The sequence below is a fragment of the Neisseria sp. 83E34 genome (genome assembly GCF_001308015.1).
Taxonomy (GTDB): domain Bacteria; phylum Pseudomonadota; class Gammaproteobacteria; order Burkholderiales; family Neisseriaceae; genus Neisseria.
In genome coordinates this window covers 1-57,059 of record NZ_LGYH01000011.1, presented here as the reverse complement: position 1 = coordinate 57,059, position 57,059 = coordinate 1, and the positions used below count along the sequence as shown (strand labels likewise).

57 protein-coding genes (1 of these 57 running past the window's edge) are annotated in these 57,059 nt (G+C 50.4%); 36 read left to right on the top strand and 21 right to left on the bottom strand.

Features of this window, described 5'->3' with window-relative positions; translation table 11 throughout:
- On the bottom strand, positions 1-324 hold the start of the coding sequence (locus AKG09_RS10430; protein WP_082391992.1) for an ABC transporter permease/substrate-binding protein. The gene continues 1,212 nt to the left of window position 1, outside the view; only the first 324 of its 1,536 coding nucleotides appear in the window; the start codon lies at positions 322-324; its stop codon lies beyond the left edge, outside the window.
- A gap of 224 nt (positions 325-548) precedes the next feature.
- Between AKG09_RS10430 and gltX the strand changes: the two genes are divergently transcribed.
- Positions 549-1,943, top strand: a complete 1,395-nt coding sequence (gene gltX / locus AKG09_RS10425) for a glutamate--tRNA ligase (protein ID WP_054619379.1) — start codon at positions 549-551, stop codon at positions 1,941-1,943.
- Between the two features lie 176 nt (positions 1,944-2,119).
- A complete protein-coding gene (locus AKG09_RS10420; protein ID WP_054619378.1) occupies positions 2,120-3,973 on the top strand; it encodes a ribonuclease catalytic domain-containing protein in 1,854 nt (617 codons plus the stop codon).
- Between the two features lie 169 nt (positions 3,974-4,142).
- Here the strand turns inward: AKG09_RS10420 and ggt are convergent, their stop codons facing one another.
- Positions 4,143-5,891 carry a gamma-glutamyltransferase gene (gene ggt / locus AKG09_RS10415; protein WP_054619394.1) on the bottom strand — a complete coding sequence of 583 codons (1,749 nt, stop codon included), beginning with the start codon at positions 5,889-5,891 and terminating at the stop codon, positions 4,143-4,145.
- A 227-nt stretch (positions 5,892-6,118) separates the two neighbouring features.
- Between ggt and AKG09_RS10410 the strand changes: the two genes are divergently transcribed.
- Positions 6,119-6,826: a lipoate--protein ligase family protein gene (locus AKG09_RS10410; RefSeq protein ID WP_156320840.1), complete on the top strand. Its 708-nt coding sequence runs from the start codon at positions 6,119-6,121 to the stop codon at positions 6,824-6,826.
- 31 nt (positions 6,827-6,857) lie between these two features.
- Here the strand turns inward: AKG09_RS10410 and recQ are convergent, their stop codons facing one another.
- Complete coding sequence (gene recQ, locus AKG09_RS10405) at positions 6,858-8,690, bottom strand: DNA helicase RecQ (protein ID WP_009115311.1); 1,833 nt, start codon at positions 8,688-8,690, stop codon at positions 6,858-6,860.
- A gap of 62 nt (positions 8,691-8,752) precedes the next feature.
- Between recQ and AKG09_RS10400 the strand changes: the two genes are divergently transcribed.
- The 4 genes from AKG09_RS10400 (at position 8,753) to AKG09_RS10385 (ending at position 10,997) form a co-directional block, all read left to right on the top strand.
- Positions 8,753-9,190, top strand: coding sequence for a surface-adhesin E family protein (locus AKG09_RS10400; protein ID WP_054619377.1), 438 nt, complete (start codon positions 8,753-8,755; stop codon positions 9,188-9,190).
- Between the two features lie 21 nt (positions 9,191-9,211).
- Positions 9,212-9,622 (top strand): hypothetical protein, encoded by a 411-nt coding sequence (locus AKG09_RS10395; RefSeq protein ID WP_054619376.1) that lies wholly within the window; start codon positions 9,212-9,214, stop codon positions 9,620-9,622.
- A gap of 116 nt (positions 9,623-9,738) precedes the next feature.
- Entirely contained in the window at positions 9,739-10,215 is a 477-nt protein-coding gene (locus AKG09_RS10390; RefSeq protein ID WP_054619375.1) for a hypothetical protein, read from the top strand.
- 98 nt (positions 10,216-10,313) lie between these two features.
- Positions 10,314-10,997 (top strand): 2,3-diphosphoglycerate-dependent phosphoglycerate mutase, encoded by a 684-nt coding sequence (locus AKG09_RS10385; RefSeq protein WP_054619374.1) that lies wholly within the window; start codon positions 10,314-10,316, stop codon positions 10,995-10,997.
- A 66-nt stretch (positions 10,998-11,063) separates the two neighbouring features.
- Here AKG09_RS10385 and lpxC read toward each other — a convergent pair whose 3' ends face one another.
- A complete protein-coding gene (lpxC, locus tag AKG09_RS10380) occupies positions 11,064-11,984 on the bottom strand; it encodes a UDP-3-O-acyl-N-acetylglucosamine deacetylase (RefSeq protein WP_054619373.1) in 921 nt (306 codons plus the stop codon).
- 604 nt (positions 11,985-12,588) lie between these two features.
- Between lpxC and gap the strand changes: the two genes are divergently transcribed.
- The 3 genes from gap to ftsY all read left to right on the top strand — a co-directional run bounded on the left by gap (position 12,589) and on the right by ftsY (position 15,634).
- Positions 12,589-13,596, top strand: coding sequence for a type I glyceraldehyde-3-phosphate dehydrogenase (gene gap / locus AKG09_RS10375; protein WP_054619372.1), 1,008 nt, complete (start codon positions 12,589-12,591; stop codon positions 13,594-13,596).
- A 312-nt stretch (positions 13,597-13,908) separates the two neighbouring features.
- A complete protein-coding gene (locus AKG09_RS10370; RefSeq protein WP_054619371.1) occupies positions 13,909-14,121 on the top strand; it encodes a hypothetical protein in 213 nt (70 codons plus the stop codon).
- A gap of 259 nt (positions 14,122-14,380) precedes the next feature.
- A complete protein-coding gene (gene ftsY / locus AKG09_RS10365; RefSeq protein WP_054619370.1) occupies positions 14,381-15,634 on the top strand; it encodes a signal recognition particle-docking protein FtsY in 1,254 nt (417 codons plus the stop codon).
- Positions 15,635-15,692: 58 nt separating this feature from the next.
- Here ftsY and AKG09_RS10360 read toward each other — a convergent pair whose 3' ends face one another.
- Positions 15,693-16,304: a LysE family translocator gene (locus AKG09_RS10360; protein ID WP_054619369.1), complete on the bottom strand. Its 612-nt coding sequence runs from the start codon at positions 16,302-16,304 to the stop codon at positions 15,693-15,695.
- Between the two features lie 146 nt (positions 16,305-16,450).
- Between AKG09_RS10360 and AKG09_RS10355 the strand changes: the two genes are divergently transcribed.
- Entirely contained in the window at positions 16,451-17,302 is an 852-nt protein-coding gene (locus AKG09_RS10355; protein ID WP_054619368.1) for a LysR family transcriptional regulator, read from the top strand.
- A gap of 62 nt (positions 17,303-17,364) precedes the next feature.
- Here the strand turns inward: AKG09_RS10355 and AKG09_RS10350 are convergent, their stop codons facing one another.
- The 4 genes from AKG09_RS10350 to tsaA all read right to left on the bottom strand — a co-directional run bounded on the left by AKG09_RS10350 (position 17,365) and on the right by tsaA (position 21,763).
- The gene (locus AKG09_RS10350) at positions 17,365-17,769 is read right to left on the bottom strand and encodes a VOC family protein (protein WP_054619367.1); all 405 of its coding nucleotides are present in this window, start codon (positions 17,767-17,769) and stop codon (positions 17,365-17,367) included.
- A 68-nt stretch (positions 17,770-17,837) separates the two neighbouring features.
- Complete coding sequence (locus tag AKG09_RS10345) at positions 17,838-18,689, bottom strand: GyrI-like domain-containing protein (RefSeq protein WP_054619366.1); 852 nt, start codon at positions 18,687-18,689, stop codon at positions 17,838-17,840.
- A gap of 176 nt (positions 18,690-18,865) precedes the next feature.
- Positions 18,866-20,914, bottom strand: a complete 2,049-nt coding sequence (locus AKG09_RS10340; protein ID WP_054619365.1) for a M3 family metallopeptidase — start codon at positions 20,912-20,914, stop codon at positions 18,866-18,868.
- A gap of 168 nt (positions 20,915-21,082) precedes the next feature.
- Entirely contained in the window at positions 21,083-21,763 is a 681-nt protein-coding gene (tsaA, locus tag AKG09_RS10335) for a tRNA (N6-threonylcarbamoyladenosine(37)-N6)-methyltransferase TrmO (protein ID WP_054619364.1), read from the bottom strand.
- 96 nt (positions 21,764-21,859) lie between these two features.
- On the opposite strand from tsaA, the gene AKG09_RS10330 reads away from it, so the two are divergent.
- The 13 genes from AKG09_RS10330 to purB all read left to right on the top strand — a co-directional run bounded on the left by AKG09_RS10330 (position 21,860) and on the right by purB (position 36,282).
- Complete coding sequence (locus AKG09_RS10330) at positions 21,860-22,498, top strand: nicotinamidase (RefSeq protein ID WP_054619363.1); 639 nt, start codon at positions 21,860-21,862, stop codon at positions 22,496-22,498.
- A 78-nt stretch (positions 22,499-22,576) separates the two neighbouring features.
- Positions 22,577-23,560 carry a lipopolysaccharide heptosyltransferase I gene (gene waaC, locus AKG09_RS10325; protein ID WP_054619362.1) on the top strand — a complete coding sequence of 328 codons (984 nt, stop codon included), beginning with the start codon at positions 22,577-22,579 and terminating at the stop codon, positions 23,558-23,560.
- A gap of 162 nt (positions 23,561-23,722) precedes the next feature.
- A complete protein-coding gene (locus AKG09_RS10320) occupies positions 23,723-24,469 on the top strand; it encodes an electron transfer flavoprotein subunit beta/FixA family protein (RefSeq protein WP_054619361.1) in 747 nt (248 codons plus the stop codon).
- Positions 24,470-24,479: 10 nt separating this feature from the next.
- A complete protein-coding gene (locus tag AKG09_RS10315) occupies positions 24,480-25,415 on the top strand; it encodes an electron transfer flavoprotein subunit alpha/FixB family protein (protein WP_054619360.1) in 936 nt (311 codons plus the stop codon).
- Positions 25,416-25,546: 131 nt separating this feature from the next.
- Positions 25,547-26,608, top strand: coding sequence for a low specificity L-threonine aldolase (locus tag AKG09_RS10310; protein ID WP_054619359.1), 1,062 nt, complete (start codon positions 25,547-25,549; stop codon positions 26,606-26,608).
- 32 nt (positions 26,609-26,640) lie between these two features.
- Positions 26,641-27,279, top strand: a complete 639-nt coding sequence (locus AKG09_RS10305; protein WP_054619393.1) for a YigZ family protein — start codon at positions 26,641-26,643, stop codon at positions 27,277-27,279.
- Between the two features lie 261 nt (positions 27,280-27,540).
- Positions 27,541-29,748, top strand: coding sequence for a UvrD-helicase domain-containing protein (locus AKG09_RS10300; RefSeq protein ID WP_054619358.1), 2,208 nt, complete (start codon positions 27,541-27,543; stop codon positions 29,746-29,748).
- Between the two features lie 192 nt (positions 29,749-29,940).
- Complete coding sequence (locus AKG09_RS10295; protein WP_054619357.1) at positions 29,941-30,714, top strand: ankyrin repeat domain-containing protein; 774 nt, start codon at positions 29,941-29,943, stop codon at positions 30,712-30,714.
- A gap of 241 nt (positions 30,715-30,955) precedes the next feature.
- Positions 30,956-31,840: a mechanosensitive ion channel family protein gene (locus AKG09_RS10290; protein ID WP_054619356.1), complete on the top strand. Its 885-nt coding sequence runs from the start codon at positions 30,956-30,958 to the stop codon at positions 31,838-31,840.
- A 20-nt stretch (positions 31,841-31,860) separates the two neighbouring features.
- A complete protein-coding gene (locus tag AKG09_RS10285) occupies positions 31,861-32,328 on the top strand; it encodes a CinA family protein (protein ID WP_054619355.1) in 468 nt (155 codons plus the stop codon).
- A 66-nt stretch (positions 32,329-32,394) separates the two neighbouring features.
- Positions 32,395-34,020: a VWA domain-containing protein gene (locus AKG09_RS10280; protein ID WP_197272146.1), complete on the top strand. Its 1,626-nt coding sequence runs from the start codon at positions 32,395-32,397 to the stop codon at positions 34,018-34,020.
- Positions 34,021-34,127: 107 nt separating this feature from the next.
- Positions 34,128-34,775 (top strand): YdcF family protein, encoded by a 648-nt coding sequence (locus tag AKG09_RS10275; protein WP_231623930.1) that lies wholly within the window; start codon positions 34,128-34,130, stop codon positions 34,773-34,775.
- A 136-nt stretch (positions 34,776-34,911) separates the two neighbouring features.
- Positions 34,912-36,282: an adenylosuccinate lyase gene (gene purB, locus AKG09_RS10270; RefSeq protein ID WP_054619354.1), complete on the top strand. Its 1,371-nt coding sequence runs from the start codon at positions 34,912-34,914 to the stop codon at positions 36,280-36,282.
- A 63-nt stretch (positions 36,283-36,345) separates the two neighbouring features.
- Here the strand turns inward: purB and AKG09_RS10265 are convergent, their stop codons facing one another.
- Entirely contained in the window at positions 36,346-36,768 is a 423-nt protein-coding gene (locus AKG09_RS10265; RefSeq protein WP_054619353.1) for a DUF2846 domain-containing protein, read from the bottom strand.
- A 209-nt stretch (positions 36,769-36,977) separates the two neighbouring features.
- On the opposite strand from AKG09_RS10265, the gene AKG09_RS10260 reads away from it, so the two are divergent.
- On the top strand, positions 36,978-37,553 hold the full coding sequence (locus AKG09_RS10260) for a DUF4126 domain-containing protein (RefSeq protein ID WP_054619352.1): 576 nt from the start codon (positions 36,978-36,980) through the stop codon (positions 37,551-37,553).
- 73 nt (positions 37,554-37,626) lie between these two features.
- On the opposite strand, the gene AKG09_RS10255 is transcribed toward AKG09_RS10260, so the two are convergent.
- The 3 genes from AKG09_RS10255 to AKG09_RS11720 form a co-directional block, all read right to left on the bottom strand.
- Positions 37,627-37,938, bottom strand: a complete 312-nt coding sequence (locus tag AKG09_RS10255) for a DUF2288 domain-containing protein (RefSeq protein WP_054619351.1) — start codon at positions 37,936-37,938, stop codon at positions 37,627-37,629.
- Between the two features lie 629 nt (positions 37,939-38,567).
- Entirely contained in the window at positions 38,568-39,788 is a 1,221-nt protein-coding gene (lysA, locus tag AKG09_RS10250) for a diaminopimelate decarboxylase (protein WP_054619350.1), read from the bottom strand.
- Between the two features lie 2 nt (positions 39,789-39,790).
- The gene (locus tag AKG09_RS11720) at positions 39,791-39,952 is read right to left on the bottom strand and encodes a lipoprotein (protein WP_082391989.1); all 162 of its coding nucleotides are present in this window, start codon (positions 39,950-39,952) and stop codon (positions 39,791-39,793) included.
- Positions 39,953-40,018: 66 nt separating this feature from the next.
- Between AKG09_RS11720 and cyaY the strand changes: the two genes are divergently transcribed.
- From cyaY to yecR, 3 genes are all read left to right on the top strand, one after another.
- Positions 40,019-40,348, top strand: coding sequence for an iron donor protein CyaY (gene cyaY / locus AKG09_RS10245; RefSeq protein WP_054619390.1), 330 nt, complete (start codon positions 40,019-40,021; stop codon positions 40,346-40,348).
- 73 nt (positions 40,349-40,421) lie between these two features.
- Positions 40,422-41,288, top strand: a complete 867-nt coding sequence (gene rsgA / locus AKG09_RS10240) for a ribosome small subunit-dependent GTPase A (RefSeq protein WP_054619349.1) — start codon at positions 40,422-40,424, stop codon at positions 41,286-41,288.
- A gap of 170 nt (positions 41,289-41,458) precedes the next feature.
- Complete coding sequence (gene yecR, locus AKG09_RS10235) at positions 41,459-41,842, top strand: YecR family lipoprotein (protein ID WP_054619348.1); 384 nt, start codon at positions 41,459-41,461, stop codon at positions 41,840-41,842.
- A gap of 74 nt (positions 41,843-41,916) precedes the next feature.
- On the opposite strand, the gene AKG09_RS10230 is transcribed toward yecR, so the two are convergent.
- The 7 genes from AKG09_RS10230 to bioH form a co-directional block, all read right to left on the bottom strand.
- The gene (locus tag AKG09_RS10230) at positions 41,917-42,573 is read right to left on the bottom strand and encodes a DUF4328 domain-containing protein (protein WP_054619347.1); all 657 of its coding nucleotides are present in this window, start codon (positions 42,571-42,573) and stop codon (positions 41,917-41,919) included.
- Positions 42,574-42,691: 118 nt separating this feature from the next.
- Entirely contained in the window at positions 42,692-43,642 is a 951-nt protein-coding gene (locus tag AKG09_RS10225; protein WP_054619389.1) for an SPFH domain-containing protein, read from the bottom strand.
- A 31-nt stretch (positions 43,643-43,673) separates the two neighbouring features.
- Positions 43,674-44,090, bottom strand: coding sequence for an NfeD family protein (locus tag AKG09_RS10220; RefSeq protein ID WP_054619346.1), 417 nt, complete (start codon positions 44,088-44,090; stop codon positions 43,674-43,676).
- 90 nt (positions 44,091-44,180) lie between these two features.
- Positions 44,181-45,284, bottom strand: a complete 1,104-nt coding sequence (gene prfB / locus AKG09_RS10215; protein WP_054619345.1) for a peptide chain release factor 2 — start codon at positions 45,282-45,284, stop codon at positions 44,181-44,183.
- A gap of 132 nt (positions 45,285-45,416) precedes the next feature.
- The gene (locus tag AKG09_RS10210) at positions 45,417-46,310 is read right to left on the bottom strand and encodes a patatin-like phospholipase family protein (protein ID WP_054619344.1); all 894 of its coding nucleotides are present in this window, start codon (positions 46,308-46,310) and stop codon (positions 45,417-45,419) included.
- 232 nt (positions 46,311-46,542) lie between these two features.
- Positions 46,543-47,337, bottom strand: coding sequence for a hypothetical protein (locus tag AKG09_RS10205; protein WP_054619343.1), 795 nt, complete (start codon positions 47,335-47,337; stop codon positions 46,543-46,545).
- A gap of 13 nt (positions 47,338-47,350) precedes the next feature.
- Positions 47,351-48,106, bottom strand: coding sequence for a pimeloyl-ACP methyl ester esterase BioH (gene bioH, locus AKG09_RS10200; RefSeq protein ID WP_054619342.1), 756 nt, complete (start codon positions 48,104-48,106; stop codon positions 47,351-47,353).
- Here bioH and AKG09_RS10195 point away from each other — a divergent pair.
- From AKG09_RS10195 to AKG09_RS10155, 8 genes are all read left to right on the top strand, one after another.
- Positions 48,105-48,812, top strand: coding sequence for a ComF family protein (locus AKG09_RS10195; RefSeq protein ID WP_054619341.1), 708 nt, complete (start codon positions 48,105-48,107; stop codon positions 48,810-48,812). The two genes, bioH and AKG09_RS10195, sit on opposite strands and share 2 nt — an antisense overlap.
- Positions 48,813-48,862: 50 nt before the next feature.
- Positions 48,863-49,327 carry a tRNA (uridine(34)/cytosine(34)/5-carboxymethylaminomethyluridine(34)-2'-O)-methyltransferase TrmL gene (trmL, locus tag AKG09_RS10190; RefSeq protein WP_054619340.1) on the top strand — a complete coding sequence of 155 codons (465 nt, stop codon included), beginning with the start codon at positions 48,863-48,865 and terminating at the stop codon, positions 49,325-49,327.
- Between the two features lie 95 nt (positions 49,328-49,422).
- Positions 49,423-50,139, top strand: coding sequence for a septal ring lytic transglycosylase RlpA family protein (locus tag AKG09_RS10185; protein WP_082391984.1), 717 nt, complete (start codon positions 49,423-49,425; stop codon positions 50,137-50,139).
- A 94-nt stretch (positions 50,140-50,233) separates the two neighbouring features.
- A complete protein-coding gene (ruvA, locus tag AKG09_RS10180) occupies positions 50,234-50,818 on the top strand; it encodes a Holliday junction branch migration protein RuvA (protein ID WP_054619339.1) in 585 nt (194 codons plus the stop codon).
- A gap of 23 nt (positions 50,819-50,841) precedes the next feature.
- A complete protein-coding gene (locus tag AKG09_RS10175; RefSeq protein WP_054619338.1) occupies positions 50,842-51,375 on the top strand; it encodes a hypothetical protein in 534 nt (177 codons plus the stop codon).
- Between the two features lie 63 nt (positions 51,376-51,438).
- Positions 51,439-53,283, top strand: coding sequence for an ABC transporter ATP-binding protein (locus tag AKG09_RS10170; RefSeq protein WP_054619387.1), 1,845 nt, complete (start codon positions 51,439-51,441; stop codon positions 53,281-53,283).
- Positions 53,284-53,691: 408 nt separating this feature from the next.
- Complete coding sequence (locus AKG09_RS10160) at positions 53,692-55,536, top strand: DUF3616 domain-containing protein (RefSeq protein WP_054619336.1); 1,845 nt, start codon at positions 53,692-53,694, stop codon at positions 55,534-55,536.
- 112 nt (positions 55,537-55,648) lie between these two features.
- On the top strand, positions 55,649-56,647 hold the full coding sequence (locus AKG09_RS10155) for a DUF3616 domain-containing protein (protein WP_050795364.1): 999 nt from the start codon (positions 55,649-55,651) through the stop codon (positions 56,645-56,647).
- 57 nt (positions 56,648-56,704) lie between these two features.
- On the opposite strand, the gene AKG09_RS12250 is transcribed toward AKG09_RS10155, so the two are convergent.
- Positions 56,705-57,059: hypothetical protein (locus tag AKG09_RS12250; protein WP_231623929.1), on the bottom strand; the 355-nt coding region annotated here is incomplete at its 5' end.

Genomic DNA, 57,059 nt, shown 5'->3' with positions numbered 1-57,059 from the left:
ATTGATTTCAGACAGGCCTAAATAAGTGTTTTGAAAAATAGGCAGCAGCGCATAAAGCGTGAGCGCAATCAAAGCCGGCGGCGTGCCGATGCCTACAAAAGGAATCAGCAAGCCGAGCATGGCCAGCGAAGGGATAGTTTGCAGGATATTGGTGAGCTGCAACACCACTTCGGCCTGCTTTTTGTGTGAGGAAAACCAAACCGCCAGTGGCACGGCTATCACGATGGCACACAAAAGCGCAAGCAGCGAGAGCACAAGGTGCTCGAAAGTGGCGGTCAACAAATCATGTTTGCGCTCCAGAAGCGTTTGCAAAATGGCATTCATAAATATTATCTGGGGATAGTTGGCAGGCTGGGCGAAGCTGGCTGCTTTATTGAAGCATGGGAATGATATTTTTGATTATGCGGCCAATATTAATGAGGCTGCACAAATCTTGTTTGGTTCCATTGTAGGGGATATGCGGCTGTGAATCAAAACCGCTGCATTGCTGGCATATTCGTGCCCCAAATTATAAAATACCCCTTTTCACACATACTGGAGCTGCCATCATGACCGTTAAAACCCGTTTTGCCCCCAGCCCCACCGGTTATCTGCATATCGGCGGCGTGCGTACTGCTTTGTTTTCATGGGCGTTCGCCCGCAAGCACAAAGGCGAATTCCTGCTCCGCATCGAAGACACCGATTTGGAGCGCTCCAATGCCGAATCGGTCAACATTATTCTCGACGGCATGAAATGGGTCGGCCTCGATTACGACAATGCCGACAACGTTATCTTCCAAACCCGCCGCTTCGGCCGCTATAAAGAAGTAATTGCCGAGCTGCTCGAAAAAGGCCATGCCTACCATTGCTATTGCAGCAAAGAAGAGCTGGAAGCCATGCGCGAAAAAGCCGAAAAAGAAGGCACCGCCACTTACGACCGCCGCTGGCGCCCCGAGCCCGGCAAAACCCTGCCTCCCATACCCGAAGGCGTAGAACCCGCGGTGCGTTTCAAAACCCCGACCGAGGGCGTAACCAAGTGGAACGACTTGGTCAAAGGCGAAATCAGCATTCCCAACGAAGCGCTCGACGATTTAATCATCGCCCGCGCCGACGGCACGCCCACCTACAACTTCTGCGTGGTGGTGGACGATCACGACATGGGCGTTACCCACGTTATCCGCGGCGACGACCATGTTAACAACACGCCCAAACAAATCAACATCTTAAAAGCCATGGGCAACCAATTGCCCGAATACGGTCACCTGCCGATGATTCTCAACGAACAAGGCAAAAAAATCTCCAAGCGCAGCGGCGACACCGTAGCCATTACCGATTTCGGCCAAATGGGCATCTTGCCCGAAGCCATGCTCAACTACCTTGCCCGCTTGGGCTGGGCGCATGGCGACGACGAATTTTTCACCATGCAGCAGTTTGTCGAATGGTTTGATTTGAAAGACGTTTCTCTCTCGCCCAGCCGCATGGACCTGAAAAAACTCTACTGGATTAACAGCGAGCACATCAAAGTAACACCTAACGAAAAACTGGCCGAATTGGTTAAACCCCGTTTGCAGGTGCGCGATATTCATGAAACCGACAAACCCGCATTGGAAGATGTGCTTGAGCTGGTGAAAGACCGCGCCCAAGATTTGAACACGCTGGCCGACGAATGCGTGTATTTCTACCAAAAAAGCACGCCCGCGGAAGCCGATGTGCAAAAACATTGGGACGAAGACGCCCCCGCGCGCATGCTGCGTTTTGCCGAAAAACTGGAAGGTCTGGCCGACTGGAACGCCGAAGCGATTCATGATTTGTTCAAACCCTTCTGCGACGCCGAAGGCATCAAAATGGGCAAACTCGGCATGCCGCTGCGCCTGGCTGTGTGCGGCACCGCCAAAACCCCGAGCATTGATGCCGTGTTGGCGCTTCTGGGCAAAGAAGAAGTGCTGACGCGCATCCGCTCGTAATTACGAAAAATGGGTAACGCTCTGAATACATATACTTAGCAGTTTCGGTATGTATTCGAATAATACAGCAGCGCTCATGCAAGCAAAGCCTGTCTGAAACAATGCCTGTCTGAAACGCGGTTTTTCAGACAGGCATTATGTTAAAATCACGCCCTTAATCATTAAATGACACCAACATGAATATATTCTACGAAGAAAGCGGCCAGTTTAAGGTCGCTTCCGTTATCCAGAAAACCGAAAGCCATTATCAGGTGGAAACGCAACACGGCAAACGGGCTAAAGTGAAAGCATCTCATGTGTTTGCCGAATTCGATACACCGCCGGCCGGCTTTCTCGAAACCGCCGAAGCCGAAGCAGCGCAGATCGATACCGATTTATTATGGGAAGTGTGCAGCGAAGAGGAATTCAGTGCAGAGGCCATCGCCGAAGAATATTATGGCCACACGCCCACCAAAACCGAGCTGGCGGCCACACTGATTGCACTTTATGCCGCACCCGCTTATTTCTATAAAAAAGGCAAAGGCGTGTTTAAAGCCGCACCGGAAGAAACACTCAAGCAGGCGCTGGCGGCCATCGAGCGCAAAAAGCAGCAAGATGCGCAAATGGAAGCCTGGTCGCAAGCTTTACAGCAGGGCAGCCTGCCCGAAGCAATCGGCGCCGACCTGAAAACCATACTTCACGCGCCCGATAAGCAGTCTCTTACCTACAAAGCCTTCACCAAAGCCGCTGCCGCCATGAAACTTTCGCCTTACGAGCTGGCGAAAAAAACCGGCGGCGTATCATCGCTGGCGCAATTTATGCGCGAAGGTTTCGAGCTGAAAAACTATCCGCAAGGCACCGGTTTTCCAGCCATTGATATTCCCGATTTGGGCGCTTTGCCGCTGGCCGAAGGCATTGAAGCCTTTTCGATTGACGACGAAAGCACCACCGAGGTGGACGACGCTTTATCTGTGCAGGATATCGGCGGCGGCATCAAGCGCATCGGCATCCATATTGCGGCGCCCGCGCTGGCGGTGGCACAAGGCAGCGAAATTGAAAAAATCATTTTCCAGCGCCAAAGCACCGCTTATTTTCCGGAAGGCAAAATCACCATGCTGCCGGACAACTGGATTGGCGCGTTCAGCCTCGACACAGGCGAAGCGCGGCCTGCGGTGAGCATTTACTTTGATGTGGACGAAGCGTTTAATGTGAGCAACCCGCAAACCAAAATCGAACGCGTGCAGATTGCCGAAAACCTGCGCATCGGTGCCATCGAGCCGCATTTCAACAGCCAAAAAGGATTAGATGACGAAGGCAAAGCCATGTTTGCCCACCACAAAGCCTTAATCTGGTTTTACAAGCTGGCCGTTGAACTGCAAAAGCAACGCGGCAAATACGATGCCGAAGCGGTACCGCAATATGATTACGGCATCGGTTTTGACGAAGCAGGCAAAGTAGAAATCACCGTGCGCGAGCGCGGCTCGCCTATTGACACGCTGGTGTCGGAGATGATGATTCTGGCCAACAGCACTTGGGCGAAAATGCTGCATGAAAACGAAGTGCCCGCCTTGTTCCGCGTGCAGCCCGCCGGCAAAGTGCGCATGAGCACGCAATCCGAACCTCACATCGGCATGGGCGTGCAGCATTACGGTTGGTTTACCTCGCCGCTGCGCCGGGCCGCCGACTATATCAACCAAAAGCAGCTTATCAGCCTGATTGAAGCGGGCGCCGAGCCGCGTTTTGCGCGGGGCGACAATATGCTGTTTGCCGCCATGCGCGATTTCGAATCCACCTACACGATTTACCATGATTTTCAGCGCGAAATGGAGGCTTATTGGTCTATGGTGTATCTCGCGCAGGAAGGCATCAGGGAAATCAACGGCTTGGTATTGAAAGAAGAAATCGTACGCCTCTGCGGCCTGCCCATGGTCGCCCGTGCCACCGGCATCCCGCTGGAGATTCCGCCGAAAACCACGGTAAAACTGGCCGTTACGGAAGTGGATCCGGAAAAACAGGTTTTGGGCTTGAATTATTTGAACGCGGTAGTTTGATATAACAAACAAACTAAAAAATAACGCTTTCGTCATACCCGGGCTTAACCCGAGTATAACGAGTGTACTATTTTCAAGTTGATTCACTATACTGCCCATATAAGAATGCCTGTCTGAAAAAGCTTTCAGACAGGCATTCTTCAAATTCACGGGACCAATCGACGCTCTGTCAGTCGCCCATCACTTTTCCTTCCCTGCGCGGGTCGGCGCCGCCGATCAAACCTTTATCGGTGATCACAATACCTTGCACGCCGGAATTCAGATCGCGCACTTCGGTTTTGTAGCCGATTTTCTGCAAGGCTTCGGCCTGTTTGGCAGCGGCGGTATTTTGTTCCAACTCATAAGTGCCGAAGCGGTTGAGCATATTGGGCAGGGAAATGGCTTTTTGGATGTCCATGCCCCAGTCGATATGCGCCACCAGTGTTTTTGCCACATAGCCGATGATGCGGCTGCCGCCGGGCGAGCCGACCGCCATATAAGGTCGGCCGTTTTTCAACACAATAGTCGGCGCCATAGACGAGCGAGGGCGTTTGCCGCCTTCAACACGATTGGCAACGGGTTGGCCGTTTTTCACGGGCTCGAATGAAAAATCGGTCAATTCGTTATTCAGCAGATAGCCGTTGGCCATCAGGGTGGAGCCGAACGCGTTTTCGATAGAGGTGGTCATGGAAAGCACGTTACCGTGTTTGTCCACCGCCACAATATGGCTGGTGGAAGGCAGCTCGATAGCCGGAGCGGCGGCTTGCTTGCTGCCGAAATCGCCGGCCGGGGTTTCGCTTAGGGCTTGCCCGGTATTGGCGAGCAAGGCGGCGCGCTGTTTCAGATAGGCATCGGAAACCAGCGCCTGCGTGGGCACTTTTACAAAATCCGGGTCGGCCACATAAAGGTCGCGGTCGGCAAACGCCAAGCGCGAGGCGTCGCCGAGCAGGCGCCAGCTGTTGAGATTGCGGTAGGAAAATTGTTTTTGCTCAAACCGGTTCAGGATGCCGGTAATCTGCGCCAGTGCAATCCCGCCGGAACTGGGCGCACCCATGCCGCACACTTGGTATTCTCGGTAATCACCGCACACGGCTTCGCGCTCGATGATTTTGTAGTTTTTAAAATCAACAGCGGCCAGTTTGCCCGGATTATCTTCGGCGCCGCGCACGGCTTTGATGATGTTTTGCGCGTATTTGCCGTCATAAAAAGGCTTGGCACCGTCTTTAGCCAGGGTTTTCACCGTGGCGGCAAATTCGGGATTTTTCAGCAATGCGCCCGCCTGCAAAGCTTGACCGCCGGGTAGGAAATAAGCGGCGGTGGCGGGATAACGCTGCAAGTGCTCGGCATTGCTCTGTATCGAAGCAGCCATGCGCGGCGACACTTGGAAGCCTTCTTCCGCCAGCTTCACCGGCATATCAAACAAGCGCGCCCACGCCATTTTGCCGTAACGCTGATGCAGCTCTTCCATCATTTTCGGCACACCCGGGGTGCCGACCGAACGTCCGCCCACCACCGCCTGCTTGAATTCCAGCGGCTTGCCTTCTTTATCTAAAAACAATTCGGGTGTGGCGGCTTTGGGTGCGGTTTCGCGCGCGTCAAACGTGGTGAGCTTTTTCGCCTCATTGTCCCAATACACCACAAACGCGCCGCCCAAGCCGGAAGACTGCGGCTCCACCAAGCTTAATGTGGTTTGCATGGCAATCATGGCATCCACCGCGCTACCGCCTTGTTTTAAAATCTGATAGCCTGCTTCAGTGGCCAGCGGGTTGGCCGAAGCGGCCATAAATTCTTTGGCACGCACAAGTTTTTGCTCGGTCATGCCGTGGCCTTGTTCGGGTGAAAAATCATCGGCTCCGCGCGAAGCCTGCCGGTCGGCACTCGAAATGGAGGAACAAGCAGCCAGTAATACGGCGGCGGCAAGGGCAAAAGCAGTTTTGATGGGTGTCATGGTGGTCTTTCTGTTTAATTATGCTAAAAAGATTTTTGTAATTTAACCGATTTTGCCGGATAAAAACAATGCCTGTCTGAAAGAAACAGTTCGCTATATACTGAAGCTGTTTTCAGACAGGTATTCCCTTTATTTCACAACCATATACAACGGAAAAGATGCTTGCCCTCCGCTTGTACTTTTTTGCTTGTTTAACCCTCACACCGCCGGAGCCGCCGATGACCCTGCCGCCGCTTAGCCCCTACACCCAAGCATTTGATTTAACAAACCAAAGCTGGTCGGATAACGAAAGCCGCTTGATGCAGCAGGTTACGCCCGAACGCGGGCTTTTCTGGATACACATCCCGCCCAAAGGCATTGTGGTGCCGCGTAAATACCGCAGCCGGCCGCTTTTCAGACAGGCATCCGAAACGCTCGCTGCCGAAGGCATGCCTGTGCATTTGCGGCTCTCCGGCGGCGGCGTGGTACCCCAGTCGCCACACACGGTCAACTTGAATCTCGCATACAGCGTGGCCACCGACAACCCGTTTCCCACCGCCGAAGCCCACTATCTCGCCCTCTGCCGCCTGCTGCAAACACTTTTCAACCGCTTCGGCATCGCCACCGACACCCAAACCGTAACCGGCTCGTTTTGCGACGGCCGCTTCAATCTCGCCGCCAACGGCAGAAAAATCGCCGGCACCGCCCAATTTTGGCAGCGCGACAAAACCCGCCCCGGCCGCTACACCATTCTTTCCCACGCCGTAATCATCGCCGCCCAAGCGGAGGAACTCACCAGGCAGGCCAACCGCTTCGAGCAGGCGCTCGGCAGCGGCGTGCGCTATCTGCCGGAGCGGACTGTATCAGTGGAAGCTTTGAGCGGCGCGGGCAGTGAAATTGTGGCAGATGAATTGAATACCTTATTGATACAGACAATGCCTGTCTGAAAAACGACCTTTTCAGACAGGCATCATAGATTTAAAACACATCCCCGCCATCATCTGCTTCCTGCATAAACTTGGCGCATAAGTCCAATACATCACTGCCGTATTTCTCGATTTTCGCTTCGCCCAAACCATAGATTTCATGCAGATCGGCTTCGGTTTGCGGCAGGTTTTGCACAATGCTTTGCAAGGTTCGGTCGCCGAAAATAATGTAGGCGGGCACGTTTTCCGCTTTGGCCTGCTCCAGCCGCCAATGCCTGAGCTCCTGCCAGATGCGCTCTTCGCGCTCGGTGCGCAGCCATTGGGTTTTGCTGCCGGTCGAAGTGGTTTTCTGGCGTTTGAGCGGGCGCAGCCAAACGGTTTGCCCGCCGGTTAACACAGCTTTGGCTGCGGGGGTGAGGCGCAAGGCCTGATAATTGGCGGTATCGGTGTCGATCAGGCCGAGGCCGAGGCATTGGCGGGTAACGGCGCGCCAGTCTTTATCGGATTGCTCGGCGCCGATGCCGAATGTGGAAAGTTTGTCGTGGCCGTTTTGTTTGATCCAATCTTCGTTTTTACCGCGCAACACATTAATTACATAACCTGCGCCAAAGCGTTGGCCGACGCGGTAGATGCAGCTCAACAGTTTCTGCACCAACACGGTGCCGTCGAAGCGCACGGGCGGGTTGAGGCAGTTGTCGCAATTGCCGCAAGGCCCGCTTTCTTCGCCGAAATGGCGCAACAAAGGCACGCGGCGGCATTCGGCGGTTTCGCACACGGCAAACATGGCGTTGAGCTTAGACAACTCGATCTGTTTTTGAAAATCATCGCTGCCGCTTTCCATAATGCGTTCTTTAAGCAGCATTAAATTATTCATGCCGTAGCAAAGCCAGCTGGCGGCGGGCAGCCCGTCGCGCCCCGCACGGCCGCTTTCCTGATAGAAATGTTCGATACTTTGCGGCATGTCGAGGTGGGCGACAAAGCGCACGTCGGGCTTGTCGATGCCCATGCCGAAGGCCACGGTGGCCACAACGATGATGTTGTCTTCCTGCGTGAAACGGCGCTGGTTTTGCGTGCGCGTTTCCATGCTCAGGCCGGCATGGTAGGGAATGGCGTTTAAGCCGTGGCTGCTTAAAAATTCGGCGGTGTCTTCCACGCTTTTTCGGCTGAGGCAGTACACGATGCCGCTTTCGCCCTGCATGTCTTTAAGAATGAAATCGAGCAGCTGCTTTTTACCGTTGTTTTTTTCAACCACTTGGTAACGGATATTGGGGCGGTCGAAGCTGGCGATAAACTCGGGTGCGTCTTCCAGCTTGAGATAATGTTTGATGTCGGCGCGGGTTTCGGCGTCGGCCGTGGCAGTGAGTGCAATGCGCGGCACTTGCGGATAGCGTTCGGCCAAAAGGCCGAGCTGTTGGTATTCGGGGCGGAAATCGTGGCCCCACTGGCTCACGCAATGGGCTTCGTCAATAGCAAACAGGCTGATTCGGGTGTTATCCAGAAAGCGCAGAAAACGCTCGCTTACCAACCTTTCAGGCGCAACATAAAGCAGCTTGAGCGAGCCATTGTGGATATCTTCGGCAATTTGGCGCACTTCGTCGGGATGCGTGCCGCTGTGTACGCTGGCCGAGTGCACGCCTACGGCGCGCAGGTTGGCCACTTGGTCGTTCATCAGCGCAATCAGCGGCGACACCACAATCGCCACACCTTCGCGCATCAGGGCGGGAATTTGGTAACAAAGCGATTTGCCGCCGCCGGTGGGCATCAAAACCAAGAGGCTCCGGCCGCCGGCAAGCGTGTCCACAATCTCGGCCTGACGCCCGCGGAAATCGGGGTAGCCGAACACATCGTGCAAAATCCGCCGTGCATCGTCGCGCTGCTTGGTCATTTGGAGAATTCCGTTATAATAAGGCCGATATTTTAATGAATGCCTGTCTGAAAGGAAAGTTTATGAATCCACGCAAGGCTTTGCGATTAGCCGCCCCGCTTGTTTTACTCGGTCTTCTGGCTGCGTGTGCCGGCGGCCCGAAAGTTGAAGGAAGCTGGCAGAGTATCGGCGAAAGCAACGAAGGCAATATCCGCAACTATATCGATAAAAGCAGCGTTAAACGCAACGGCAATATCGTAACTTTCCGCGACAAGAAAACCGTGGTGAAACCGGCGCAAGAGCGCTATGTCAACACGCCGCGCTACAAAACCGCCATCGGCAGTTGGGAAATCGACTGTGCCAAAAAAACCTACCGCCTAAGCGCGCTTACCCTTTTGGATGAAAACGGCAAAGAATTGCTCAAACAAACCTACACGCCGGTTAACGTGCGCCCGATGCCGGTTGCCGAAAGCGGCTCCATCGTTGAAAAACAATATCAAACCGTATGTTCGGGCAAATAATGCCTGTCTGAAAGGATACACATGAAGCCCTTATCAGTTGTCTTTTTATTGCTTTCCCTTTCGGCCTGCACGTTCAACAACCCGCTCCGCCGCTCCGCCGAACACGCGCCCGCCAACCTGCCACCTGCAGCCACCGCACAAGTAGCGGCCGGTTCCGGTGTAGTAGGCGACGAACTATTGAGCGCACAAGCGGCCTACCGCGAAGCCATCCGGCAACAAAACCGCAGCGACGGCCATATCGCCAGCCTCCAACGCCGGCTTCACGATGCCGAACGCCGCAAGCAGCAGGCCGATGACGACATCACCCGCCTACGCGCCGAACTGCATCAGGCCAGCGAATCCAAAACCGGCACCGACAACGCCACTCAAGCCGCCAGCCAACGCTTGAATGCAGCATGGGAAGCCGCCCGCCAAGCCGGATTGGTGCATTAATCCGAAAAACCGAATGCCTGTCTGAAAAAATACCTCGTTTTCAGACAGGCATTTATACTGATACGGCTGCCTTAAACAGCCAGCAGCAAAACTTTACTCACTAAAAATTAACGACGATGAAATCAACTACTTTTTCCATACTTGCTTTGCTGGCAAGCCTCAACGCCTACGCTGCGCCTGCCAATACCGGCGCGAAAACCCAAATACAGCCCGGCCGATACCAATATGCCTTATACGGCCCCCACGGCCCGGCCGATTTTCGCGAGCTGGTTTTCGTTCATGTATTGCCGGAAGGCAAATACTGCATGTTCTCCTCAGGAACAGATTTAAACTACGAAAGCGCCCAACTCGGCAAATGGAAAAAGCAAAAAGGCAATATTGAATTGGATAACAAAACCGTTATCAGCAACCAACCCGTTTTAGGCAGCGCCGAACCCCCTGCCGACGATGCAGGCATGAAAGGCGCGCTGCTCAATCAAAACCCGGCTTTTTTCATCAATGCCAGAAGAGCCGAATATCAGGCTTATCACAATAAGCAGGCGCTGGAAAAAGCCCGCGCAGAATGTTTGGAAATGCAAAAAAATTCATATTAAGTTACCGGGCAAACGGAACCTGGAAAACCTCCCGCTTTGAACGGCCGTTTGCACCGATACCTGTTGTTAACCTTAACCCCGATATGGAGAAGAAATAAATGGAACTCGTACTTATCCGCCACGGCCAAAGCGAATGGAACGCCAAAAACCTGTTTACCGGTTGGCGCGACGTTAAACTTTCCGAGCAAGGCATCGCCGAAGCCACTGCGGCCGGCCGCAAGTTGAAAGAAAAAGGCTACCTGTTTGACATCGCCTTCACCTCAGCCCTTTCCCGCGCCATCAAAACCTGCAACATCGTGCTGGAAGAATCCCACCAATTATGGGTGCCGCAAATCAAAAGCTGGCGCCTGAACGAGCGCCATTACGGCCAGCTGCAAGGTTTGGACAAAAAACAAACCGCCGAAAAATACGGCGACGAACAAGTACACATCTGGCGCCGCAGCTATGATACCCTGCCGCCTCTTTTGGATGCCGACGACGAATTTTCCGCCCACAACGACCGCCGCTACGCCCACCTGCCTGCCGATGTGGTGCCGGACGGCGAAAACCTGAAAGTAACCCTCGTGCGCGTGCTGCCTTTCTGGCACGACCAAATCGCACCGGCCCTCTTAAACGGCAAACGCGTATTGGTAGCCGCCCACGGCAATTCATTGCGTGCACTGGTAAAACACTTGGAAGGCATTTCCGACGAAGAAATCATGGGTGTGGAAATCCCCACCGGCCAACCGCTGGTGTATAAGCTGGACGATAATTTGAAAGTGATTGAGAAATTCTATCTGTAAGGGTTTCCGAATAAACAATGCCTGTCTGAAAACTTAGTTTCAGACAGGCATTGTTGATATTGGCAATCAGGCAACATCCAAATTCAAACTGTGAAACGCCAGCGGCAGATCCTCATCTTGTTTGAACTCCACCCATTCGTAAGACGTTTCGTCTTCCAATACTTTGCGTAACAAAGCATTATTGATGGCATGGCCGGATTTGAAACCTTCAAATGCGCCGATAATCGGGTGGCCGACAATATATAAATCACCAATGGCATCCAGAATTTTATGGCGCACAAATTCATCGGGATAGCGTAAACCGTCCGGGTTCAACACATCAGCATCATCAATCACAATCGCATTGGAAAGGTTGCCGCCCAAACCGAGGTTGTGCGAGCGCATCATTTCCACTTCCTGCATAAAACCGAAAGTGCGGGCGCGGGCGATTTCTTCCACATAAGATTTTCCTGCAAAATCAATCTCAAAGCGCGGGCTGCTGAGGTTGAACACAGGATGGTCAAACTCGATGGTCAAAGCCGCTTTAAAGCCGTTATAAGGCGTGAATTTTACCCATTTGCCCGGCTCCCGCACTTCCACTTCTTTCAAAATGCGCAAAAACTTTTTTTGCGCTTTCTGATCCACGATGCCCGCGTCCTGTAAAAGGTAGATAAAGGGCAGGCTGGAACCGTCCATAATCGGGATTTCCGGCGCGTTTAATTCGATTAACACGTTATCCACACCATAAGCAGCCAATGCCGACATAATATGCTCAATGGTTCCGACACGTACACCTTGTTCGGTAACAATGGTGGAAGACAAACGGGTATCGTTAATCAGATAAGGGGTCAACTTAATGATTTCACCTTGCTCCCCGCTCAAATCAGTACGGCGGAAAGCGATGCCGCTGTTTTCCTCCGCAGGATGCAGAGTAAGCGAAACGCGCTCGCCCGAATGCAGACCCACCCCGGTAGCGCGCACGGATTTGGCTAAAGTACGCTGTAACATTCGTATCCTTCCATGGTTGATTTCAAATAATCATCAATTAAAGCGATGATACGGGAAAACGCTTTGGGATAACATTGAATTTGTTTATGAATAACGTAGCTTTATCCACGCATCAGATTCCCAATAAAGAACTTATTCTTTTTTCTGCACACGCTCTCTCCAGCTTTTCCTGCAGTTTTACCCCTATTTATCCATAGTTTTTCAAACAATCTTATTATTTGATTTTACATAAATTTTTTAACTTATCCACAGAAAATAGCTCTTTTAAAGCCATGCTTCTTCATCATAATCTTTTTATTTTTTAAATAAAAAAGTAAAAAGAAGGCTTAAAACCTATTTTTGTCCAAGCATATTTCGAAATTATATTTGCATAAATAAACGCATGTAAGCTTAGGTAGTATTTGAAAAACATGATAAAACTTATCTATATCAGCCCGATATTGTTTTTAATTTATTAAGTAAACCATCTTGTACAACCAAAACTTAAACCGACAGATTAAAAACAATATCGGCAATATGCCGCTCAACCGGCTGACTGCTGAAAATGCCTTAATAATTAAAAATTTATGCTTTCAATTTATCCTAATTAAAACAGGAGCTTAATATGGGTATCAAAGTTGCGATCAATGGTTTTGGCCGTATCGGCCGTTTGGCATTACGCTGCCTTATTGAAAAGGACGGTATTGAAGTTGTTGCCATTAACGATCTTACTCCGCCCGACATGCTGGTGCATCTGTTTAAATACGACACCATGCAAGGCCGTTTTAAAGGTACTGCCGAGCTCAAAGATAATGCCATTGTTGTAAACGGTAAAACCATTCGGGCGTTTGCCGATGCCAACCCGGAAAACCTGCCTTGGAACGAATTAAGTGTAGATGTGGTGTTGGAATGCACAGGGTTTTTCAATAGTAAAGAAAAAGCCGAAGCCCATATCAGAGCCGGTGCGAAAAAAGTATTGCTTTCCGCACCGGGCGGCAACGATGTGAAAACCATTGTGTTCGGTGTGAACGAGCATACTTTGGACGGCAGTGAAACCGTGGTTTCCGGCGCTTCCTGTACCACCAACTGTCTGGCGCCGATGGCCAATGTGCTGCAAAAAGAATTCGGTATTGTTCAAGGCTTGATGACCACTGTTCATGCTTACACCGGCGATCAAAACACATTGGATGCACCGCACCGAAAAAACGATTTCCGCCGCGCCCGTGCCGCCGCGCAAAACATTGTGCCCAACAGCACCGGCGCCGCCAAAGCCATCGGTTTGGTGATTCCGGAGCTTAAAGGCAAGCTGGATGGTGCCGCCCAGCGCGTTCCGGTGGCGACCGGTTCGTTGACCGAGTTGGTTTCCATATTGTCCCGCCCGGTAACAGTGGAAGAAATTAATGCCACCATGAAAGCAGCGGTAAGTGAAAGCTATGCTTACACGGAAGATCCGATTGTGTCTTCCGATGTGATCGGTTTGGAAGCAGGTTCGATGTTTGATGCGACTCAAACCAAAGTGATAACGGTAGGCGATAAACAATTGGTCAAAACCGTAGCATGGTATGACAACGAGATGTCTTATACCTGCCAGCTGATCCGCACATTGCAATATTTCTCTGCTTTGATGAAGTAAAACCCACTTTGAAAAATGCCTGTCTGAAAGGTTTTCAGACAGGCATTTTTGTATAAACGGTACTGTTTTTCGAATAAACGGTACATTTTATAAAAATATGTTTCTAATAAAATCAATAATATAGTTCAAATGTTCAAAAATATTTACCGCTTATCTATTCCCAACCGTAAAAACTTTGTCTAGAATGCAATCCAACAAAACAAAAAACAGATTTAGTCAAATAAAAAATATTTACGGGCAGGCAAAAAATAATCGATTGCCGATTTATTTTAAAGCCGTTTTTCTACCAGATAAAGAAAAAGGAAAACCATCATGTTAGGCTTTTTATTCAACCGCAAAAATAAAGAACAAAACGCTCCGGTTGCCAAACAACCTGTTGTACAGGCAAACCGTGTCAAATTTGCGCTGGATAAAATCCAGGCTGAAGAATTCAGCTTTGACGACAGCGAATTGGGCTTGAATGTCAGCTTTGACGAAAAGCCGATGACCCTTGATCAAATGCGCATGCTTGAGCTTGCAATGTAAACCGAATCATAGTGAAACCGCCCGAACATATTGTTTTCGGGCGGTTTGCTTTTGGGTTTTTCAGACAGGCATTGTGCTTGTGTTAACATACAAATCTAAGCAATTAAGTTACAATAAGCTTCACTATAGCCAATAAACTTATTTTTGATACAAGGCAACAAGCTGCAAACAGTACGAGTAGTACAACAAGGCGCAGCAACGACGTAGCAAAAATAAGTTTATTGCTGTATACAACCCTTCCAAATTTAAAGAGAATTTTATGTTTAGTTTTTTTAAACGCAAGAAAAAACAAGAGCATACCGAGCCGGAAGCCGAGCAGGAACAAGGCCTGTCTGAACAAGAAGAAACCTTAGGCGAGCCGGCTCCTGCTGAAGAGCCGACTTGGCAGAAAGAAGAAACCGTTGCTTTTGTTCAAGAAAAAGAACAAGAACAAATAGAAAGAAAACCCGAGCCGCAAACTTTGCCTGCCGAACCGGCGCAAGATGCGGTCAAACCGATTGTTATGCGGGAAGAACCCGAAACAGAGCCTGAGACGCAAGCTCAACCGGTAGAAAAACCGCTTCCGGTTGCTGCAAAACCGGCTCCTCAGCAGGAAGAAAAACTCGGCTGGGCGGCACGTTTGAAAAAAGGCCTGACCAAATCGCGCGACCATATGGCCAAATCGTTGGCCGGCGTGTTCGGCGGCGGCCAGATTGACGAAGATTTATACGAAGAGCTGGAAACCGTGTTGCTCACCAGCGATATGGGCATCGAAGCCACCGAATATCTGATGAACGATGTGCGCAAACGTGTGTCGCTCAAAGGTTTGAAAGATGGCGCGGAGCTGCGCCAGGCTTTGAAAGACGCGATTTATGATCTGCTCAAACCGCTGGAATCGCCTTTGGAAATCCCTGAAGGCAACGGGCCTTTTGTGATTATGATGGCGGGCATCAACGGCGCGGGCAAAACCACTTCCATCGGCAAATTGGCGAAATATTTCCAATCGCAGGGTAAATCGGTGATTTTGGCGGCGGGCGACACATTCCGCGCAGCAGCCCGCGAGCAGTTGCAAGAATGGGGTGCGCGCAACGGCGTAACCGTGATTTCGCAGGCCAAAGGTGATTCTGCTGCCGTGTGTTACGATGCCGTGGAAGCGGCCAAAGCGCGCGGTGTGGATATCGTGCTGGCCGACACAGCCGGCCGCCTGCCCACGCAGCTGCATTTGATGGAAGAAATCAAAAAGGTTAAGCGTGTGCTGCAAAAAGCCATGTCCGAAGCGCCGCACGAAATCATTGTGGTACTGGATGCCAATATCGGCCAAAATGCGGTAAACCAAGTGGTGGCGTTTGACGATGCGTTGGGCGTAACCGGCCTGATAGTAACCAAACTCGACGGCACAGCCAAAGGCGGCGTGTTGGCTGCTTTGGCTTCCAACCGCCCTATTCCCGTGCGCTATATCGGCGTGGGCGAAAGTATCGACGACTTACGCCCGTTTGATGCCAGAGCGTTTGTGGATGCTTTGATCGACGAATAAGAGCTGGGTTAGATATTTAAAATGCCTGTCTGAAAACTTTTCAGACAGGCATTTTTCATTAACGTGCAGCAAACAGCAGCATGGCGCCCAAACCAAACAACACCACACCGATGAAACGGTTTACATATATCTGTTTGCCCAATAAAGCATTGCGGATTAAAGGGTTGGCTAACACGGTGGCAACGGCGGCAAACCACACGAAATGCGCCAGCGACATAAACGCACCGTAGCCCACCTGCACCGGCATGGGCGTGGTAGTCTTGACCACTTGGGTGAATGTACTTAACACAAACAAAGTGGTTTTGGGATTGAGCGCGTTGGTAACGAAACCGGTTTTGAATGCTACCAAGCGGCTGATTTCGCTATGATTGCCGCTTAAATCGACGTTTACTTTCCGATGGTGGAAAGTTTTGAAACCGATATACATCAAATAAAGCGCGCCTGCTGTTTTAACCAAGTGGAAGGCAGCGGGAAATTTTATCAAAAGCACACTTACGCCCAACAAGGTATAAGCAACGTGAATCCAAACGGCAGATGCGATGCCGATCGAAGTCCACACACCGGCCCGCCGCCCGTAAAGATAGCTGTTGCGCGTTACCATGGCGAAATCCCCACCCGGGCTGACAACGGCCAGAATCGTGATGGCGGCAACGGCGAAAAGTTCATTCATCAAGCACCTCTTTGTATGAAAAAATTTCTGATATGATATGGAATAAGCGGTAGGCAGGAATGCCTGCTTTTTATTAAAAGAACGGATATTATGAACATAAACCGCTATCAGAAAAATCGAAATAAAGTTATATAAGGTGTGAGATTTTGGAACATATTAAAAAGCTGCCTTTCAATGCTTTGAAGTTTTTCTATTTTGCCGGCCGCTGCGGCAGCTTGACCGAAGCGGCGGAAAGGCTGCATGTAACGCATGGCGCGGTGAGCAAGCAGATGAAAGTTTTGGAAGCCTATTTCGGCATCGCATTGTTTGTGAAACAGGGGCGCAGCCTTGCATTGTCTGAAGCAGGCAAACAATTATATGAATCATGCCATTATGCTTTTGAAGCATTGGAAAACACAGTGCAGAAAATCAGCGGCGCGCGCAGGCGGGATTTAACCGTGTCGTGCGAACCGACTTTGGCGATGAAATGGCTGATTCCGCGTATCGACCGTTTTCAGACAGACATGGGTGTAAATGTGGTGATATTGGCGGCCGGCGGAGAAATTGATTTCGACAAACATCAGGCCGATATTGCCATCCGCCGCAATGATTTCCGTTGGTCTGCCGGTTTATATGCGGAAAAACTGATTGATGAATACATCGGACCGGTGCACATTCCAAGCGTGAAAAACCGCAACAGGCTGCACACCCGAACCCGCATGCAGGCATGGGCAAACTGGGAAACCGCCGCAGAACAAAGCTTTGATGCCGAGAATGATGTTTTTTTCGAGCATTTTTATTTGTCGATACAGGCGGCGATTGCCGGCATGGGCGTGGCGATTGCGTCTAAATTGATGATTGAAGAGGAAATCAGGCAAGGCATTGTGCAGGCGCCTTATGGTTTTGTGCCCGATGGATCGGCTTATTATGCGCTTTCGCCAACTGATTTTTCTGCCGATGCCAGAGTGGAGCGCTTGGTTGCGTGGCTGAAAGAGGAAATGCGGCAAACGCTTGCCTGATGAGGGAAAGTGTTTGAAGTATTCATAATGCCTGTCTGAAAAATGTTTCAGACAGGCATGTGTTATTTATCTTCCAGCCATGCCATGGCTTCGATTTTGTGGCCGTCCAAATCGCGCACAAAGCAGCCGTAATATTCTTTGCTATAGTGCGGGCGCGGGCCGGGCGCGCCGTCGTCGGTGGCACCGGCGGCCAGAGCGGCTTGGTAGAAAGCGTCCACTTCTGCGGCGGTGGCGGCGAAAAAGGCAATGTGTACGCCGTTGGCGGTTTCTGCTTTTTGGCCGTCGCAGGGTTTCTGTATCCAGAATTCCGGATAAGCGCGGCCGTATGCGATGGCTTGGTGTTCGCTCAAATCGAACACGCGGCGGATGTTTAGCGTGGCGAGCACTTGATCATAAAAAGCGACTGCTTCGTTGAAACGGTTGGTACCGAGAGAAACGTGGGAGAGGATGCTGGGGTTTTCGTTCATGGTATGTTCCTTTGTTTGGGTAGAATTTAGCTTCGTAGAAACTTGCGTTGCCCGTTTTCAGACAGGCATTAATCTGCAAGCGGCAGATAAATGTCGGTGCGCAATTCGTGCGGCGGAACTTTTTGCCAGTCGTTGAGGTATTCCTCAAAACACGGGGCATCGCGTACTTGGTAAGGGGTGTTTAAGAGTTCGCTGTAAAACCATGTGTAGGCTTGTTCGAGATTGCTGTATGGTCCTTGATAATGGTAAACAGCATAGCGCCCGCCGGCGATGGTGCCGCTTTGGATGGGCGGCTCGAAGCTGCGTTGCGTGTTGTTTAAGAAAACGGCGGCTTGTGCGCGCAGCTCCTGCTCGGGGGTACAGGCGGGATCGTTGAAATAAATGCCGAAAAAACGGGCGTCCGGTGCAGGCAGCAGGCCGCGCAGGGTCAGCAGGCTTTCGATCAGTTCAAAAGATTGGCCGATGCGCATATAGCTGCCGCTGTGTGGAACTAAGGCAACCGGTAAGGGCTCGATGGTGGTGATTTCTATGGGGAGGCTTGCCGGCGGGCGGGTTTGCGGCAGCTGATGGGAATATGGTATGTGCTGTTGCGTACGGAAGGTATTGGGCGGCACACCGTAGGCTTGGCGGAAGATGCGTTCGAATGATTGTGTGTTGCCGCTGTATCCGCATTCACGTGCAATTTCCGCTACCGACTTTTGTGTGCTTATCAAAAGCTCTGCAGCGTGGTGCAAGCGCAAGCGTTTGACGGTTTCGTGCACGGTTTCACCCATCACGGCGCGGTAAATCCGGTGCCAGTGGTAGGGCGAGAGGCTGGCTTCTTCGGCAACGCGGTTTAGGTTGATATTTTGCCGGAAATGCCGGTGCAGATAATCCAGCGCTTTGGCGAAGCGCGTTTCATTGTATTCGCGGTGGCTCATAAGCGGCTCCTTGTTGGCTTAATGGCAACAGCTTACATGAAATGGATGGATGAATCTTGCGGTTTTGCTACATAGTTTGATGTCGAACATGAAAACCATGTTTGGCGGTTTAAATAAAAATGCCTGTCTGAAAATCATTCAGACAGGCATTTGGACTTGTTATGTTCAAACAGGCATTAAGCCGCTTCTTCGTCAAAACCGCTGTGGCGCAGGAGCGCATCGATTTCCGGCTCGCGGCCGCGGAAGGCTTTGAACGACTCCATCGCGCTGCGGCTGCCGCCCATGGCGAGGATTTCGTTCCAGAATCTGGCGCCGGTGGCTTTGATGTCGTCGCTTTCTTCAAAGGCCGCATAAGCATCGGCGCTGAGCACTTCGGCCCAAGCGTAGCTGTAATAGCCTGCGGAGTAGCCGCCTGCGAAGATGTGGCTGAAGCTGTTGGCAAAGCGGTTGAACTCGGGCGGATGCACCACGGCCACTTCTTTGCGCACTTCATCCAGCGTTTTCGCCCAGCCGCCGAGTTTGGCAGGGTCGTTTTCGCTGTAAATCAACATGTCAAACAGGCCGAATTCCATTTGTCGCACCATAAACATGCCGCGTTGGAAGTTTTTGGCGGCGACCATTTTGTCGAATAATTCGCGCGGCAGCGGCTGGCGGGTTTCTTCGTGTTCCGACATTTGTGCCAACACGTCGTATTCCCACACGAAATTTTCCATAAACTGGCTGGGCAGCTCCACGGCATCCCATTCCACGCCGTTGATGCCCGACACGCCCAATTCATCTACGCGTGTCAGCAAATGGTGCAGGCCGTGTCCGGTTTCGTGGAATAAAGTGATGATTTCATCATGCGACAAGCGCGATTCTTTGCCGCCTACGGGCGGGGTAAAGTTGCATACCAAATAAGCAACCGGTGTTTGTACCTGGCCGGCTTTTTCGGGTGCGATAAAGCGGCGGCGGCCGCGGTAATCATTCATCCAGGCACCGCCGCGTTTGCCTTCTCGGGCATACAGATCGAGGTATACGCCGCCGATGATGCCGCCGCCTTTTTCCAGCTCGAAGTAACGCACGTCTTTATGCCAGACGGGTACAGTTTTTTCAATCAGGTTTACGCCGTAAAGCCGCTGGATTTGGGCAAACAGGCCGGCCAGCACTTTGCCGGCAGGGAAGTATTTTTTCACTTCGGTTTCGGAAAACGCGTATTTGGCTTGGCGCAGTTTTTCGCTGGCGTAGGTTAAATCCCAAGCTTGCGGGTCGTTGATGCCCAATTGCTCGCGTGCAAAGGCTTGCACTTCGGCCAAATCTTTTTCGGCGAAAGGCTTGGCACGGCGGGCTAAATCCCTGATGAAATCAAGCACTTGTTTGGGAGATTCGGCCATTTTGGTAACCAGCGACAATTCGGCGAAATTGTTGTAACCCAAGAGCTTGGCTTCTTCAAGGGCAATTTCCAGACGGCGGGTGATGTTGGCGGTGTTGTCCCATTCGGGTTTGCCGAATTCGCTGGCGCGGGTGGTGTAGGCACGGTAAACGTCGGCGCGCAGTTGGCGGTCGTCGGCGTATTGCATGATGGCGAGATAGTGCGGCATTTGCAGGCCGATTTTGTAGCCTTCTTTGCCTTCGGCTTGTGCGGCGGCGGCAAACATGGCTTTGGCATCGTCGGGAATGCCGCTCAGGCGCCCGTCGTTTTCCAGATAGATGGCAAACGCGTCGGTGGCATCCAAAACATTTTGGCTGAATTGTGCAGACAGTTGCGCACCTTCGGTTTGCAGCTCGGCAAAACGTGCTTGCTGTTCGGGCGGTAATTCGGCACCGCTCAACACGAAGTCGCGCAAGTCGTGTTCCAGCTTGGTTTTCTGCGCAGGATCGAGTTTTTCAAATTCTGCCGATGCGCGGATGGTTTTGAAACGTTCGTAAAGTTCGATATCTTGGCCGATTTCAGTAAAAAATACGGTAACTTCGGGCATCAGCGCATTGTATTCGGCGCGTAATTCGGGTGTGTCGACCACGGCGTTGAGGTGGGCAATCACCCCCCAGATTCTGCCGACGCGCTCGGTGATGTCGGTGAGGCGCTCTACGGTGTTGGCCCAAGTGGTTTCGCTTTGGGCTTTTACTTCGGCAATTGCGCGGCGGGCTTCTTCCATCGCGCTTTGCATGGCCGGCTTGATGTTTTCGATTTGGATGTCGTTAAAACGCGGCTCGTCGGCCAGATTCAGTAATACATTGTTTTGCATGAAGTTCTCACTTTGATGGTGGGCAGGCGGTGTAAATGCCTGTCTGAAAAATATCGTTGTAAACTTAATGGGTGTTGCGTAACGAATGGATAAATAAGGGCAAATCAGTGGATTTCCAGCGGATTTTTACTTCGATGCCTGTCTGAAAATATTGCCGAACCGGGCTTTTCAGACAGGCATAGGCAATACTGACAGTATCAATGCCCTATTTTCATCAATCTGAAACTTCACTTCACAATCGCCCACATTCATCACATACACGCGCTCGGGAATGTTTTGATAAGCCGGGCGGGGGTCTTGTGCAATGCTTTGGCTGATGAGTGAAGCAAATGCTTCAGGAAGATGCTGCCTGCCGCTTGCTTCGTGCCAAAGGATATCCAGTTGCGGCGGTGCGCCGTCGATAAAACCGGCGGCTGCGTCTGGCTTGGCTTCGACAAAAGGGATATAAGGCTTGATGTCGATAACCGGTGTTTCATCAAGCAAATCGGCGCCGCTGCACCATAATTTAATGCCGGAATCGGTGGTGATGCGTTCGAGTTTGAGTAGGGATAAGCCCAAATGGTTCGGCCGGTGCGGGCTACGGGTGGCAAAAACCCCTTTTTTCTGTTTGCCGCCGAGGCGCGGCGGGCGAACCAATGGGGCCCAGCCTTCGCCGATTACGCCGTGAAAAATAAAATGTACCCAAATGTAATCAAACGCTTCCAATCCGCGCACGCAATCGGCTTGAAAGCGCTTATCCAGCGAAATGCAGATTTCTGCGGCAGGTACCAAGCCGGGCTGACGGGCAATGCCGAATTTTTGTTTGTAGGGCGAGCAAACGCTACCGATGGTTTCTATAGTGTACTGCATGTGGATAAGTTTGTTGAAAAGTTTGTGGAATTGTAGCACGGAGTGAGGCGGCTTTTGTTATAATATGCGGGTTTCAACGGTTTGGCGGAGCAGCAGATGATTGTTTCAATTGATGTGGATGCGCAAAAAACCTTTACGCCGCTTTGCCCGCAGGAGCTTCCTGTTGCAGAAGGCGATAAAATTGTGGATGAATTGAACGCGCAGGCTGCCTTGGCCGACTTGCGGGTGATGACCAAAGATGCCCATAGCCCGGCTGCCAGATGGCTTGTGGATAATTATGTGGATATGTTGAAACCCACCGGCTTGAAAAATGCTGATTTAACTTGGGTGGCCCATGCTATGGTGGGCACCGAAGGTTATGAGTTGCTCGACGGCTTACCGGATTTAAGCGGCTATAATTATTGCGTGTGGAAAGGCGTTGACCCGCAGCTTCACCCTTACGGTGCATGTTTCCATGATATTGAAGAGCGTTTGAGCACCGGTTTAATCGAATGGCTAACCTTGCAAAACACCAACACGGTGATTGTTGGCGGATTGGCTACGGATTATTGTGTAAAAACCACGGTGTTGCAGCTGCTCAAAGGCGGAAAATGGCGCGTAATCGTTAATGCGGCAGCTTGCAGGGGCATCGCGCCGGAAACCGTAGAAGCTGCCTGGCAAGAAATGAAAGCCCAAGGTGCGGTGGTGTTGGAAAATGCTGAATCAATAGAAATATATTTAAAATCAAATGTTTGAATATGTTTCACGTGAAACAGGAAATGCTTGAAAGTTTTCAGACAGGCATTGTATTGCAAGGTTAAGGAGAGTTGAAAAATGAAGGTTTTGCTTGTTCGTCTTTCCAGTATGGGCGATTTGATTCATACCTTACCTGCAATTGATGATTTGTCGCGTATGCGGCCCGATGTGGAGCTGCATTGGCTCTGTGAGGCAGCATTTTCGGATATCGCCCGTTTACACCCTTTTGTTAAGCAGGTGCACACGCTGGAGTGGCGAAAATGGCGTAAGCATTTAGGTGAAAGTAAAACATGGCGGGCTATAAGCCAGTTGCGCAAAAACTTGTGGCGGGAGCGTTACGACTTTGTGTTAGACAGCCAAGGTTTGTTTAAAAGCGCATTGTTTGCCAAAATGGCAAATGCGCCCATTCGAGGGCTGGATAAACATAGCGCGCGTGAAGGCTGGGCTGCTTTGGCATATAACAAAACTTATTTTGTGCGCAAAGGCCAAGATGCTGTATTGCGTAACCGCTTGCTATTTGCTCAGGCTTTTGGTTACGAGTTGCCGCAAGAAATGCGTTTTGGTGTGGTGGTGCCGGAGGCCGGGAGATTAAAAGGCCTGTCTGAAAACTATCATGTTGCCCTGCATGCGACCAGCCGTGACAGCAAATTGTGGCCGAATGAATACTGGGTGGATTTTTTAGAAAAGCTGCATAAGCATGATGGCAGCACGATTTATTTACCGTGGGGTAATGAAACGGAAAAGCTTAGAGCTGAACTGCTTGCCGCTAAATTGCCGTTTGCCATAGCGTGCAGCAAATTAAATTTATTACAGGCCGCATGGTTGTTGAAAGGTGCAAAAAGTGTGATTGGGGTGGATACCGGGCTTTTGCATTTGGCCAATGCCTTGGATAAACCGTTGGTTGGTATTTATACCGACTCGGATCCGGTAAAAACAGGTGTTCAAACTTGTGCGTATGCAAAAAATATCGGCGGCATCGGGCAATTGCCTAAAGTGGAAGATACTTTCCAGCTTCTTTTAAAATGCCTGTCTGAACATCAATCTAGTAGTGGTCTTGATTAATCTGGTTTGGCTAAATTGAATTAATCAAGACTTCTCGTTATCGTTAATATCAAGGTTTTAAATAAAGCAAAATCCGTTTAAGCGGGCTATTATTTGAAACCGGTTTTCAGACAGGCATATTTTGCTGCTTTGAAAACAAAAAAGGATAATAAAAGGAAAATCATGAAAGCATTGGTTGCAGTAAAACGCGTTGTGGATTACAACGTGAAAGTGCGTGTAAAAACAGATGGTTCGGATGTGAATATCGGCAATGTGAAAATGTCGATGAATCCATTTGACGAAATTGCCGTAGAAGAAGCTGTGCGTTTGAAAGAGGCCGGTAAAGTAACCGAGATTGTAGCGGTTTCTTTGGGTGAAAAGAAATGCGAGGATACTTTGCGCACCGCTTTGGCAATGGGCGCAGACCGTGCCGTGCATGTAGAAACCGATGCGGTGCTGGAGCCTTTGGCCGTGGCGAAATTATTGAAAGCTGTGGCTAAAAAAGAGCAACCACAGCTTTTGCTGCTCGGTAAGCAGGCAATTGATGATGATGCCAACCAAACTGCACAAATGCTTGCAGCCCTCTTAAATACGCCTCAAGGCACGTTTGCCAGCAAAGTTGAGCTTGAAGGCGGTGAAGTATTGGTAACCCGAGAAATTGACGGCGGCCTGGAAACCGTCGCCTTAAAGCTGCCTGCTGTGATCAGCGCCGATTTGCGCTTGAATGAACCGCGTTTTGTGAAACTGCCTAACTTGATGCAGGCGAAAAAGAAGCCTTTGGAAAAATTGTCTCCCGAGGGCTTGGGTGTGAATATTGAAGCCCGTTTGAATGCGCAGCGTTATGCGGAGCCGAAACAGCGCCAGGCTGGTGAGAAAGTGGCCAATGTTGCTGAATTGGTAGAAAAACTGCGTGCAGTGAAAGCGATTTAAGGAGTGTGAAATGACCGTATTAGTAATTGCCGAGCATAATAATCAAGCCTTAAACCCTGCTACGTTGCATGCTGTGTCTGCGGCGGCCAAGTTGGGTGATGTGCATGTGTTGGTGGCCGGCGAAAATGCCCAATCAGTTGCCGAACAAGCTGCTAAAGTGGTTGGAGTGGGAAAAGTGTTACTGGCTGAAGCGCCCCACTATGCTGAAGGATTGGCTGAAGAATTAGCCCCGCTGGTGGTTTCTTTAGCTTCCGATTACCGTCATATCGGTGCAACGGCTACTGCCTTTGGAAAAAACTTGATGCCGCGGGTTGCTGCTTTGCTTGATTGCTCTCAAATATCTGATTTAACAGAAATTATTGACGATAAAACGTTTGTCCGCCCTATTTATGCGGGCAATGCTTTTGTTACGGTTAGCAGCGACGAACCAAAACTGGCATTGACTTTCCGTGCGGCTGCGTTTGAGGCCGCGTCGGCTGAAGATAATCACGCAGTTATCGAAAATGTGAGTACCATGCCTGCGCAAAATTTAAGCCGCTTTGTAAGCCGCGAACTTACTCAATCTGACCGTCCCGAACTAACGCAAGCTCGGGTAATTGTGTCTGGCGGCCGTGCATTGGGCAGTGCGGAGCAATTCAATGCCCTGCTTACCCCTTTGGCTGATGCTTTAGGCGCGGCAATTGGCGCTTCAAGAGCGGCTGTGGATGCTGAGTATGCCCCTAATGATTATCAGGTTGGCCAAACCGGTAAAGTGGTGGCGCCAGAGCTATATATTGCAGTGGGTCTTTCCGGTGCGATTCAGCATATTGCCGGTATGCAAGACAGCAAGGTCGTTGTGGCTATTAATAAGGATCCCGATGCGCCGATTTTTAATGTGGCCGACTTTGCTTTGGTTGGTGATTTATTCAGTATAGTACCTGAATTAACTGCGGCGCTTAAAAACTGATAATGTTTCACGTGAAACATGAAAATAAAATTGCAGGTTGGAAAACAACCTGCAATTTGTTTAGTTAGGTTTTAAACTTAATTAGCATTTGTAACGGTCAGCCCGGGTTTGTCAGCTTAAAGGTTCTAGTTATGAAGGTGCTACACGACTCCAATAAAATTTCATTTGCTTCAGATAATTATTCGGGAGTGCATCCCGAAATTATGCAAGCGCTTGCTGCTGCAAACGGCGGCCATGTGGGCGCATATGGCAATGATGTTTATACTGAACGCTTACAAGCGGTAATCAAACAGCATTTTGGTGAACAAGCCCAAGCTTGGCCTGTTTGGAATGGTACCGGCGCAAATGTTTTGGCATTGCAAGCTTTATTGCCACGTTGGGGTGGTGTAATTTGTGCGGAAAATGCACATATTAATGCAGATGAAAGTACGGCTCCCCAGTCTGTGGGTGGCTTCAAGTTGTGGACGGTAGCTTCGTCAAATGGCAAGCTTTCTCCTGAATTGATTGATACGCAAGCATGGGGTTATGGGTTTGAACACCGAGCACAACCTCTTGTTGTGAGCATTACTCAAACCACGGAATTCGGCACTTGTTATACGGCAGACGAAATTCGAAAAATTTCCCAGCATGTACATAGCTTGGGCATGAAGCTGCATATGGATGGTGCCCGATTAGCCAATGCGGCAGCTCATTTAGGCGTTTCTTTGCACGAAATAACGACCGATGCCGGTGTGGATATACTTTCTTTAGGCGGCACTAAAAATGGCTTGATGTTTGGAGAGTGTATTGTGTTATGCAACCCTGAAGCAATTGATGGGAATGCGTTGAAATATTTGCGAAAGCTAAATTTGCAATTGGCTTCCAAAATGCGCTTTTTGTCAGCTCAGTTTATTGCTTTGTTGGGAAACGATTTGTGGTTGAATTCTGCAAAACAGGCCAATATGATGGCTTTGCGTTTATTAAACGGCTTACAAAACATTGATGGTATAAAGATTTGCCAGCCTGTTGAATCTAATGCAATTTTTGTTAAGCTGCCTGAAGGTGTAGCGGATAAAGTGCGTAAGCATTATGATTTTTATGATTGGGATAATGATGGAACTGTACGTTTAATGTGCAGCTTTGATACCCAAGAATCTCATGTTGACGAATTTGTGCAAGTAGTGACACAGGCTTTGGTATTAATGCCTGTCTGAAAATATTCAGATGAAAGCCCGGTAAACAAATGATGATAGGGACGTATAAAACCATTGCCGCTCCAGCGGTTGGGGAATTCAAAGATAAAGGCAGCCGCTTTATTGCATTTGCTTATCCTGTTGAAACAGTAGAGAAAGTTAAAGGCTATGTAGATGACTTGCGGCAAGAGCATCATAAAGCCCGCCATTGGTGTTATGCTTACCGTATTGGTACAGAAGGTTTGCAGTTTAGAGCAAATGATGATGGCGAACCTGCCGGCAGTGCAGGCAGGCCGATTTTAGGGCAGATTGATTCGTTTGGGGTAACTGATATATTGATTGTGGTGGTTCGTTATTTCGGGGGTACCTTGTTGGGTGTGCCCGGTTTGATTAATGCATATAAAAATGCGGCGGCCGAAGCATTGAACCAGGCGGAAATAGTAGAGAAAAATATTGAAAAAACGGCATGGATTATTTGCGATTACCCGCATTTGAGTGAAGCCATTAGGATAGCCAAAGCGCATAATGCTGAAGTTATCCATCAAGATTTGGCGCTGGATTGCCGCTTAACCGTTAAAATACCTTTGGCTGAGTATGAAAAATGTCTTATTGCTTGGCGGGATACGCGAAATATTCAAGTGAGCTCGGAGCCTTTTCGCAATAATAAAAACGATGATATAGATGTTGGATAATTGATTGGCATAAAATGCTTTTGTTTAACAGTAATGCCTGTCTGAAAATACGGTTGTGATTTTTTAAATTGTGTTGTTTCAGCCCGGCATAGTTAAGAATTTTTTTATAGCTCCGGAACGGATCTTTTAAGACAAAAGAACAGCAGACAATTTAAATAATAACAGGCATTCTAAATAAAAAGAGAAGCACAATATTAAAAACAGTTTCATGATTTAATTAGTTTTTTAAAGCTTACAAAGCTTACCTAAAAGTAAAACACAATGTTCCCAGAAAACCCCTCTTCTTCATTTCTGCAAGGGTTGAATCCCGAACAGCTCGCTGCGGTAACTTGGCCGCCTCAATCTGCGTTGGTGCTTGCAGGAGCCGGTAGCGGAAAAACCCGGGTGTTGACCACCCGTATCGCATGGCTGTTGCAGAGCGGGCAAGCCAGTGTACACAGTATTATGGCGGTTACATTTACCAATAAAGCTGCTAAAGAAATGCAAACACGTTTGGGTGCCATGCTGCCGATTAATGTGCGTGCGATGTGGTTGGGGACATTCCACGGCCTTTGCCATCGGTTTTTACGTTTGCATTACCGTGATGCGGGTTTGCCTGCCACATTTCAGATTCTCGACAGTGGGGATCAGCTTGCGCTTATCAAGCGCATGTTAAAAACTTTGAACATTGCCGAAGAAATCATTGCACCGCGCTCGCTGCAAGGCTTTATTAATGCACAAAAAGAAGCCGGTTTGCACGCATCTGCTTTGGAAGCACCTGATCCGCATACCAAGAGGATGATTGAGTGCTATGCGGAATATGACACAATCTGTCAGCGAGAAGGCGTGGTTGATTTTGCCGAGTTGATGTTGCGCAGTTATGAAATGCTTTTGGCAAACGAAACCCTGCGCCGACATTATCAAAACCGCTTTAACCATATCCTGATTGATGAATTTCAGGATACCAACAAGTTGCAATATGCCTGGCTGAAACTGATGGCCGGCGACGATGCGGCACTGTTTGCCGTGGGTGATGACGACCAATCTATCTACCGTTTCCGCGGCGCACATGTCGGCAATATGAATGCGCTGATGGATGAGTTTGACATAGAAGCGCCAATCAAACTGGAGCAGAATTACCGTTCGGTTGGAAATATCTTAGCAGCTGCCAATGCGGTTATCGAAAACAACGATGAACGTTTGGGTAAAAATTTGCGCACGGATGCCGAACTTGGCGACAAAATTCGTTATTTTTCCGCTCCCACTGATTTTGACGAGGCTTTGTTTATTATTGATGAAGCCAAGTCTTTGCAACGCGAAGGCTGGGCATTGAGCGATATAGCTGTGCTCTATCGCAGCAACGCACAATCCCGGATTATTGAACAAGCTCTTTTCCGTAGCGGCATGCCTTATAAAATCTACGGCGGTTTGCGCTTTTACGAGCGGCAGGAAATCAAACATGCGCTTGCTTATTTGCGTTTGGCCGCTAACCCGGATGATGACAATGCCTTGTTACGCGTGATCAATATGCCGCCGCGAGGTATCGGTGCGCGCACTATTGAAAATATTCAAGCCGCGGCTTCCGAGCAAGGTATTTCGCTATGGCAGGCTGCTTGCAGTATGGGCGCAAAAGCGGCCAAAGTAGCTGCTTTTGTGCGCCTGATTGAAAGCTTGCGCAATCAAGTTGGCCAGCTTTCGCTTGCCGAGATTATGAGCGGTGTGATTCATGACAGCGGTTTGGTTGAATATTATCAAACCCAAAAAGGCGATCATCAAGACCGATTGGATAACTTAGACGAGCTGGTTAATGCTGCTGTGGCGTTTAAACCGGAAGAAAGCAATTTTGAAGTGTTGCCGGAAAACAGTACGGCTAATCTGGCATTTGATGTGTTGGCATTTTTGAACAATGCTGCGCTTGAGTCGGGTGAAAACCAAGCAGGCGAAGGAGACGATGCCATCCAGTTGATGACGGTGCATGCCGCTAAAGGCCTGGAATTTGATGCCGTATTCCTTACCGGTATGGAAGAGAGCCGCTTTCCCAGCGAATTGAGCCTTGCCGAACGAGGCGGTTTGGAAGAAGAGCGCCGCTTGATGTACGTGGCGATTACCCGCGCCAGAAAGCGGCTGTATATCACAATGGCCCAGCAGCGTATGCTGCACGGACAAACGCAATTCGGTGTGGTTTCGCGCTTTGTAGAAGAGATTCCCGAAGAGTTGCTGCATTATCTTTCGCCCAAAAAGCAGGCTGTTTCGGGTTATTCCGCAAGCAGTACATTCAGACAGGCATCAGCCGGCAAAACAGCAGATTACTCACCGCCGAAAGATTTTTCCGGTTTCCGGATCGGCCAAAACGTGCGCCATGCAAAATTTGGCACGGGTGTGATTATCGATGCGGTGGATAAGGGCGAATCGGCCAGGCTGACAGTGAATTTCGGCAAAGAGGGCATTAAAGAATTGGATACGAAATTTGCCAAACTGGAGCCTGTTTGAATAATTATTTTAACTGTTTGGAATATAAAAAGAAAAATAAGCTGAAAATGTAAGCCGGCTAATAACAGGTAAACCTTTAAACTAGTAATGCCTGTCTGAAAAAGTTTCAGACAGGCATTATGGTTTGTACCTGATATGCGATTAGATTAATATAAACACAAGTAATTTGAAACGATGGTAAGGAGGAACATTATGAATTTCAATAAACCGTTTACGATGGCGACCGTTATTGCCATGGGCTTAAGCTTGCAAGCCTGTGAGAGCGCGACCAGCAAGCAGCAAACCCAGCCTGCACAAGCCGCCTCCGCGCAAGGCTATAAAGGATTCCGCTTCAGCTTGGAAGAAATGCAGGATATTGCGAATTCCAAAAAGCTTTCTTGGCGCATTTTCTATGAAAAACCTTCCGAAGGCCCAGATGCGGCGTGGTTTGATGCAGTAAAACGCGGCGATTTGGCCGCAGTGAAAAAAATGGTTGAAAACGGCCAGAATTTGGAAGCCAAAGATGAAGCCAGTTTGGGGCAAACCGCTTTAGGTTGGGCGGCCTTTATCGGTTATGAAGATATGGTGGATTACCTGATTGAGCGTGGTGCAGACTTGAATGCTACCGACCGCGGCGATGTTTATAATGTGTTGAAATCGGCGGTTTTAGGCAAAAACACCAATATTGTGAAAAAAGTGTATGCCAAGCTGAAAGATAAAACCGATTTAAATGACCAAACCGTAGAAAGCGACGGAGAAACTTTAATTATGGTTGCCGCCAGCAACAACCGCCTCGATACTGTGAAATACCTGCTCTCTTTGGGTGCAAACCCCAATCTGGTAACGACCCAAACCAATAAATCGGCAGGTTCGTATAATCAAAGCGCGTTATCTTATGCCTGTACGCGCGGCCATAAGGAAATGCAGGAATTGCTGATTTCACACGGTGCGGTCAACCATAGAACGGGTAAATCAAGCTGTGAATAAAACAGGCCGGTTAACCGGCGGAAGCAGAATGATAAATGCCTGTCTGAAAACCGTTTTCAGACAGGCATATACCTATCTGACTTGGGAATTTCATAATACATGCAGCCGGAAACGGTAAGAATCAATGCGGCTTGCATCATGCATCGGTTTATTCGTTATAATAAGCACTTAATGTTCTGAATCTCAAGCATAATTATCTTTTCAGACAGGCTTCGCAAATCAAAAACGGAATAGCGCAATCATGTGGGAAACCATTAATTATTATCTTCATAACGGGCCGGTAAAAGCCGAAATCATTGAGTCGGTGCTGATGGTTGTCGGCATTTTGCTGTTGCGTGCAGTGATTTTGCAGGCACATTTCCGCAGCCACCCGACTATGGAGATTGAAGACAAGCGCCGTTGGGTAGTGGCCACCCGTAATATCACACTGATTATGGTGATTTTCGGGCTGGCAATTATTTGGGCGGCGCAAATTCAAACTTTGGCGCTTTCCATGTTTGCGGTGGCCGCCGCCATCGTGTTGGCGACTAAAGAGCTGATTATGTGTCTTTCCGGCAGCCTGTTGCGCTCAATGACCAAGCAATATTCGGTGGGCGATTATATTGAAGTGAACGGGCTGCGCGGGCGGGTGGTGGACATTAATCTTTTCAATACTTTGATGATGCAGATCGGCCCGAACCAGTTAATTGGCCAGCTTTCGGGCAAGACGATTTCTTTTCCCAACAGCCTTTTGCTCTCGTATTCGGTTCAGCGCGATAATATTCTTGGTTCGTTTGTGGTACATACATTTGAAATTTCTGTGCCGATTCATTTGGATTCGGATAAGATTGTGCCGGTTTTAGAGGATGTGTTGCAAAAAAAGTGTGCACCTTACATTAAAGTGATTGAGAAGTATCTCGAAGAAGTGCAGCTTGAGAAGCTGTTCATCACGCCCGCCGCCCATCCCCGCATCAGCCGGGTGCCCTTTGACGATAAAGTTTATAATTTGGTGGTGCGCTTTGCTTCGCCGGTATCGAAGCGGCTGGAGGTTCAGCAAACTGTGCTGGATGCCTTTATCCGCGTGCAATACCGTTTGATGAGCCCAAATGGTGGTGGAGAAAACCAAGATAACCATATGCCTGTCTGAAACAACCCAACGGAAGAACCATGAATGTATTAAACAGCTTAACTGCAAAATTGTTAGCCAAGCAGTTTACTGTAACATGCGCCGAATCGTGTACCGGCGGATTGCTGGCGGGCGAATTAACGCGGCTGAGCGGTAGCTCGGCTTGGTTTGAAACAGGTTTTGTTGCTTATAGCAATGAAGCCAAACACAAGCTGTTGGGAGTGCGTGAGGAAACTTTGGCCCAATATGGAGCAGTAAGCAGGCAAACGGTTGAAGAGATGGCGCAAGGTGCGCTCAAGGCTGCGAAGGCCGATTTTGCTTTAAGCGTTTCCGGCATTGCCGGGCCAACCGGAGGTAGCGCGGAAAAACCGGTGGGTACGGTATGGTTCGGTTTGGCTTCGGCTGAAGGCGTGGAAGCCAAATGTGTAAAGTTTGAAGGTGGTCGTGACGAAGTCCGCGAGCAGGCGGTGGCATTCGCAATCGCATGGCTGGACATGGTGGTGCAGTAACTTATTTAAAATCAGAAAGTTAATGACTTATTGATTAATTAATCGCTTACCATAAGGAAAAATAACATGTTTACGCGGCCTTGTCGGTCTTTAATCACATTTTCTGTGGCAGCCGCTTTTTTAAGCGCGTGCAACCAATCTTCTCCCTCTTCAAATTCCAGGTTGGCAGAAAATCAAGTTTCAAAACAGCCTGCTGCAATGGGCGTGCTTGTGTATGGGTCTGTCAAGGCCGCGATGGAAATGCCTGTGCCGCGCCAAAATACCGAGCGCTACGGCAAAATCGAAACCAATCCCGTATATGCGGTGGCGCAAACACCGGTTTCTACCTTCAGCATTGATGTGGATACCGGCAGCTATGCCAACGTCCGCCGTTTTCTGAGCAGTTCGGGCAGGTTGCCGCCGAAAGATGCGGTGCGCATTGAGGAAATGGTTAATTATTTTGACTACCATTATCCGCTGCCCGATGGTGACAAACCCTTTGCCGTGCACACCGAAACAGTTGATTCCCCCTGGCAAAAAGATGCCAAAATCATCAAAATCGGCATTCAAGCCAAAGATTTGGCTATGAAGGCGCTTCCTCCTGCCAATTTAGTGTTTTTGGTGGATGTGTCGGGCAGCATGGATAGCGAGAACAAGCTGCCTTTGGTGAAGCAAACCCTGCGCCTGTTAACCGAACAATTGCGCGAGCAAGACAAAGTTACCCTGATTACTTATGCCAGCGGCGAAAAACTGGTGTTGCCACCCACTTCGGGCCGCCGTAAAGAAACCATTTTGCGTGCGATTAACGAACTCAGCGCCGGAGGCGCCACCGCAGGTGAAGCCGCCATACAAATGGCCTATAAAGAAGCGGAAAAAGCTTTTGTGAAAAACGGCATCAACCGTATTCTGCTGGCAACGGATGGCGATTTTAATGTGGGCATCACTGATTTCGAAACGCTCAAAGGCATGGTAGCGGAAAAGCGCAAAAGCGGCATATCACTAACCACATTGGGTTTTGGCGAAGGCAATTACAATGAAGAGCTGATGGAGCAGCTGGCCGACGCGGGTGACGGTAATTACAGCTACATCGATAACCGGAAAGAAGCCAAAAAAGTGTTGCAGCGCCAGCTTTCCTCCACGCTGGCCACTGTAGCGCAAGACGTGAAAATCCAGGTTGAATTCAATCCGGCAACCGTAAAAGAATACCGGCTTATCGGATATGAAAACCGCCTGTTGAAGCAGGAAGATTTCAACAACGATAAAGTGGATGCGGGCGATATCGGCACAGGCCATAGTGTTACCGCATTGTATGAAATTATTCCTGCCGGCAAACAGGGTTGGCTGAATGAATCACGCTACCAAAAGCCGGTGCAACCGGCAGGCGGCAAGAATGAATACGCTTATGTCAACTTGCGCTATAAGCTGCCCGGTCAGGAAAAAAGCATTTTGCTCAGCCAGCCGGTGGCTGCTACCAGCAAACCGCTGGCGCAGGCTGCTGACAATACCCGCTTTGCATTGGCTGTGGCCTCATACGGGCAGGCTTTGCGCGGCGGTGAATATAACGGCAATATGGATTGGAACGCCATCATCAAGCTTGCCCAAAGCGCTGCAAAACCCGATCCTTACGGTTTGCGCGAAGAATTTATAGAGTTGGCGAAAATCGCCCAAAGCTTGAGCAGCAAAGCGCTGGAAGCGCAAATCAATCTGAAATAATGACGCAGGTTTTGCCATAACAAACCAAACTATGCCTGTCTGAAAACGACAGTGTTGTTTCAGACAGGCATTTAACCATCCGAACATACTGTTAATATGAAAAAATCATGCTCTCTTCCCCTTCATCCCGCAAGCAGCCATTCCGGCCTTATAACGACCAAAACTGGCCGCTTCGTATCATGTTGTTAATCTTATTTGCCGCTGTTTTGGCATGGGGTGCCATCGTTTACTATATTTACCATCTGGCAGAAGAAGCCAAAAAGCGCCCGATGCAAGCGATTGCACCTGCTGATGCCATTGTGGTATTGGGCAATGCGGTAAACCGAAACGGCGCACCCAACCCTTGCCTGCGCTCGCGTGTAGAAGCCGGTGTATCGCTTTATTATGCCGACAAAGCTTCTATATTGCTGATGTCGGGCGGCACCGACGGCGACGGCAGTAACGAAGCTGAAGCCATGCGCGATATAGCCTTGTCATTAGGTGTGCCCGCCGCCCATATCCGGTTGGAAAACCGTTCGGAGAGCACTTATGAAAACCTTGCATTCAGCACCCCCTTGCTAAGCGGACAAAACCGGATTGTGCTTGTGAGCGACGGTTTTCATTTGGCTCGTGCCGAATGGTTAGCTGCCAAACAATGGCCGCAGAAAAACGTTCAATCCTATTCCGGTGCAGGTTGTGGCGAACCGGATTGGCGATATACCCAAAAATTGGTGCGCGAAAGCCTGGCTTGGGCGAAAGCTCTGATTGTGCACTAAGCGCCCTTTTGAAAGCATGCCATGTTATACCGCTGCTTGAGGTATAATCATCCAATTTACCGCTTTATAACTGTGAAGCTTAAGATTTCATCAGAGGCTAAGTTTCATAGCTAAATTTCAAACACAGGAATTCAACATGATTAATCCCATCGCTGCCCTTTGCCCGCTCGACGGCCGCTATGCCAAATCCGTAGAAGCCTTGCAACCGATTTTTTCTGAATATGGTTTGATGAAAGCACGTGTAAAAGTAGAATTAAGTTGGCTCAAAGCATTGGCTGCCGAGCAGAAAATTGCTGAAGTGCCCGCATTCAGCGCCGAAACCATCGCTGAAATCGACCGTGTGATTGCCGGGTTTTCATTGGAAGATGCCGCCGCCGTGAAAGCCATCGAAGCCACCACCAACCACGACGTAAAAGCCATCGAATACTGGCTGAAAGAACGTTTTTCAGGAGTACCGGAAGTAGCTGCCGCCAGCGAATTTATCCATTTCGCTTGCACCAGCGAAGACATCAACAACCTTTCCCATGCCCTGATGCTGCAAGAAGCCCGCGAAGCCGTGTTGCTGCCGAAGCTGGCCGAAATTACTGCCAAGCTTACCGAAATGGCGCACGATTTGTCCGCCGTGCCGATGATGAGCCGCACCCACGGCCAACCCGCCACGCCTTCCACCTTGGGCAAAGAAATTGCCAACGTCGTTTACCGCCTGCAACGCCAAATCAAACAGCTTACCGCGCAAGAATTCTTGGGCAAAATCAACGGCGCAGTCGGCAACTACAACGCCCACATGGTCGCTTATCCCGATGTGGACTGGGAAGCGCACTGTAAAACGTTCGTCGAGCAGTCGTTGGGCCTTACCTTCAACCCCTACACCATCCAAATCGAGCCGCACGACTACATGGCTGAGTTCTTCCAAACCCTCAGCCGCATCAACACGATCTTAATCGACTTCAACCGCGACGTATGGGGCTACATTTCCCTCGGCTACTTCAAACAAAAAGTCAAAGCGGGCGAAGTGGGCAGCTCCACCATGCCGCACAAAGTCAACCCCATTGACTTTGAAAACTCCGAAGGCAACTTGGGCATGGCCAACGCCGTGCTGGGCTTCCTGTCTGAAAAACTGCCCGTTTCCCGCTGGCAGCGCGACCTCACAGACAGCACCGTTTTGCGCAACATGGGCGTGGGCGCGGGCTACACCGTTTTGGGCTTGGTCGCCCACCTGCGCGGTCTGGACAAACTGGAAGCCAACCCCGCCGCCTTAGCCGCCGACTTGGATGCCACTTGGGAACTCTTGGCCGAACCGATTCAAACCGTGATGCGTCGCTACGGCGTGGCCAATCCGTATGAAAAATTGAAAGACCTCACCCGCGGCAAAGACGGCATCACGCCCGAAGTGCTGAAAGTGTTTATCGAATCGCTGGACATCCCCGCCGATGCCAAACAGCAATTGCTGGCTTTAACACCGGCTTTGTATGTGGGCAAAGCCGAAGAGTTGGCCAGAAGGATTTAAAAATCAAAATGCCTGTCTGAAAACTTTTCAGACAGGCATTGTTTGCATTTGCGCTTTTGCAACCTATTTGGCGCTTTGAACAGTGTTGCGGATTTCCGTTTCACATTTTTCCATAGACACCCATTCCAATTTAGGGCGGCCGACAAATGCGCCGAAACCTACACTGGCTTTGACACATTGGGTTTCATTCGGGCGCAAAGGCACTTGCACGCTGCGGCGGGCTTCTGTTTTTGCCCAAATTTCATAATCTCCCGGCATGAGTTCTTTACTGATGTAGCCGCCATTGCGGATATGGCCGATCAGTTGGTTATTGGCATGTACATCATAATGAACGCCGCTGCCTTTGAAAGCAGAAGGGCGGTAAACATAAATTTTGCTTTGACCCTCGGCGGGAGGGGTAAATCCGGCGAATTGGGTGCCGGTTGCACTACAAGCTGAAAGAAGCGTGCTGACGATGCCGATGGATAAAATGCGTTTGAGATGCATGACGTTTCCTTTGTTGTAAATCGGGATGGACTGGTTACATTAAATAACCTTCAAAATTATACCTTTTTGAAATCATTTGTTTTAAAACAAAGGTCGATTGGTTACATAAAATTACAATGAGTGTTTAGAAATCGTTACAGAAAACAAACCGGATGCCCCGCTGCCGAAATTCAAGTATCATCAAATTTTCCTTTATCCTCTGATAAATCATGACTTTCGATACCATCATCAGCATCGCGCTCGGGATTGGGCTGGCGGCCAGTTCCGGTTTTCGTGTGTTCCTGCCTTTGTTTGCTCTCAGTTTGTCGGCATATTTCGGTATGTGGCCGCTGAATGAAAGCTGGCAATGGCTGGCGAGCACCAACGCTTTGATTATTTTAGGGATTGCTGCGATTACGGAATCACTCAGCTATCTGATACCGTTGGTAGATAATTTGCTCGACACCATTGCGGTGCCGCTGGCCGGATTGGCGGGAACGGCGGTGGTGGCTTCTACTGCTGCGGATTTAAGCCCGGCGGTAACGTGGACGTTGGCGATTATTGCCGGCGGCGGTGCGGCGGCGGCCATCAAAGGGGCGAACGCAACCACGCGCGTAGCCAGCACGGCCACGACCGGAGGTTTGGCCAATCCTGTGATTTCGGTTTTGGAAACCGGTATGGCTGTGGTAATGAGCGTGCTGAGCCTGTTTGTGCCGGTTTTGGCGGTATTGTTGGTGTTTGCGGTGGTGTTTTGGCTGTATCGGAAATATGCCCGATACCAGAGGAATAAAATGCCTACGGCTTAAGCAAGATACACCAATGCCTGTCTGAAAAGAGTTTTCAGACAGGCATTGGTTTATTATGCCGGTAAGCAAACCGTTATTGCGCAAGCCCGTTATCCGCTTCACAAGGCTGCACCAATACCCACGGCGCCACCACCACCGCCCACATCGCCTGATTATCGGCAAAAAATTGCCGGGCCTGCGCTTCGCTGACCACACCGAATTTGCCTTGCTGCATCAGTTTGCCCAGTGTTGCAGTGTCATCGTCTGCCATCAGGCGGGCGGTTTGGATTAAATCAAGGTCGGGGCTCACATACACGGCGGCTCCCCGGGCAAAATGCGGCTGAAGCTCTTGCCAGTTGATGCGGGCGGTTTCGAGGTTGAGTTTGTCGTTGAGCAGGTCGGACATGGTTGGAATTTCCGTTAAACACAATAAAGCAGCATTGTACCGATTTTAGCGTGAAAAAAATGCCTGTCTGAAACAAACTGTTCAGACAGGCATGATGTTTGCGAATATGCTGCGGCCGTAAACTTTTTCTGAACTTTAGCTAAAGCCTGCAATGCTACGGTTAATCGAAGACGGCAGGTGTCGGATTGGGCAGACAAATCGCTTACCGTGGCAAGAGTTTTTGTGCGCAGGCCAGCTCTTTATGGGAAACGGCTGCCGCTTACTATGGCCTTGTAGCGGGGCAGCAGCTTGGCTTGAAAAATTTTGGCAAGCGTTTCAGCGGCTTGTATATGCTTTTGCAACTTTATTGAAAATAAATATTTGAAATAGTTTGTTTAGTTATTTATGAAATTTTGCTATAACCAATGATTCATGCAAATAGAATTTGCTTTTCCGTTAAGTTTATTGTATTTTGTAATCGCCATTTTGATAAAAGATGGCTAAAAAAACAAGTCACAAAGGAAAAAGAGAAATCTGTTGGGATAAAAAGCCGCCGGAATGTTCGAGCGGCTTTTTCTGTTTGGGCGTGTGCTAAAAATGCCTGTCTGAAACCTTTTTTCAGACAGGCATTGTTTATTTTTGAATGATTGTTATAAACAATCTATTTCGTTGGCCAACATATCTTCAATGGTTTCGCGGCGGCGGACGAGTTTGGCTTCACTGCCGCTGACCAACACTTCGGCGGCCCGGGCGCGGGTGTTGTAGTTGCTGGCCATGCTTGAAGCATAAGCTCCCGCGCTGCGCACCACCAGCAAATCGCCCTGCTTGGCGGCGATTTCGCGGTTTTGGGCGAGGAAATCGCCGGTTTCGCAAACCGGGCCCACAATGTCGGCCAGAACCGGCACGGCATCGGTGGGTTCGGCATTTTCAATGTGGTGGTAAGCCTGATAAAGCGCGGGGCGCATCAGATCGTTCATGGCGGCATCGACAATCACGAAATGCTTTTCTTCGCCTTGTTTGATAAATTCCACCCGGGTAAGCAGTGCGCCGGCATTGCCTACCAGGCTGCGTCCGGGTTCGAGAACCAGCTGGTGTGGGCGGTTGCCCATCAGTTTGGCTACGGCATCGGCATAGGCCAGCAAATCCGGCGTTTGCTCGTTTTGATACACAATGCCCACACCGCCGCCCAAGTCGATATGTTGCAGCACGATACCCTGCGCTTCGAGCTTATCGACCAGCAGCAAAATGCGTTCGCAGGCTTCTATCAACGGGTCGAGGTCGATCAGTTGAGAGCCGATATGGCAATCAATACCAGTGATATCGAGGTGGGGCAACGAGGCGGCATAGCGGTAGGCGGCTTCGGCTTCGCTCATGGCGATGCCGAATTTATTGGCTTTCAGGCCGGTGGAGATGTAGGGGTGCGTTTTGGCGTCCACATCGGGGTTGATGCGCAGCGAAACCGGCGCTTGTTTGCCTAGAGTAGCGGCCACTTGGTTGATGCGGTCGAGCTCGGGCAGCGATTCTACGTTGAAACATTTCACGCCGCTTTGGAGCGCGAATTCGATTTCGGCTTCGCTTTTGCCCACGCCGGAGAAAATGGTTTTGCCCGCATCGCCGCCCGCCGCCAACACGCGTGCCAACTCGCCGCCGGAAACGATATCAAAGCCGCTGCCCAATTCGGCAAAGCGGCGGATAACGTTCAGGTTGCTGTTGGCTTTCACTGCATAGCAAATCAGCGGGTTGAGCGCTGAAAAAGCGGTTTGGTAGGTTTGGAATGCTTCGTCCAGCGCGGCGCGGCTGTACACATAAAGCGGTGTGCCGAATTGATTGGCAAGCTCGGTGTAGGTGAGTTGTTCACATTTGAGGGACATGATTATTCCGGTTGGGTAACGGGTTCTTTCGATTCGAATTGCAGGCCGGTTTGTATCGGGCCGAATTTGGCTTTGTCGCCTTCTTTAGGCAGGTAAAGATCGCCTTTGTAGCCGCAGGCTGAGAGCAAAACCAGCAAGGCGGCGGTGGAGAGCAGTTTTTTCATGGTGTTTTAGCCTTATATATGGCAAGATTCGGTATCTTAAACAAAAATCACGATACATACAAAACAATGATGACCGAAAGCGAATTTTTGCAGCATTCCGACCGCCTGTTTGCCCATATTGAAGACCAAATCGACGAAGCGGGTTTGGATTTTGATTGCCGTTTGGCCGGCAATGTGCTCACAATTGAAGCAGACGACGGCACGCAGATTATTGTGAACCGCCACACACCCAATCAAGAATTATGGATAGCAGCCAAAAGCGGCGGCTATCATTTTTCGCACCAAAACGGCGCTTGGCTTGCCACGCGCGACCGCAGCGAATTTTTTGCCGTGTTAAACCAAGCACTGAGTGCAGCTTGCGGCGAAACAGCCGAGATTCCGCCTTTTGCAGGCTGACGATGCAGTTATGCCTGTCTGAAAGAGGTTTCAGACAGGCATTTTGTTTACCTATGGTTGCCCAAAACACTTTATGACCGACACCGCCCAAATCATCGCCAGCTACGGCCGCCGTTACACCGTGCGCACCGACGACGGCTCCGTTTACGACGCCACTACCCGCAAAAAGCGCGTGGATTTCGCCTGTGGCGATTTTGTGCGCATCATTCCGCAAAATGCCGAGCAAGTGGTGATAGAAGACTATCTGCCGCGCCAGAGCCTGCTTTACCGCAAAGACGCCTGGAAAACCAAGCTGATCGCTGCCAATGTGAGCCGCCTGTTTATCGTGTTGGCCGCCGTGCCTTCGCCCAACGAAATGTTGCTGCAACGCGCATTGCTGGCGGCCGAAGCAGGCGGCATCGAGCCTTTTATCGTGTTGAACAAAGCCGATTTGCCCGAAACTGCCGCCTGGCGCGAAAAACTGCGTTTTTATGAAACGCTGGGTTATCCGGTTTACGAAGTGAGCGCTCTGGAAAATGTCGAAGCCTTAAAACCCGCGCTGCAAGGGCAAACCTCGATTTTTCTCGGCCAATCCGGTATGGGCAAATCCACGCTGACCAATGCGCTTTTGGGGCGGGATATTGCACGCACCGGCGATATTTCCACCGCCCTTGATTCAGGCAGGCACACCACAACGCACGCACAACTTTATGATTTGGATGAAGAAAGCAAGCTGATTGATTCACCCGGACTGCAGGAATTCGGTTTGTTCCACCTCAACGCGCCCGACTTGCTGCATTATTTTCCCGATATGCGCCACCTGGTCGGACAATGTCGCTTTCATAACTGCACCCACCGTCAAGAACCGGGCTGCGCGGTAAAAGCGGCGGCCGAGAGTGGTGAAATCCGCCCTGGGCGGTTGGCATTTTTGCAGCGGATTACCGATGAATTGAGCCGTTAGGTGGATGTTTTGGCATATTTGAAAATATTCAATTTATAATGAATATTTAAAATAAATATAGTGAACCAACTTAAAAAAGTATATCCGTTATTATATTCGGGCCAAGCCCGAGCATAACGGCGCAGTTACTGTGTAAGTGGTTTAACGAGAAATATATGCCTGTCTGAAACATGAAAACACGCACACTTTCTTTGTTTTTATTGCTGTTTGCCTCGGCCTGCGCCCACAAAAACACGCCTGTGCAATGGCAATATCGCGGCGGCGATGCCAAAAAAGGCATTGTTTACCTTTCTTACGACCATGCCGAATTTCAGAATGCGAGGGCAGGGCAGGCCAGTCCGCAGCTGATGGCTGACAAACGATGCCGCCAACTCGGTTTTCAAAAAGCCGCCCGCGTGCAAGGATCGCGCAGCGAATGTGTACGCAAAGGAGGCATGATCGGCACCTGCTCGGTAACACGCACCACTTATGAATATTTGTGCGGCGAATATCCGGCGCCGGCCAAAAAAGAAACAGCCAAGAAAACGGGTAAGCAGAAAAGCAAGAAAAAATGAACAGTTGTTGTGATGGAAAATGCCTGTCTGAAACCTTTTCAGACAGGCATTTCGCTTTATGCAATGCTCGGTTTTCAGCCGACTTTTTTGCAGGCTGCCAGCAAAGCTTGGTGATTTTGGGTGCCCCGAACAATTTTGGTGAGGCAGTAAGCGCTAATCAGCATACATATCAAGAAGGCCAAATTAAGGTAAATAGGCAAAGTGAGGTCTGCGCTTTCTAAATGGCTTTCTGCTCTATGAATGATTCTTTCCCCAATCGAACCGATCAGCCAAGTTATCCACCAAATGTTGACCAAAACGGCTGAAGGCTTGTTGCCTGGCGCGGCATGCAGCCATATTTCTTTGGTGGCTTGATAGGGCATGATCAAGTTGAGAAAAGGGATAAAAAAGCTGCCCACAGCCCAGCCGGGTTTGATGCTCATTTCTGCACCCAGCGCGCGGGCGTTGGCTGCGGCGCGATACAGCCAGCAGCAAACTAGAATAGCCGATGTTAGGAAAAATAAGGCCAATAGCAGATCCAGCGGACTAAAAAAGGGTTCTACTTTTTCAAAAATTGCCCACCAACTTTGATCCAAAGCAATCAGGCCGGAGGCTGAATGTATGAGCAGCAGTATCGGTACCAACATAAGGCCGACTATGATGTATATGGCGATCACCGACCAAATAGCAGACAGTGTGAAACGAGTCAGCTTGCTGAAATCTTGATAAATGTAGGTTTTTTCTTTTTTCATAAGGTGTTTTCCTGTAAATGTTGTTGAATGGTTGGTGTTGGATTATTTCATGATCAATGCCTGTCTGAAAACAATGCGGAATAGTTTTCAGACAGGCATGGGTGTTTGCAATAAGGCTTTATTTCGAAACGGTTTTATTGCCTTCCACAATTTTCAGGCCGGAGGAAACCAAACTTGCTATGTCAGCCACGTTGGCGGGCATAATCAGCGTATTGTTTTCTTTGGCCAGTTTGCCGAAGGCTTCCACATATTGCTCGGCCACTTTCAGGTTCACGGCTTCGTTGCCGCCCGGGGTTTGCAGGGCGTCGGCGATTTTACGGATGGCATCGGCATTGGCTTCGGCCACCAAGCGCAAGGCTTCGGCTTCGCCTTGTGCGCGGTTGATGCGGGCGATTTTGTCGCCGTTGGATTCGTTGATGGCGGCTTGCATTTCACCTTCGGACTGCTGGATTTCTGCTTCGCGTTGGCCGCTGGCGAGATTGATCTGCTCGATTTTGCGGCCTTCCGATTCGGCGATGCGGGCGCGTTTTTCGCGTTCGGCGGTGATTTGCGCCTGCATGGCACGCAGGATTTCTTGCGGCGGCACCAAATCTTTGATTTCGTAGCGCAATACTTTCACGCCCCAGGATACGGCGGCTTCATCCAGCGCGGCCACAACGATGCTGTTGATTTCGTCGCGCTCTTCAAAGGTTCGGTCTAACTCCATGCGGCCGATAACCGAGCGCAGCGTGGTTTGGGCAAGCTGGGTGATGGCCATGATGTAGTTGCTGGAGCCGTATGAGGCGAGTTTGGGATCGGTTACTTGGAAGTAAATGATGCCGTCAACCGTGAGCTGGGTGTTGTCGCGCGTGATGCAGACTTGGCTCGGCACATCGAGCGGAATTTCTTTCAGTGTGTGCTTGTAGGCCACGCGGTCGATGAAAGGAATCAGGATGCTGAGGCCGGGGTTCAACACTTTGTGAAAACGGCCCAAACGCTCCACCACATAGGCTTCTTGTTGCGGAACCACGATGAAGGATTTGAAGCCGAATACGATAACGGCGATAAGCAGCAGTATGGGGAAGCTGATGAAAAAATCAAAGTCCATAGGAGCTCCTTTCTTAGTGCAGGTGGATAATCAGGAGATTACCGTTTTTGCCGGTAATTACCGCGGTGCGCGGGGAGGCTTCGGCCGCCGCATTTTCTGCCTGCGCCTGCCAGACGGTGCCGCGGTAATGCACTTCGTACAGCCCGCCGCCTAAGTGGCGCATGATTTGAACGCTCTGACCGATATCCAAATCATTGCGGGCGGTTTCTTCGCGGGCGGAGCGGCGGTGGCGGGCAATCCAACCGTGTGTCCACCAAATTCCCACGGCAGACAATACGGCGGCGGTGATGATGCCGGCAGTCGGATTGTCAAACAGCCAAACCGCGATGCCCGCGCCAAACAGGGCGGCGCTTACCACCATCAGGTAAATCGTGCCGATAAACAATTCGAGAATCAGCACCAATGCTGCGGCGATAAACCAATAAACCATGAGCGTTTCCTCCACAGTTTTCAGACAGGCATGTTGGGGTTTGAATCTTTAGCCAAGCGGTGGACGGAGGTCTTGCGCGGCAGTATCCGATCACACGCCTTGTTTCAGACTGGCTTCGATGAAGCCGTCCAAGTCGCCGTCCATCACGGCTTTGATGTTGCCCACTTCGTGGCCGGTACGCAAGTCTTTGATGCGTGAGGAATCAAAGACATAAGAGCGGATTTGGTGGCCCCAGCCCACGTCGGACTTACTCTCTTCCAGCGATTGCTTTTCTTCGTTGCGCTTGCGCATTTCCAGCTCGAACAATTTGGATTTCAGCATATCCATTGCGGCGGCTTTGTTGGCGTGTTGCGAACGGTCGTTTTGGCATTGCACTACGATGCCCGTCGGCTCGTGGGTGATGCGCACGGCGGAATCGGTTTTATTGATGTGCTGGCCGCCCGCGCCGGATGCGCGGTAGGTGTCGATGCGCAAATCGGCGGGATTGATTTCGATTTCGATGCTGTCGTCCACTTCGGGATACACGAATACGGAGGCAAACGAGGTGTGGCGCTTGTTGTTGGAGTCGAAAGGCGAATAGCGTACCAGGCGGTGGATGCCGGTTTCGGTGCGCAACAGGCCGTAGGCGTATTCGCCTTCGAGTTTGATGGTGGCGCGGTTGATGCCGGCGATTTCGCCTTCGTCTTCTTCCAAAATTTCCAGCTTGAAGCCTTTGCGCTCGCCGTAGCGGCTGTACATGCGCAAAAGCATGCCTGCCCAGTCTTCCGCTTCCGTGCCGCCTGCGCCGGCAGTGATGTCGATGAAGCAGTTGTTGGCATCTGCCGGCTGGTTAAACATACGCTTGAATTCAAGCTCGGCCATTTGGGCTTCCAGCGCGGCCACGTCTTCTTGCACGGCGGCAAAACCGGCTTCGTCGTTTTCTTCCACTGCCATTTCAATCAGCATGCGGTTGTCTTCGATGCCGCTGCCGATGGAATCCAGCGTGAGCACGATGCCTTCGAGAATTTTTCGCTCTTTGCCGATTTCCTGCGCTTTTTTCGGGTCGTTCCACAAATCAGGGTCTTCGGAAAGGCCGATGACTTCTTCCAGGCGGTCTTTTTTGCCTTGGTAATCCAGGTAAACGCGGATATCGGCGCTGCGCTGTTCGAGATCGTCTAAGGTGTTGTTGAGCTGGTTGATGATTTCGGCTTCCATGATGTTCTTTTCGTTAAAAAATTCAGGCGGGTATTGTACTGGATTTCAGGGGCTTTGTCTGTGCGGCGGGTAAAGAGAATGCCTGTTTGAAATACTTTTTCAGACAGGCATGTTTGCTGTTGCAGGCGGCGGTTAATAGCGGTAAGCCGCCAGTTTTTTCTTGATTTCCGGCAACGCGGCCAGTGCGGCTTGTTCGCCGAGTTTGATGGCTTGGTTTTTTTGGTCGAAGCCGCCTACCGAACCGAGCTTTTGCACTTGCGGCTTGATTACCACGTTGGCTTGGCGCAGTTGGTATTCCAGCGCGGGGGCGCTCATGATGTTGAGGCTTTGGTCGAGGTAGTCGAAAAAGCCCGAGCCGTTTTCGAGCTTGGCCGGTTTGGCGGAGATATCCACTGCAATCACAAAGTTGGCGCCTTGCTCTCTGGCGGCGGTAACGGGCACGGGGGCGGAGAGGCCGCCGTCAACATATTGGCGTTTGCCGATTTCGGCGGGCAGGAAAATATTGGGGATGCTGGCGGAGGCGCGCACGGCTTGGCCGGTGTTGCCGGTGTTGAAAGCTACGCTTTTGCCCGAGTTGAAGTCGGTGGCGATGGCGGCGAATTTAACCGGCAGGTTTTGCAGAGGGCGGTTGCCGACTTTGCGGTTGATGTAGTTTTGCAGTTTTTCGCCTTTGATGACGCCGCGGGTAGACAAGGTGAGGTCAACCAAATCGGCTTGGCTGAGGATTTCGGCTTCCAATTCGAGGCGGTCGGGCGACATGCCAGAGGCATAAAGGCTGCCGACGATGGCGCCGGCGCTGGTGCCGGTTACGACGTTTACGGGAATATTGTGCTGCTTCAATACTTTAATCACGCCGATATGGGCAAAGCCTTTGGCTGCGCCGCCGCCGAGTGCGAGGCCGATGATGGCTTTGGGCTTGGCTGTCGGCTGGGGTGCGGGCGGTGTTTTGCGGCCGATTTGGCAGCCGCTGAGGATGAGGGTGCCGAGGGTAAGGAGTAAGACACGGCGGTTGAACCTTAAATGCATATTTGAATTCCTGTGTCGGTGTGTTTGGGCGAAACGAGGGGAAAGTGTGTCTGCGGCCGCCCTGCCGGGAATGGCGGTTTTGCGCGCAGGTTTTTTCAGGCAGGCATTATAAGGTGTGCCGATGCCTGTCTGAAAGCGGGTTTATGGTCAAATCATTTTAAGATAATGTAAGAGCAAAGGGCGGTTTCAGACAGGCATGGCTGGGGCGGATGCCTGTCTGAAAAGCCTGCTTTCAAGCTTTGCCGGGCATTTTCGGGTAAAACTGCACGGGGCTGGCGCCTTCGGGCAGCACGGTTTTTTTCACGGCGTGGCCGTACACGGTTTCGAGTGTGATGCTGAAACGGCCTGCGGCGATTTGCTGCTCAACTAAGGCGCGGGCGGCGGCTTCGTCGCTGAAGGTGAGCGACGCCCAAATGCCCAGTGTGTCCATATCCTGCCAGAAGGTTTGGGCGCTGGTGTAGGAGAGCTCGAGCTTGGCGGTATCGGTAACGGGGTCGTAAAAGCCGCATTCGAGCAGCATGTCGCCCAAATCGTGCATATCAAACAGCATGGGCGCTTCCACGCTGATGCCGGCTTGTTTCAGACAGGCATTGAGGTTTTGCAGGCTGTCGATGCCGAAGTGGGTGAAAAAGAGCAGGCCGTTGGGCTTGAGCGCGTGTGCCCAGTTTTTCAGCACGGGCAGCGGTTCGGAAGCGGTAATCAGGCTGAGGTTGGCAAACAGCATATCGGCGGCGACTTCGGGCAAAGGCACGGTAAGGCTTTGGCAATGTTGGGGTACGCTTTTGCCGGCAAGCTTGGCGAAGAAGCCGGTTTTGCGTGCGGCGGCGGCTTCGTCTAAAAATGCTTGGCGCGGGTCGTATTCGCTGAAGGCGGCTTTGGGATAGCGCGCGGCAAGCAGCTTGCGGGTTTCGTCGTGGTCGGCACCGACAAGCAGGATGTGTTGCGGCGTGTTGCGTACCAGTTGCAGGCGCTCGTCGGTGTTTTGGGCAAGATGGCGGTGTATCAGCCAGCGGTCGGTCGGGTTCATGGTGTGTGCTTTTTCAGACAGGCATGGATTGTTGCGTTGCAAATGCTTTGAGCAATCGGGCAAATTCGTCGGCGTGGCTCAGAAACGGCGCGTGTGCGGCTTTTTCGAGCGTGTGCATTTGGGCGTTGGGCAGGTGGCGCTGAAGGTAGCTGCCCATGCGCGGCGGCGTGATGGTGTCTTTGCCGCCGTAAATCAGGCAGGCGGGCTGCGGCAACTGGGGCAGGAATGCGCGGGCGTCGGCTTCGGCCAGTGCGTCGAGCGCGCTTTGCAGGGCGGCGGGCGCGCCGTGTTTTACGATGTCGGGCAACACTTTTTCCAGAATGCTGTGTTGGTCTTTTGCGTATAAAAATTGCAACTGTAGAAATTGTTTCATATATTTATGGTAGTCTTGTTGAAACAATTCAATCATTTTGGCTAAAGCGGGGTTGTTCAAGCCTTCGGGATAATCGGGCCCGGCGCAGAATTTGGCGAAGCTGGCGGTTAGGCAGAGCGCGCGCACTTTTTCGGGATGGCGGTGGGCGATGTGAAGCGACACCAGCCCGCCGAGCGACCAGCCGAGCAGGCAGGCGGGTTCGGTGATTTGTTCGGCCAGCGCGTCGGCGGCGGCAATTACGTCGAAATGACCTGCAAGCGGGGCTTGGCCGTGGCCGGGCAAATCCAGCGCCTGAATCTGCCAGCTTTCGGGCAGGCGCGGAATCAAATCGTCAAACACATGGCGGTTGGCCGCCCAGCCGTGGATTAAAACAAGATGGTTTACGGGGGATGTCATGGGTTTTCTTTCTTTCAGGCTGCCGCAATCGGAAGCCTGCTTATTATGCCACGATTCTGGCGCGGATAAGGGATTGTGCCGTGCCTGTCTGAAAGACTTGCGCGTGTCGGCTTCGGATGCGGCCAATGTGTGCCCCCGCTGCGGCGGCACCAGCGCGGGCGCGGCGGTGTGCGGGCAATGCCAGAAGGCGCCGCCGCCGTTTGAGCGGTTGTGGGCTTCGGTGGAATATGCGCCGCCGGTGAGCGGCATTCTGCACCGGTTTAAGCATCGGCGTGACCGCTCGTTGGCGGAGCCGCTGGTGTCGCTGATGGCGTCATTGCCGCCGCCGTGGCTGGATGATGTGCGCATAGATGCCGTGCTGGCCATGCCTTTGAGCCGCGAGCGGCGGCTGTTTCGCGGGTTTAATCAGTGCGACGAATTGGCCGAAGCGCTGGCAAAGCTTTACGGCTGGCAGGTGTTGCCGCACAATTCGGTTTTCAGACAGGCATCCGCGCCTCAAAGCACCCTGCCTTTTGAGGCGCGCAAGAAAAACGTGCGCGGCGCTTTTCAGGTTGACGCCTGTGTTAAAGAACGTAACGTGTTGTTAATCGACGATGTTTTGACCAGCGGCGAGACTTTGCGCGAATGTTCCCGAATGCTGCGCCGCTCGGGCAGCGGCAGCGTTTTTTGCTGGACGCTGGCAATATCCAAATTGAAAATTTTTTGATGAACTAAGCACTTATCTAGTATAGTGCGCCCCTAGATTTTGGAATCTTAATGTTTACCGTAGTTTTATATCAACCCGAAATTCCGCCGAATACAGGCAATATCATCCGATTGTGTGCCAACACCGGCATGGATCTGCATTTGGTTAAGCCGCTGGGCTTTCCGCTGGATTCGGCCAAAATGAAGCGGGCGGGTTTGGATTATCACGAGTTCGCCTCGCTTACGGTACACGAAGATTTTGATGCCTGTCTGAAAGCTTTGGCAGGGCGGCGCATTTTTGCGTTGACCACCAAAGGCTCAAGCCGTTACGACCAAGCCGCATTCGCCCCGGGCGATGTGTTTTTGTTTGGCCCGGAAACGCGCGGCCTGCCTGCCGAAATTTTGGATGCCCTGCCTGCCGAACAGAAACTGCGTCTGCCCATGCAGCCGCAAAGCCGCAGCATGAATCTTTCCAACACCGTGGCGGTGATGGTTTACGAAGCGTGGCGGCAAAACGGTTTCGGCGGGCAGGTTTAGTTCGTTTTATCATTTCATCATTAGTTTTAAATCAACCGTACAAGAATCAGAACAAAATCGGTTTGCGTTATCAACTCAAAGAATAGGAACCTGTTTTGACTAAAGCCATAAAAACCCTGTCTATCGGCGCTTTGGGCGCCGCTCTTGTGCTGATTAGCGCCTCGTCTTTCGGTAAAGACCGTTTGGTGTCCGAAAGCCAAGTCCGTCCCGAACCGCTGATTAAAGCGGCCAATATGAGTTACAAAGTACGCGGGATGCGCTACACGCCGGTTAAACAGATCAAAACTTTCAGTCAAACAGGCCAGGCCTCATGGTACGGCCCCGGCTTCCACGGTAAGAAAACCGCCAGCGGCGAACGCTTCGATATGCATGCGTACACTGCCGCACACAAAACCCTCCCGATTCCCAGCTACGCTAAAGTCACCAATCTTTCCAACGGCAAAAGCGTGATTGTGCGCATCAACGACCGCGGCCCGTTCCACGGCAGCAGGGTGATTGATTTATCTAAAGGCGCGGCGCAGAAAATCGGCTTTTCCGGCGTAGCCAATGTGCGCGTGGAACAAATTGTGCCCGGCCAAATCGCTGCCGCCCAACCGGAGCAAATTTATGTTACGCTGGCGGCGTTCAACAGCGAATCTGCGGCGCGTGATTACGCAGGCCGCACCAACAGCCGCCTGCAAGGCGCCGCTTCCGCACACCGCGCGCTTACCGAGCGTAAAGACGGCCAATATATCGTGAAACTCGGCCCGTTTGCCAAACCGGAGCAGGCTGACAGTGTCCGCCAAGTGGCCATGGCTCAGAATTCGATTTAAACGGCTTTACGCTGTAAATTATTGTATTTTTGTTTTTCAGACAGGCATTCCGCAACGAATGCCTGTCTGAAATGCGTTTCAGGAAAGCTTATTTATGATTGGCAGACTTACGGGAAAATTGGTTGAAAAGCAGCCGCCGCAGATTGTGATTGATGTGAACGGCGTGGGCTATGAAGTGGATGTGTCGATGCAGACTTTTTATGCGCTGCCCGCGCTCAACGAAACCGTGCAGCTTTATACCCAGCTGGTGGTGCGCGAAGATGCGCATTTGCTGTTTGGTTTTGCTTCGGCAGCCGAACGGGCAACGTTCCGCCAGCTGGTTAAAGTGAGCGGCATCGGTGCGAAAACGGCGCTGGGTATTTTGTCGGCCATGACGGTGGACGAGCTGGCGCAGGCAGTGGCGCAGGAAGATGTGAAGCGTTTGTCTTCCGCGCCGGGCGTAGGCAAGAAAACCGCCGAACGCATGATCTTGGAGCTGCGCGGCAAGCTGGTGGCCGAGGGTGCGGGAGCAGGCCTGTCTGAAAACATGCCGGTGGTGGATGAAACCGATGATGTGGTGAACACGCTGTTGGCGCTGGGCTATAACGAGCGTGAAGCCAAGGCCGCGGTGAAGGGCATCCCGGCCGGCACGGATGTGAGCGAAGGCGTGCGGCTGGCATTGAAGAATTTGTTGAAATAGCCGGTTTTAGTTTTAAAAGAGCTATGTCTTATATCGAATATGAATCCAAGCACGATCCACTGGATAACCGGCGCCTTGCCCGCAGCCGTTTCGCAGCATATTGTCTACCTGTGGCTTTGGCGGTGCTGCTGTTGAACAGATTTGTTCCGTGGTTTCTCGATGTGTTCAATTCAGTCGGTTCTATTCAAACGCATTTGGGTAAGGCGGGAGTGGCATTTGCTTTTTTTAGTTACTGTTTGATTTATTATCAAAACAAACAATTGGATAAGCGCTGCAATGATGCGGAGCGGGGGTGGACGGTATGCAGGAGGGTGTATCAGCTGGGCGTAGGTCTGGCTGTGTTGGCTGCGTTTATTCCCTTGTTGATGGCGTTTGTACTGTTGGTTATGCTGGTTCAATTTGTTTACGGGTTGGCATTGCCGGAAAATTCAAAACCCAACCTAAGCGGCTATCCAAACAAACCTGCCGATATGCCGGTTTTGCTCGCAGCGGCTGCCGCTGTGGCAGTTTATGCGTTTATACTGCTTTGGCTTCTGCGTTATATGAGTTATATGTAAAGATGTGAATTTTTCAGGCAGCCTCTTTTTTGTTGTGCGGCATGTCTCAAATGGATGAAATTGATGATGAAGCGTTTTTTTAACTGGTTCGAATCCCGTATTGACCCCTATCCCGATGCACCGCCGAAAACGCCCGAAAAAGGCTTGTGGCGCTTCTTGTGGAGCAGCATGGAGGGCATGCGCGGTTGGATTGTGGTGCTGACGGTTTTGACGGCCGGCATCGGTATTATGGAAGCCTTATTGTTTCAGTTTATGGGCAAGGTGGTCGACTGGTTGGGCCAATATACGCCGCAAACCCTGTGGGCGGAAAAGGGCTGGGCATTGTCGGGCATGGCGGCGTTGATGGTGTTCGCCGTGTTGTGGCATTTCATCGCATCGAACGTGCGCCTGCAAACACTGCAAGGCGTGTTTCCGATGCGTTTGCGTTGGAATTTCCACCGCTTGATGCTGGGGCAGAGCCTCGGTTTTTATCAGGACGAATTTGCGGGGCGCGTTTCGGCCAAAGTGATGCAGACCGCGTTGGCAGTGCGCGATACGGTGATGACGCTGGCCGATATGGTGGTGTATGTGCTGGTGTATTTCATCAGCTCGGGCGTGATTTTGGCGGCGTTTGACGGCTGGCTGTTGCTGCCGTTTGTATGCTGGATTATCGCATTCGGCACGGTAATGCGCGTGCTGATTCCCAAGCTGGCACAAACGGCCAAGCGGCAGGCGGATGCGCGTTCGCTGATGACCGGTCGCATTACCGATGCTTATTCCAACATCACCACAGTGAAGCTGTTTTCGCACGGCGCACGCGAGGCGCGTTATGCCAAGCAGTCGATGCAGGAATTTATGGTAACCGTGCATGCGCAAATGCGTTTGGCCACCACTTTATATACCTGTAATTTTATCGTGAACTCGGGGCTGACTTTATCCACCGCCGCATTGGGTATCTGGCTGTGGCATAACGGGCAGGTTGGAGTGGGTGCGATTGCTACCGCCACGGCCATGGCTTTGCGTGTGAACGGTTTGTCGCAATACATCATGTGGGAATCCGCCCGCCTGTTTGAAAACATCGGCACGGTCAGCGACGGTATGGGTACGCTTTCCAAGCCGCATACGATTGTCGACAAATCCAACGCCCTGCCGTTAAAAGTAGAGCGCGGCGATATCCGTTTCGATCACGTCGATTTTTCTTACGAAGCAGGCAAACCCCTGCTCAACGGCTTTAACCTGCACATAAAACCCGGCGAAAAAGTCGGCTTGATCGGGCGTTCCGGTGCGGGCAAATCCACTATCGTGAATTTACTGCTCAGATTTTATGAGGCACAAAGCGGCAGCATTACCATCGACGGCCAAAACGTTACCGATATTACCCAAGAAAGCCTGCGCGCCCAAATCGGGTTGGTTACCCAAGATACCAGCCTGCTGCACCGCTCCGTGCGCGACAACATCATCTACGGCCGCCCCGATGCCACCGAAGAGGAAATGATGCAGGCCGCACGCCGCGCCGAAGCCGCCGATTTTATTCCCAACCTTTCCGATGCCAAAGGCCGCAAAGGATACGATGCCCATGTAGGCGAGCGCGGCGTCAAACTTTCAGGCGGCCAGCGTCAGCGTATCGCCATCGCCCGTGTGATGCTGAAAGACGCGCCGATTCTGCTGCTCGACGAAGCCACCAGCGCACTGGATTCCGAAGTGGAAGCGGCGATTCAGGAGAGCCTGGACAAAATGATGGAAAACAAAACCGTGATTGCCATCGCCCACCGGTTATCCACCATTGCCGCTATGGACAGGTTAATCGTGCTGGATAAAGGCCGCATTGTTGAAGAGGGCAGCCATGCCGAACTGCTGGAGAAAAACGGCTTGTACGCCAAACTTTGGGCGCACCAAAGCGGCGGGTTCCTGGCAAGGCATGCGGATTGATCAGTTTCTTTTTTTAGAAATACCATATCGGCTTAACGATATGAACTAAATAGCCAAAATGCCTGTCTGAAACTTTTCAGACAGGCATTTTTATTGCCTAATTTGTTGCTAATTGTTCTGTATTAAAATTAAGAGGCAAATTGGGCATTTTGCTTGTATGATGATTTTGTTTGAATCCATTGCCAGGAGGGGATTTGCACAAGCTGCATACCCGTAAATAAGCGGCATCCGCCTGCATTTCTGCCTTGTATTCAGGCTGTTATGCGGAAGAGTTTGCTTAGGAACGTGTGCTGCTATGTAATACAAGATCCTAGCTATAAATTTAAGCAAATCAAATTTCTCAAACCAACTTGACAGCATTTGCTTGAGATGGACTGAGTTTTCATATTTTAAGGAAAAATAAAAAAAATGATCTCAAAATCCAATGATACACAAAATAATACACAATCTGATAACGTACAAAACGACCCTTTAAAACCGGACACTCTTCCGGTCGGCCCGCCTCCCCGGCACACTGTTCCCTTATTGGTGCCTGAAATTGTATTGGATAATCTTCCGGACGAAGAAGCCGAGGCGGAGAAAGCGAGCTTCGCGGCCAAAGAAGCCGGATCGGCAACAGAAAAAAAAGCCAAGAAAAACAAAGGAAAAAATAAAGATAAAAACAAAGACGGTAAAAACTTAGAGAAAAAAGAGGAAGAAATCGTTCCTATCGGTACGGCTAAGGGTGTGGAAACCATGTTCCGTAATGCGTTTCGCACCGAGATGGAATTGCTGGCTTTGGCGGCGACCAAAGCCAATATTATGATTTCGCTCAACGGCTTTATCGTGTCGGCCTTAATGATTTCCGGTGCATTCGTTTTCGCCTCTTCGCCGGAATTTCTGGTGCCTGCCGGTATATTTATGTTTACCGCAGCCACATCGATTGTGTTTGCACTGCTTTCCGCCTCGCCGGATAGGGCGGGCAAAATCCGTTCGATATTGGATTGGTTTTCCGATTGGCGTAAAGGCAGAGCAAAACTGAAGGATCTCAAATCAAGAGTGGTTCGTCCGGAAGGGCACTTTTTCGGTGAAACTCCCAATATCCTGATTTATGAAGACCGTGTGAAAATTTCTAAAGACCGCTATTGGCGCATGATGCAGGATATTATGGCCGATCGCGAACAAGTCTATCATAAGATGAGTGACGAGCTTTATTGGCTGGGTTTGATGGCCAATAAGCAGTTTAAATACCTGAATATGTCTTACGCCGCTTTCCGCTGGGGCTTGCTGGCTTCCGTGCTGGCCTTTGTAGGCGTGAAAACTTTACCCAATATTATTCCTGCCATGCAGCAAAATAAGCAAGAAGCTGAATTGAAAAGCTTCGGCATTTATACATTCAAAGGTGTGTATGAGCCTTCTGCCGTGCAGCAGCTTTCCGACGGCCGCTTGCTGATTATGGAAGACGAAGCGACCCGCGCCGCCAGCATTTTATCTTTCGCAGCAGACGGAACCCTGTCTGAAGACGATGCCGCCGACTCTCGCCTGACACGCGGCTTCAAACGCAAACTTAGCGACCTCGAAGGCCTTACCCGCGATCCGGACGGATACATTTATGCCATCACATCCCACGCGGTCAACAAAGAAGGCCAGCGCCGCCCCGACCGCGAACATTTGCTGCGCTTCAAGGTTCAAGGGCATGATGTGCGCGAGCTCAGCTATTTTGACAAGCTGACCGATACTTTGGAGAATTCCGAGCAGCTGAAGGAGCTGTTCAAATCGAAAATCGGCACCACTTTGGATTTCAAAACCATCAATATCGAGGGCTTGGCTTTCGATCCGAACAAAAAGCAATTGTTGCTCGGCTTGCGCGATCCAGAGTTTAACGAGCGTTCCATCGTGCTTTATATCGACAACCCGAAAGCCGTGTTTGAAGAAAAAGCGGAACCGAATTTTGTTGATGCCGCTTTCTTGGATATTAAAGGCGGCGGTATCCGCTCGCTCAACTACGATCCTGTATTGAAAGCCTTTATCATGACCAACGAAGTAAAAGATGATGACGGCAGCAAATATTCACAACTTTGGACATGGAGCGGCGACCCTAATGCGCCTGCCAAACCCATACCATTGCCTAACCTGCGCCACATGACCAACGTAGAGGCGATTGATTCCATCAAAGTCAACGGTCAGCCGCGCTTGATATTGATGAGTGATGAGGGCGATGCGACCAAGAAGCTTACTGCCAAATATATGCTGGTAGATTATAACGATTTGTAATGACACCTCAGTGAGAAAATTCGGCAAGGCAAATGCCTTGCCGAATTTTCAGACAGGCATTGTGACCAACACAATGCACATGCATCACATTGATTTAAAGAAAGGAGTGCACATGCCCTCTAAACGTAAAATATTTTATTGGGGTATGCCCGCTACCGTGATTGCCATCGGCGCATTATCTTGGGCGGTTGCTAAATCTGTTTCGCCCGAAAAAATTGTCAGCCATAAATTGGCGGGCACTTACGAACCTTCCGCCGTACAGCAATTGCCTGATGGCAGATTATTGGTTGCGGAAGATGAAGCAGTGCGCGCGCTGAGTCTGCTTACTGTGAATGCGGATGGTACACTTCAGGAGAATCAAGCCGCAGATAGCGAATTGATGAATAGCTTAAAGGTCAAGCTGGATGACTTGGAAGCTTTGGCGGCTGATGATAAAGGCTATATTTATGCCGCAACTTCTTTTTCTTCCACCAAGAAGAACAGCCGCGAACCTGATCGTGAGCGGTTCGTACGTTTCAAAATCCAAGGCAATCGGATTCAAGACTTAAAAGAAGCCGTTAACCTGAAAGAAGCCTTGCTCAAAGCATCTGAAGTGCAGAAAACCATTCAAAGCAAAACCGGTAAACCGGTTGATTTCCACGATTTGAATTTGGAAGGCTTGGCATACGATACGAAAAACAACCGGCTTATGCTCGGTATTCGGGAACCTATGGCAGGAAAGCTTGCTATGGTGATTCCCATCAACAATCCGAACGAATTATTTGAAAATAAAGCAGCTCCCCGTTTCGGCGAAGTATTGCTGCTTGACTTGGAAGGCGGCGGTATCCGCTCGCTTGAGTATATGGCCGAAACCGACAGCTATCTGATAGCCAATGAATTGGCAAATGAACAAGGCAAATTTCGTTCCTATTTATGGAGATGGGCTGGAAAGCCTCAATCTCAGCTTCAAAAACTGGTGTTGAATACAGATGAAAAATGGAAAAATGCAGAAGCTGTTAATGTGATTAAGGCTGATGATAAACAATATTTGCTTGTTATGTCGGATGATGGTAAGGCCAAAAAGAATAAACCTTCAAGCTATATATTAATAAATTATAAAAATATAAATTAATAAATAATATTTTAAGTAACTATATTTATCTCTCAACAAAATGCCTGTCTGAAATATTCAGACAGGCATTTTGTTTTGTAAAGGTATTCGATTATACGGCTGTTTTATTTGCTGAGCGGCTGATTTTATAAGTTGAAATAATTTACTGTAAATAAAAAATAAGAATTTGGCATAGTTATTGCTTGATTTTAGGTTGAGGTATTGAATTTTATACGGGCTAATGAAATTCGGCAGAGAAGAAATTTTTATTGTGGTCGTATTTTCCGATAAACGGTAAGGATTTGCCCAGAGTTCAATATGACAAAATGTAAAAAGCAAATTCAGTTTTTGAGGTGAATAACCGATATGCTTTTTTGTTACTGAGTGACGTAAATTGGCAGTTTGTAACGTAGATAGTAATTTTAATATAAAT

Excerpts from the sequence above, each read along its gene's own strand:
- gltX (WP_054619379.1), top strand. The coding sequence starts at position 549 with ATGACCGTTAAAACCCGTTTTGCCCCCAGCCCCACCGGTTATCTGCAT.
- AKG09_RS10420 (WP_054619378.1), top strand. The coding sequence starts at position 2,120 with ATGAATATATTCTACGAAGAAAGCGGCCAGTTTAAGGTCGCTTCCGTT.
- AKG09_RS10410 (WP_156320840.1), top strand. The coding sequence starts at position 6,119 with ATGACCCTGCCGCCGCTTAGCCCCTACACCCAAGCATTTGATTTAACA.
- recQ (WP_009115311.1), bottom strand. The coding sequence starts at position 8,690 with ATGACCAAGCAGCGCGACGATGCACGGCGGATTTTGCACGATGTGTTC.
- AKG09_RS10400 (WP_054619377.1), top strand. The coding sequence starts at position 8,753 with ATGAATCCACGCAAGGCTTTGCGATTAGCCGCCCCGCTTGTTTTACTC.
- AKG09_RS10395 (WP_054619376.1), top strand. The coding sequence starts at position 9,212 with ATGAAGCCCTTATCAGTTGTCTTTTTATTGCTTTCCCTTTCGGCCTGC.
- AKG09_RS10390 (WP_054619375.1), top strand. The coding sequence starts at position 9,739 with ATGAAATCAACTACTTTTTCCATACTTGCTTTGCTGGCAAGCCTCAAC.
- AKG09_RS10385 (WP_054619374.1), top strand. The coding sequence starts at position 10,314 with ATGGAACTCGTACTTATCCGCCACGGCCAAAGCGAATGGAACGCCAAA.
- lpxC (WP_054619373.1), bottom strand. The coding sequence starts at position 11,984 with ATGTTACAGCGTACTTTAGCCAAATCCGTGCGCGCTACCGGGGTGGGT.
- gap (WP_054619372.1), top strand. The coding sequence starts at position 12,589 with ATGGGTATCAAAGTTGCGATCAATGGTTTTGGCCGTATCGGCCGTTTG.
- AKG09_RS10370 (WP_054619371.1), top strand. The coding sequence starts at position 13,909 with ATGTTAGGCTTTTTATTCAACCGCAAAAATAAAGAACAAAACGCTCCG.
- ftsY (WP_054619370.1), top strand. The coding sequence starts at position 14,381 with ATGTTTAGTTTTTTTAAACGCAAGAAAAAACAAGAGCATACCGAGCCG.
- AKG09_RS10360 (WP_054619369.1), bottom strand. The coding sequence starts at position 16,304 with ATGAATGAACTTTTCGCCGTTGCCGCCATCACGATTCTGGCCGTTGTC.
- AKG09_RS10350 (WP_054619367.1), bottom strand. The coding sequence starts at position 17,769 with ATGAACGAAAACCCCAGCATCCTCTCCCACGTTTCTCTCGGTACCAAC.
- AKG09_RS10345 (WP_054619366.1), bottom strand. The coding sequence starts at position 18,689 with ATGAGCCACCGCGAATACAATGAAACGCGCTTCGCCAAAGCGCTGGAT.
- AKG09_RS10340 (WP_054619365.1), bottom strand. The coding sequence starts at position 20,914 with ATGCAAAACAATGTATTACTGAATCTGGCCGACGAGCCGCGTTTTAAC.
- tsaA (WP_054619364.1), bottom strand. The coding sequence starts at position 21,763 with ATGCAGTACACTATAGAAACCATCGGTAGCGTTTGCTCGCCCTACAAA.
- AKG09_RS10330 (WP_054619363.1), top strand. The coding sequence starts at position 21,860 with ATGATTGTTTCAATTGATGTGGATGCGCAAAAAACCTTTACGCCGCTT.
- waaC (WP_054619362.1), top strand. The coding sequence starts at position 22,577 with ATGAAGGTTTTGCTTGTTCGTCTTTCCAGTATGGGCGATTTGATTCAT.
- AKG09_RS10320 (WP_054619361.1), top strand. The coding sequence starts at position 23,723 with ATGAAAGCATTGGTTGCAGTAAAACGCGTTGTGGATTACAACGTGAAA.
- AKG09_RS10315 (WP_054619360.1), top strand. The coding sequence starts at position 24,480 with ATGACCGTATTAGTAATTGCCGAGCATAATAATCAAGCCTTAAACCCT.
- AKG09_RS10310 (WP_054619359.1), top strand. The coding sequence starts at position 25,547 with ATGAAGGTGCTACACGACTCCAATAAAATTTCATTTGCTTCAGATAAT.
- AKG09_RS10305 (WP_054619393.1), top strand. The coding sequence starts at position 26,641 with ATGATAGGGACGTATAAAACCATTGCCGCTCCAGCGGTTGGGGAATTC.
- AKG09_RS10300 (WP_054619358.1), top strand. The coding sequence starts at position 27,541 with ATGTTCCCAGAAAACCCCTCTTCTTCATTTCTGCAAGGGTTGAATCCC.
- AKG09_RS10295 (WP_054619357.1), top strand. The coding sequence starts at position 29,941 with ATGAATTTCAATAAACCGTTTACGATGGCGACCGTTATTGCCATGGGC.
- AKG09_RS10290 (WP_054619356.1), top strand. The coding sequence starts at position 30,956 with ATGTGGGAAACCATTAATTATTATCTTCATAACGGGCCGGTAAAAGCC.
- AKG09_RS10285 (WP_054619355.1), top strand. The coding sequence starts at position 31,861 with ATGAATGTATTAAACAGCTTAACTGCAAAATTGTTAGCCAAGCAGTTT.
- AKG09_RS10280 (WP_197272146.1), top strand. The coding sequence starts at position 32,395 with ATGTTTACGCGGCCTTGTCGGTCTTTAATCACATTTTCTGTGGCAGCC.
- AKG09_RS10275 (WP_231623930.1), top strand. The coding sequence starts at position 34,128 with ATGCTCTCTTCCCCTTCATCCCGCAAGCAGCCATTCCGGCCTTATAAC.
- purB (WP_054619354.1), top strand. The coding sequence starts at position 34,912 with ATGATTAATCCCATCGCTGCCCTTTGCCCGCTCGACGGCCGCTATGCC.
- AKG09_RS10265 (WP_054619353.1), bottom strand. The coding sequence starts at position 36,768 with ATGCATCTCAAACGCATTTTATCCATCGGCATCGTCAGCACGCTTCTT.
- AKG09_RS10260 (WP_054619352.1), top strand. The coding sequence starts at position 36,978 with ATGACTTTCGATACCATCATCAGCATCGCGCTCGGGATTGGGCTGGCG.
- AKG09_RS10255 (WP_054619351.1), bottom strand. The coding sequence starts at position 37,938 with ATGTCCGACCTGCTCAACGACAAACTCAACCTCGAAACCGCCCGCATC.
- lysA (WP_054619350.1), bottom strand. The coding sequence starts at position 39,788 with ATGTCCCTCAAATGTGAACAACTCACCTACACCGAGCTTGCCAATCAA.
- AKG09_RS11720 (WP_082391989.1), bottom strand. The coding sequence starts at position 39,952 with ATGAAAAAACTGCTCTCCACCGCCGCCTTGCTGGTTTTGCTCTCAGCC.
- cyaY (WP_054619390.1), top strand. The coding sequence starts at position 40,019 with ATGATGACCGAAAGCGAATTTTTGCAGCATTCCGACCGCCTGTTTGCC.
- rsgA (WP_054619349.1), top strand. The coding sequence starts at position 40,422 with ATGACCGACACCGCCCAAATCATCGCCAGCTACGGCCGCCGTTACACC.
- yecR (WP_054619348.1), top strand. The coding sequence starts at position 41,459 with ATGAAAACACGCACACTTTCTTTGTTTTTATTGCTGTTTGCCTCGGCC.
- AKG09_RS10230 (WP_054619347.1), bottom strand. The coding sequence starts at position 42,573 with ATGAAAAAAGAAAAAACCTACATTTATCAAGATTTCAGCAAGCTGACT.
- AKG09_RS10220 (WP_054619346.1), bottom strand. The coding sequence starts at position 44,090 with ATGGTTTATTGGTTTATCGCCGCAGCATTGGTGCTGATTCTCGAATTG.
- prfB (WP_054619345.1), bottom strand. The coding sequence starts at position 45,284 with ATGGAAGCCGAAATCATCAACCAGCTCAACAACACCTTAGACGATCTC.
- AKG09_RS10210 (WP_054619344.1), bottom strand. The coding sequence starts at position 46,310 with ATGCATTTAAGGTTCAACCGCCGTGTCTTACTCCTTACCCTCGGCACC.
- AKG09_RS10205 (WP_054619343.1), bottom strand. The coding sequence starts at position 47,337 with ATGAACCCGACCGACCGCTGGCTGATACACCGCCATCTTGCCCAAAAC.
- AKG09_RS10195 (WP_054619341.1), top strand. The coding sequence starts at position 48,105 with ATGGGTTTTCTTTCTTTCAGGCTGCCGCAATCGGAAGCCTGCTTATTA.
- bioH (WP_054619342.1), bottom strand. The coding sequence starts at position 48,106 with ATGACATCCCCCGTAAACCATCTTGTTTTAATCCACGGCTGGGCGGCC.
- trmL (WP_054619340.1), top strand. The coding sequence starts at position 48,863 with ATGTTTACCGTAGTTTTATATCAACCCGAAATTCCGCCGAATACAGGC.
- ruvA (WP_054619339.1), top strand. The coding sequence starts at position 50,234 with ATGATTGGCAGACTTACGGGAAAATTGGTTGAAAAGCAGCCGCCGCAG.
- AKG09_RS10175 (WP_054619338.1), top strand. The coding sequence starts at position 50,842 with ATGTCTTATATCGAATATGAATCCAAGCACGATCCACTGGATAACCGG.
- AKG09_RS10170 (WP_054619387.1), top strand. The coding sequence starts at position 51,439 with ATGATGAAGCGTTTTTTTAACTGGTTCGAATCCCGTATTGACCCCTAT.
- AKG09_RS10160 (WP_054619336.1), top strand. The coding sequence starts at position 53,692 with ATGATCTCAAAATCCAATGATACACAAAATAATACACAATCTGATAAC.
- AKG09_RS10155 (WP_050795364.1), top strand. The coding sequence starts at position 55,649 with ATGCCCTCTAAACGTAAAATATTTTATTGGGGTATGCCCGCTACCGTG.